This is a genomic window from Micromonospora sp. NPDC000207 (assembly GCF_040300925.1).
In the GTDB taxonomy this organism is placed as follows: Bacteria; Actinomycetota; Actinomycetes; order Mycobacteriales; family Micromonosporaceae; genus Micromonospora.
Genome location: NZ_JBEPEQ010000015.1, coordinates 1 through 57,671 on the forward strand (window position 1 = coordinate 1; position 57,671 = coordinate 57,671).

The window sequence follows — 57,671 nt, forward strand, 5'->3', positions numbered from 1 at the left end:
TCCGGGTCGGCCGCCCCGGGCGGGGTGTCGCGTCGCCGCAGGACCGTCACCACCGCCCCGACCGCGACGAGCACGGCGATCTGCGCCGCCCAGCGGGCGGTCGCCCCGATGCCCGCCCCGTCGGTGAGCGACGGCGCGGCCAGGGTTGCCGCGGTGAGGACGAGGAAGGCGGGTGGCCAGGTGAAGACCAGTCCGGTCAGCGCCGCCGTCGTCACCAGCCGTCCCGTACCGATCCGGGGTGGATCGACCCGGACCCGTACCTCGTCGGGTGCCCAGACCAGTCTGCGGGCGGGCGGGGTGTCCGGTTCCGGGTTCGCCATGCCGCCGAACCTACAACGCGATCATCGACGCCGGTCGGGGTGCCCCGACCCGCGTACGGGTCGCCTCACCGGGATCGCAGGTGACGCAACTCCACGACCTGGACCTCGTACGGCGTCTCGCCCGGGTTGCGTACCGCGTACGTCTCCCCGGGGTTCAGGTAGCGCACCCCGCCGTCCGGGGCGGAGTCGACACCCGGTCCTCCTTCGAGGGGGACGACGACGGCCGGGACCGGACCGGCCTGCCAGGTGTGCTCGACCCCGGGGTCGGCGGCGAGACGTCGGACGGTCACCTCGTCGAGGTCGAGGACCGTGACAGCGGTGGTGGGGACCGTCGGCGTGCCGGACCACTGTTCGAGGGCCGCACCGGAGGCTTCCTCCCCGAGGTCGAGCACCTCGATCAGTCGGTTGCGGTACCTGCTGTCGCCGTGGTTGGTGAGCATGTGCACCGGGGAGACCGGTCGGTAGATGGCGTTGCCCACCTGCTCGGTGATGAAGCGGGGCGGACTGCCGTCGAGCCAGTCCATCCGGCAGTCCGAGGACTGGACGCAGAGCACGACGTACGGGTTGTGGTGCAGGTGCCACGGCTGGGTCTCGCCGGGGGCGAGGTCCACCTCCCAGACCCGGACCCGCGAGTTGGCCAGCAGGACCCGCTGACCGATCTCCCCCAGCACGACCGGGGTGCCGTCGGGGGAGTGGACGGTGGTGCCTGCGGTCATCGGGGTCCTCCCGTCCGTCGGGCGGGGCCGCCCGTCGTTCTCACCGTCGTCGGCCCCTGACCCGGGGCGTCGACCTGCCCGGAAGTCTAGCCGTCCTGATCTTGCGACGGCTCTCGCCGTGACCTCCGCTGCCCGCTGCCCCGCGCCGTACCGGCAGGTGCCTGTCGACCCGCACCGGCGGCGCGACGGTCCACAGTCGATCCGGTGGCGGGTGTCGGCACCGGACGCCCGCCACCGTAGTCGATCAGCTCGTGACGGCGAGCAGCTCCTGCACCAGGCGTGCGGCGTGGGTCACGACCAGACCGTGGGAGGCGTCGTCGTACACCACGAGCCGACTGTCGCGGATCTCGTCGGCCGACTGTTCGGCGCAGAGGGCGATCGGGGCCACCGGGTCCCGACGACCGTGGACCAGGAGCGCCGGCACGTCGATCTTTCCCAGGTCGGGCCGGAGGTCGGTGGTGAACAGGGTCCGGTACACCTCCGTCGCGGCGCGCAGCGAGGAGTTCAACGACTGCTGTCCCATCCACCCGGCCAGCTCCTGGGAGATCGGCAGGTCGCCGGGGGACGCTCCGGGACCGGCGAAGAAGGGCAGGGTGATCTGGGCGGTGTATCCGGGCCGGTCCGTGCGCAGCCCCGTCAGCATGGCCTCCAGCACCCCTGGGTCGAGCCCGTCCGGGTTGGTGGGGGAGACGGCCAGCATCGGGGTGGTGGTGGCCACCAGCACGATCCGCTCCACCCGGGCCGATCCGTGACGGGACAGGTACCGCACCACCTCACCGCAGCCCATCGCGTTGCCGACCAGCGTCACCCCGTCGAGGTCGAGCTCCTCGACCAGGTGGTGGAGGTCGTCGGCCAGGCCGTCGTAGTCGTAGCCGTGCCAGGGCCAGTCGGAGCGGCCGTGGCCACGACGGTCGTACGTGACACAGCGCCGCCCCTGCTCGGTCAGGGTGGGTACGTGCAGGTCCCACAGTTGGTGACCCATCGTCGCGCTGCTGAGCAGGACGAGGGGGCGGCCCTGCCCGCTGTCGGAGTAGAAGAGCCTGGTGCCGTCGTGGCTGTCGATGAAGGGCACGGAAACTCCTCGCCCCGCTACCAGGTGACCGGTAGTGACTCGACACCGTGGAAGACAGTGCCCCGGCGGAACAGCTCGTTGGGGTTGGTGGTGGCGAGGCGCAGGTTCGGGAACCGTTCGAACAGCCGCCGGATCGAGATGACCATCTCCTCCCGGGCCAGCGGGGCACCCTGGCAGTAGTGCGTCCCCACCCCCCACTGGAGGTGCCGCTGACTGTCGCGCCGCAGGTCGATGCGGTGGGGTTCCGGGAAGGCGGCCGGGTCGTGGTTGCCGGCGGGGATGGAGATGACCACCGCGTCGCCCGCTTGCATCTGTCGGCCGCCGAGTTCGAGGTCCTCGGTCACGAGCCGCACGATGGCATCCTGGGAGATCGACCAGTACCTCATCGACTCCTCGATGAACGCCGGGATCAGCTTCCCGTCGTCGGCGAGCACCTCGGCCCGCAGGTCGGCGTCGGCGAGGAGGGTGAGGATGTTCAGGGCGATCTGGTTGGTGGTGGTCTCGTGGCCGGCGACGAGGACCAGCCGCGCGATGCCTACCAGCTGGTCGAGGTCGATCTCACCGGTGCTGAGCCGCTCCACGGCGAGCTGACTCATCAGGTCGTCCTGTGGGTCCGCCTGCTTGCGCTCGGCGAGTTCGGCGAGATAGTTGCTCATCTCCAGGTAGGCGGCGAACGACCGTTCCGGGTCACCCTGCGAGATGGTGACCCGGGTCTTCTCGACGAAGAACGCGTGGTCCTTGTCCGGCACACCCAGCAGGTTCGCGATCACCATCGTGGGGAGTTTGCGGGAGAACGCGTCGTGCAGGTCGGCGGGTTGCGGCTGGGCGGCGAGGTCGTCCAACAGCCGTTCGGTGAGGGCTTCGATGGCCGACCGCATGTCGCGCACCCGGCGGGCGGTGAACTGGCTGGCGATCATCCCCCGGAGCCGGCCGTGCTCCGGATCGTCCATCCGGAGGAAGGACGAGGGGCGCTGTCCCGGCGGGATCTGGATCCGGACCGGTGCGCCGGGCAGCAGTTCGTCGGCGCTGAGTCGGACGTCCATCAGGGCCTGCCGGACGTCCGGGTAGCGGGTGACCAGCCAGGCCCGACGCTCGGCGGTCGCCCCGGCCGGGATCAGCACCGCACACGGCGGCGCTTCACGCAGGGCGGACAGGACGGGAGGCGTGGTGCCGTCCTCCTCTCGCGGAAACGGCCACGACAGGACCTTCTCTTCCTGGTCCAAAGTCACCGGACTACCTCCGTCGCGTCGTTGTTCCCGTTGCGCGACTAATGGTGGTCGACTTCGCTGACAACCCGCTGACGGGCGGAGGACGTCGTCGACAGACGCGAGGACCGCGCCCGGAGAGATGTTCTCTCCGGACGCGGTCCGACTGCGTTTCGAATTTTCGTCGTCGTTATCGGAGACCGACGAACCTGCCCATCGCCGTCGCCGCGTGGTCGAAGAAGGCGTCGGGGTCCTCGGCGAATCCGTTGACGTGTCCGTACACCGCGAAGCCGATCATGCCGAGCAGTTGTGTCCAGGCGACGAGCAGCCGGGCGATCACGTCGTCCGGGAGGCCCGCCAGCATGCCGCGGGACAGGTTCTGCACGTTGCGCCGCATGCCGGCGGAGGTACCGGGTTCACCCGGCTGGGCTGCGGCGACCCGTCCCGCCTTCGTCGCCTGCCGGAGGATGTCGACGAGGACGACGGCCGCGCGTGCGCCCACCACCACCGATTCCGGTGGCGCGCTGTATCCGGGTCGTGGGGGACCCCAGATGAGGGTGAACTGGGCCGGGTTCGCCTGCGCCCAGACCCGCATACCCTGGCATGCCGACTCCCATTCGGCGAGGGAACCGAGCCCTTTCTTCCGGGCCTCGGCGGCCCCCTTCTCGGCACTGGCGCCCATGGCTTCGTAGGCCCGCATGACGAGTGCTGTCAACAGGGCGGCGGAATTGGGGAACTGGGCGAGGACGTCCTCCCGGGAAAGGCCCAGTGATTCGGCGATCGACTGTGGGTCGAGCACTTCCGGCCCGCTGAGGGCCAACCGACGGTACGCCTCCCGCTTGATGTCCTCGGGCACGTGCTGGACGCGGGTGTCCGCGCTGTTCATGGTGGTGATCCCTCTCAGTCGACCGGCCGGTGTCGGGGAAGAAGTTGGACGAGCAGCCCGATGAGCACCGCGAACACCGTCACCCAGACCATTCCGGCGAGGAAGGCCTCCGGGTAGTCGCCGGGCTGGGGGTCGAGACCGAGGGTGTCGTAGAAGACGACGCCGATGATCGCCACGCCGACGGCGCCACCGACCTGCTGGGAGGTGGCCAGCACCCCGGAGGCAGCTCCGGCGTACTCGGGGTCGAGGTTGGCCAGGACCGTGTTGGTCAGCGGGCCGAGGATGAGTCCCATGCCCGCGCCGGCGAGGGCGAAGCCGGGGATCAACGAGGCGTGGCCCCCCTCGTCGCCGATGCGCGCCACGCTCAGGTGGGTCAGCAGCAGCCCCGCGAACATCACCACCGACCCGACGGTGAGCACGTGGCGACCGATGCGGGCCGCGATGCGCTCCGAGAGCAGGGAGGCGAGGAAGTAGCCCGTGGCGATCGGCGTGAAGATCAAGCCGGACTGCAACGGGGTCATGCCCTTCCCCTCCTGCAGGTACAGGGCGAGGAACAGGAAGAACGAGCCCATCAGCATGTTGAACAACACCGTGGCCAGCAGGCCGATGCTGAACGCGCGGGCGCGGAAGAGTCGCATGTCGATCAGTGGACCGCCGGCCCGTCTGCCCAGGGTGGCCTGGTGGCGGGCGAACGTGACGAGCAGGACGGGCGCGGCGGCCAGCATCAGCCACGTCCACAGCGGCCAACCCTGTTCGCGTCCGAGGACCAGCGGCAGGACCAGCGCCACCAGGCCGGCGGCGATCAGGGCGGTGCCGACGAGGTCCAGCGAGGTCCGGGTCTCCGCCCGGGACTCCGGTACGTACCGCATCGTGAGCGCGATGGTGGCCAGCCCGATGGGCAGGTTCACCAGGTAGCAGTTGCGCCAGCTCAGCCCGAACAGGTCGGCCTCGATCAGCAGCCCGCCGATGAGCTGACCGCAGACCGAGGCGAGCCCGAGGGTCAGGGCGTACGCGGTGTACGCCCGTGCCCGGGCGGGACCGGAGTAGACCACGCCGAGGATCGCCAGACCCTGGGGCATCAGGAGGGCGGCCGACAGCCCCTGGGCCACCCGGGAGATCACCAGGAACTCGGCGGTCGGGGCGAGCCCGCACGCGACGGAGGCGACGGTGAACGCGGTGAGGCCGAGCAGGAAGATCCGGCGGCGTCCGTAGAGGTCACCCAGCCGGCCGCAGATGATCAGTCCGGCGGCGAGCGAGAGCCAGTAGCCGGCGATGATGAATTGGATGGCCGCAGGGCTCGCGTTCAGCTCGCGTTGGGTCGAGGGAATGGCGACGTTCACGATGAAGAAGTCCAGCGCGACCATGAAGACCGCCGCGAGGACCACGGGCATCACGATCCACCGGTGACGACTGTCCGGTTCGACGGCGGTCGGCGGGCCACCCGGTCCGGTCGAGGCCAGATTCGCGGTTCTCGACACGAGAAATTCCCCTCACATTGGTGGAGCGTTGATGCGGTCCACACCACCGCGCAGGTACGCCGGCGCGATATGCGGCCATCCCGGCGACGCAGTTCCGGTCCGGGCGTGTTTATGGTGTCCGATCCAGGTGCCGTCTGCTCGTTTCGCAGCATGATCGAGCGTGTGTGGAAGACGCTTGTCGGTGTCATCCTGCAAGGCGGCCGGCCTGCTGTCCATTACGTCGAAGGTAAGACTCGCGGCGGATCGGTGGGTTCCCTGCCGGGGGTGGGGCGGGGAGGCCGGCGCTCTGCGGGGTCGGCGTACCGGAAGGGACCTAAGCTCACCAAACACCCAGATCACGCCGCCCGGCGAGCCTCCGACCATCGGAGGGTGACCTCCGTGCTGCGAAGAGCGACAGTCGGTGCGGGGTTCGATCTCGTGGGGGTCCCTGCCCTGAGGTCGCGCTTGAGCGGCGAAAACAGTTGGTGAGTGCCCACTGCGCGCTTTAGGGTTCGGGGTTTTCTGGCACTTTTTTCCGCATCCGCGAAGGACAATTGCGACATGGGCGATTGTGTCTTCCATGATCTTGTTGCAATAGACTGACGTCGTTGACTTGTAGAACTTTCGCTGGGTAGTCTTCGGCGTGGATCGCGATGGGAAAACTGGGTGGTGCGTCCCGGTGAGGTGACTCACCGAGCGGATCTGACTGTCTGGATCTACCTTCCGGCAGCCATGCTGATCCCCGTCCCGTGCGCGACCTGATCGGCGCGATCACACCAGTGACGTCCTCAACTGGATGTCACTTTTCGGGTGGATTCCGGCGTGATGGGGGAGCGGTGAATTTCTGGATTCTGGGGCGAGTCGCAGTCGGTTCCGCAGAGCGAATGGCCTACTTTCGCCGGGGCCTACAGTGCACCCTGCTGGCAGCGTTGCTGTCGGCCGAGGGGCAGATGCTGTCGACCGGGGCGTTGGTGACGGAGCTGTGGGGCGACGCCCCGCCGGACCGGGTGGAGAACGCCCTCCAGGCGCACGTCAGTCGACTGCGCCGCAAGCTTCAGGCCATCGAACCGGACTTCGCCGAGACGCGGCTCATCGCCCAGGCCGGCGGTTACCGGCTGACGCTGGCCGGCGCGAAGATCGATGCGATGGTGTTCACCCGGGCACTGGCGCAGGCGCGACTGACCGCCGAGACCGACCCGACCGAGACCGCCTACCGTCTGCGGGAGGCGTTGGCACTGTGGCAGGGCCCGGCCTTCGGTGGCGCTGCCATCGGACTCGCCGCGCAGGCCGCCGCCGTACGGCTCGACGAGTGTCGACTGGCCGCCCTGCAACTGCTCTTCGACAGCGAACTGCGCGTCGGCCTGCACACCGCCATCATTCCCGAGCTCACCGAACTGGTGCGGGCCGAGTCACCCAACGAGCGACTCTGTGAGCAGTTGATGGTGGCGCTGTACCGCTGCGGTCGACAGACTGACGCGCTGGGGGTCTACCGGTGGATGCGCAACCGGATGCTTGAGGAGTTGGGTATCGAACCGTCACCGGTGCTGCGCAACCACGAGCGGGCCATCCTGGCCCATCACCCCGACCTGCAGGCTCGACAGGACCACCTGGCGCTGCGCGACAGCCCGCTGTGACCCCGCCGCCGGTCATGCCGGCGGCGGTCCGGTCCGGACGTCGACAAGATGGGCGCGACCCCCGATCCGACAGGAGGTCGCGCCTTCGCCGCCGTCGGTGTGACCGACGGCGGCGGTGCCGGTGCCCGGGCGGGTCAGTCGGGTCGGACCACGGCCGGGGCCCGCCCGACGGCCCCCGTCACCGCGTCCCGTCGCGGAGCAGCTGGTTGAGGTCGGCGAGGGCGACGTCGGCGTCGCCGGCCACCCGCTCGTCGTCCGGGGCCCCGCAGACGGCGGCGAACAGCTCCACGACCCGCTGCAACGCCAGGCCGACCCGGGTCTCGTGATCCTCCGTCATGTCGCACTCCTCGTGGATGTCGGGGCCGGGGCGGTCGACGACCGCCCGGTCTGCTCAGAACGCGTTCGAGGCGCGGAAGACGTGGGCGAAGCCGGCGACGCTCGCCGGGCCGTCGAAGGCCACGTACTCCGGCAACAACAGGTCGGGCGCCCACTTCTGCTTGTACGCCAGCTGGGACTGGGCCGGATAGACCGCCTCACCGTGCGTCCACAGCAGCTCCATGAACCGACGGAAACCCACGTCGTGTCCGGGCATCTCGTGGTCGTCGTGCAGGCCGGTGAAGGGCGTGAAACCGAAGTGCAGCCAGGCGACCTCCTCGGCGCGGAAGGTCTCGACGGCGGCCACGTTGATCGCCTCCATGATCCCCGGGATCCTGCTGGGCACCCGTCGGCTCAGGTCGTGCATCCAACCCGGCCGGTTGCCGTACACGGGGGAGTAGGAGATGTAGCCGACCGGGTCGCCGTCGATGAAACCGACGAACATGCGGCGGTGGGGCTGCATCCGGTCGCCGTACTGTCCGACCAGGTATTCCAACTCTCGGGTCTGCTCGCCCTTGTCGCGCAACCAGAGCCTGTCGATCTCGCGCAGCCGGGGGAACACCGCGTCGTCGTGGACCTCCACGACGTCGAGTCCGGCTCGCTTCGCCCGGGAGATCTTGTTGCGTAGCTGCATGAACTTGGTGCCGGCGAGCGAGAAGGCGGGCAGGCTGCGGGCCCACGACGCGCCGACCTGGTTGACTGTGAATCCGGCGTCGGCGTAGAGCTGCGCGTCGTAGCGCTGCAACTGGACGCCGACCAGGCCCAGACCCTGCTCCCGCGCCGTCGACCGGAACGCCTCCAACAGTTCCCGGTACGACCCGGTCGGGGCGAACGGCCCGCCGAGCTGCACCAGGAAACGGCCGGTCCGTCGGTAGACGATCAGTCCGGGGTGGTCCGGAAGTTGGAAGTAGGAGTTGCCCTCGCTCACCGCGAGAAAGGAACTCGGATTGTCGGCGAACGGGTAGTCGTGGATGGCGGCCAACGCAGGATGGTTGGCGGTCAGTGACGTGGTCACCTCGGTCTCCTCGTCCACTCTGGCTTTCGCGTGCATTGGCTTCCGTGAACCCATGCTACGGGTAGTCGGGGCGGTTGTTAGGGGTCGAAAAACTGTCGTCAGCGAGCTGTCAGGCAGTGGTCAGGTCGACGGGTCACAGTCATCTCGTCGAACAACGATGGCCGAGCGGATCGGACGGAGTGGACGACGAGGAGAGGTACCCGAAGTGGCCTATTGGGGGCCGAGTCCAACTCGGTCGGGCTTTTAGCCCACGCAGCGTTCGAATCCTGCCCTCTCCGCAGCGCGAAGCCCGAGAAAAGAGGCGTCATGTCACTGGACGAGATGCGCAACTCACCCGGGCTGATAATTGCGAATCCGGCGGCCGGCACATGCGGACCGGAACTGGTGACGGAACTCGTGGCCCGGTGCCGGCAGTTCCTGCCCGAGGTCCGGGTGCACTGGACCACGGGCCGTGGGGACGCCACCGACGCCGCCCGGGCCGCAGCCGAGCAGAGCACCGGAGGTCCGGGCATCGTCTTCGCCGTCGGCGGGGACGGCACCGTGCGTGAGGTGGTCGAAGGCTTCACCGCGGCGGCCCGGCACCCGGGTCGGGGGCCGGCGCTCATGGTCGTCCCGGCCGGGACCGGCAACTCCAACTACCTCGCGCACTGGAACGACTGCGCCTGGCCGACGGCGGTGACGGCAGCCCTGTCCCGACTGTGGAACGGGCCGGTCACCGCGGAGGTCCGCAGGCTCGACCTGTGCCGGCTGGTCGAGACCGACGAGATCGTCCTGCTGGGAGCGTGCTCCGGACTGATCGCCGAGGCCCTGACCCACGCCCGGGACGTACCGCTGACGGGTCGACCGCGCTACCGGGAGGCGCTCGCCCGCGCCGCCGAGGCGAACCGCCCCTACCCGGGCCGGGTGGAGGTCGACGGCGTACTCGTCCACGAGGGCCCGACGGTGCTGGCGAACGTCGGTGGCGGCCGGTACCGAGGCGGCCAGTACCAGGTCCTTCCCCGGTCGATCCTCGACGACGGTCTCCTCGACGTCTGCGTCATCGGTGCCGAGACCCGCGCCGCCGACGTGCCGGAGCTGACCCGCCGGGCGGCGCACCTCGGGCGACCCGGCGTCGTCTACGCCACCGGGCGGCGGATCGTCCTGAGCCGGCAGGACGGGGAGCCGTTCTGGTTCGAGCACGACGGGGAGCTGCTGCCGCGTGAGCACGCCACCGTGACGCTGGAGGTGCTGCCCGGCCGACTACCTGTCGTCTGCCACGCCGGGCGGACGCTCGGCTGACGGTGTCCCGGAGGCATCCATGAGATCCGACGCGGCGGCACCCGCCGACGGTCCCCTGCTGACCCGGTTGTCACAGTGGGCCTGCGACCTGCGACCCACCGACGTCCCGGAGCGGGTCCGAGCCCTGGCGACCAGTCAGATCCTCGCCCAGATCGCGGCGATCCGGGCCGGGCTGCGGCACTCCAGGAGCGCTGCCCTGCTGCGGGCGTACGGGCCGATCCACCAGCCGGACCCGCGCCGCTGCGCTGTGGTCCTGGGTGCCCTGGGCTCGTGGTTGAACCTTGACGACACCGCCTACGCCGGGCACCTCGCCCCGTCGACTGTCGCCGTCCCGTTGGCCTGGGCGCTGGCCGGACGGACCGACGGGCGGAGCCTGGTGAACGCCGTGGTGGTGGCCAACGAGTGCGCCGCCCGGATCACCGCCGCCGCCACCCTCGGTCCGTTGCGCGGGCAGAGTGCCCTGCACACCCACCTGGCCGGTGCGGTGGCGGGTCGACTGGCGAGCGAGGGAGCGTCGGCCCGGCGGTGGGCGAACGCGATGAGCCTGGCCTTCGCCGCTCCGCCCTGGCCTGCCATGCACGCCTTCCTCGGAGGCGACGCCAAGCTGGTCCACGTCGTGACCCCGGTCCGGGCCGCGATGGACGCCTGCGACGCCGCCGCCGCGGGCCTGACCGGTCCGCCTGACGTGCTCGAACACCCACGGGGCTTCCTGGCGCGCTTCGCCACGGTGCCCCTGCCCGACCTGGTGACCGAGGAACTGGGACGCCGCTGGCACACCGACACGCTGTCGTTCAAGCTCCGCCCGGGGGGACCCGGCATCGACGCGGCGGTGGACTGCGCTGTCGAGCTGCACCGGGAGGTGCGCGGGACGCCGGTGGCCGGCGTCGAGATCGCCGCCTCCGTCTACACGCTCTTCGCCGGTCGCCTGGCGGAGGGCTACGAGGCCGGTCCGGACACCCCGCTCAGTGCCCTCCTGCTCGGCACCGGTTATCCGGTGGCGACCGCATTGCTCACCGGGGACCTGCGGGTGGAGGACTTCGACAGCCGGGAGTTGCGTGATCCGGCCCGGTGGGCACTGGCCCGCACCGTCCGGCTGGTGCACGACCCGCAGATGTCCCGGCAGCTGTTCGCCTCGGTGGCGCCGTTCGGTGCGGCGCTACGGCGGGCCGGTGAGCGGGCGCGGCCGTGGTTGTCGCAGTTCGTCGGAGCGGAGCTGGCCGAACTCGCCCTGGTGGCCGCCGAGGAGGCGGACTCCGACGAGACGTTCCGGGAGGCGACCAAGGCGACGCCGGCCCGGGTCACGGTACGGCTGGCGGACGGCCGTTCGGTCACCCGGGAGCGGTCGGTGCCACTGGGGGCAGCCGGTCCGGACACCCGTCGTCGGCACGGCGAGCTGGTCCGGGGGAAGTTCCTCGCCCAGGGCGGAACGGTGGCCGTGGCCGATTCCTTCGGCGCGGGTCTCACCGACACGACCGCCGGGGAACTGTCCGCGCTGTTGTACGCCGCGCTCACCGAGGACCGGTGACCGGGCCGCCGCAAAAGGACTGAATCGATCGGCTGGCATCAATTCAACGTCAGGCGGGTGTCAGGTCCGCGTCAGGGGCCGCTGCGACAATTCTCCGTGTGTTTGGGAGGGGGCGTTTCCGCTCTGAACATCGGTGATGGGAGATAACTCGCGTGTCTATTGCCTCTGAGGTCGACATGGTGCCGTCCGTCGGCTCGTCACTCGCCGGTCGGCCGCAGGCCGTCATCGATCAGGTGCGCAGCTACGAGTCGTACATCGCCGGCCGGGACGTCGCGGGCGAGGGATGGGTGTACACGCTCACCGCACGGTCACTTCTCGAAGATGTCTTCACCAGTGTGAACATCAAGAGAACGCTGGAGCAGAACCCGGAATCACCGGAGTCCCTCCACCCGTACGTCGTCGGCCGGTGCGGGGTGGCGACCCTGGCCGACATCGACGCGGCGGTGGACGCGGCGGTGTCGGCGAAGGCGGGATGGGCGGCGACCCCACTGGCCACCCGGATGCGACTCGGCCCGATATTCCGCGCCAAGCTCCGGGAGCACCGGGAGGAACTCCTGTCGCTGCTGATGGCCGAGGCGCACCCCCGGATGCTCGCCGAGTGGGAGCTGTCCTGCCTGGAGCAGGTCTACAGCGACGAGAGCTGCGACTGGTACCGCCAGCAGATGGCCACCGAGTTCGACCACGCCGACCGCAGGCTGATCGTCCGGCGGTGTCCCGACGGCGTGGTCGCCATCAACCCACCGCAGAACGCCCCCGCCCCCAGCGCGGCACTGGCGGTCCTCATCCTGATGGCGGGCAACACCGTCGTCGTACGGGCCCCCCGCAGCATCGCCCTGAGCACCATGTACGTCCTCAGGGAGCTGGTCGCCCCCCTCCTGGCGGAGCTGGGCGCCCCGCCCGGCACCCTCAACGTGATCTGCGGCAAACCGCAGCAGACGCTGGACCGCTGGCTGGAGCACCCGGGCGTCGACGACATCCTGTACTTCGGCGGCAGTGAGGAGGGGCTGCGCTTCGAACAGGAGTGCGTGGCCCGGGGCAAGAAACCCATCCTCGAACTCGCCGGCAACGACGGCCTGGTCGTCTGGCGCGACGCCGACCTCAAGCTCGCCGCCGAGGCGATCGCCGAGTGCTTCTACGGCTCCGGCCAGATCTGCATGGTCCCCAACTACGTGCTCGCCCACCCCGCTGTCGCCGAGGAGCTGATCGGGCTGGTCCGCGAGGAGGTGGGCAACGTCCGTCCGGGCTACCCGGAGGAACGCGGGGTGCTGCTGTCCCCGGTACGCCGTAGCGAGAAGTTCTTCCGCCTGCTCGACCAGGCGGTGCGCAACGGTGCCGAGCTGGTCTGCGGTGGCCGTCGGACCGAACTGGACGGCACGCCCTCCGAGACCGGGGTCTTCCTCGAACCGACTGTGGTCCGGGTCGAGGGCCTGCGGGACGCCCGGCGCTTCGACATCGTGCGGCACGAGACGTTCTTCCCGCTCATCCCGCTGGTCGTCGCGGAACCCGCCGACGACGAACTGCTGCTGGACCGCTTCGTCGACTTCCTCAACGACAACAGCTACGGGCTGCGCAACTCGCTGTGGGCCACCTCGTCGGAGGTCGTCGACCGGTTCGTCACCCGGATCAACAACGGTGGTCTGCTGAAGGTCAACGACTCGCACATCGGGTTCCTGCCCTACCTGCCCAGTCACGGGGGGACCGGCCTCACCGGTGGAGCCTTCGGCGAGGCCAACTACCCGATCCTCAAGACCTCCCACCTGCAGGGGGTCAGCATCTCCCGGGGCATCCGCCCCCGCACCGCCGTGTTCGGCGACTGACCGGTACCACTTCCGGTCCCCACTCCACTCTCCGCATCCCCCGGAGGTAACGACAATGCGCTCCCTCGACGTCGCCCGCGCGACCTGCGAGAGACTCCATCCCGGCCTCTGCGCGGCGTTGGCCGCCGCACCGCTGGCCGAGCACGAGTCGTCGCAGAGCACCTCGATCAAGACGTTCCGCGCGCACGGCGGCGCCGGGCTGCTCGTACCGGCGGCGCACGGTGGTGCCGGGGCGAACGCCCTGGACGCGGTACGGGTGACCCGCGCCGTCTCGTCGTACGCCCCCTCCCTCGGCGCGGCGGTGACGATGCACCACTTCACAGTGGCGATGCTGTTCACCCTGGCCGAGACCGCCGGGCGGCTGACCCCGGCGCAGACGACACTGCTGCACCGGGTCGCCCCGGAGGGGCTGCTGATGGCGTCGGGCTGGGCGGAGGGGAAGCCGAACGCGAACATCCTGACGCCGAGTGTCACGGCCCGTCCGGCACCCGGCGGCGGCTTCCTGATCAGCGGCAGCAAGAAGCCGTGCAGCCTCTCCGCCTCGATGGACCTGCTGACCGCCAGCGTCGCCCTGCCCGACCCCGACGGCGGGTCGACGTTGGCGGTGCTGCTCATTCCGGCCGACGCTCCCGGCATCTCGGTCGACCCGTTCTGGGCGACGTACGTGCTGCCCGCCGCCGAGACCGACGAGGTCCGGCTCACCGACGTGCACGTACCGGAGGAACTGATCATCCGGACCGTGCCGGACGACCCGCAGCGCCTCGACGACCTGCAGACCTCCGGGTTCGTCTGGTTCGAAATGATGATCACCTCGGTCTATCTCGGGGCGGCGAGCGCCCTGGTGGAACAGGTGGTGGCCAGCGGCCGGGGCAGCGTGACGGACCGGGCGGCGGTCGCCGTCGGCCTGGAGTCGGCGATCGCCGCAGTGGAGGGCGTGGCCCGGGCGGTCCTGGACGGGGTCGACGGCGACGAGGCCGTCGCCGCCGTCCTGGTCGCCCGCTACGCCGCCCAGGAGGCGATCGGCCGGGCGGTGGACCTCGCCGTCGAGTTGCTGGGCGGGCTGTCCTTCATCCGCTCCGGCGACGTCGCCTACCTGGCCTCCGCCGCCCGGCCGCTCGTCTTCCACCCGCCGTCGCGGACGAGCGCCGCCCAACCACTGCTCGACTACTTCGCCGGTCAGCCGTTGGTGCTGTCCTGACCACCACCACGAGGGGGACCCAGCAATGACGATCACCACCGAAGGGCCGGCCCCCGGCGTGTCCGGGGCAGCCGACACGGAGCAACACGTCCTGCGGCTCTACCGCTCCCACCTCAGCAAGGGCCGGGCGATCCTGGCCGAGCTGTTCGGCAGCCACATGGAGGTCGCGTCCTCCGGCGCCTGGTTGACCACCAGCGACGGCGAGCGGTTCCTCAACTGCGGCGGGTACGGGGTCTTCATCATGGGGGCACGTCACCCCATCGTCATGGAGGCCGTACTCGAACAGCTCAACAGGCACCCGATCGCGACCCGGATCCTGCTGGAGCCGACGGTGGCCAGGGCCGCCGAGGCGATCGTCTCGGTCGCCCCACAGGGACTGGACCGGGTCCACTTCGCGGTCTCCGGTGCCGAGGCGGTCGAGACCGCCCTCAAACTCGCCCGGGCGCACGGCAAACGCCACATCGTCGCCACCGAACAGGGGTACCACGGCAAGTCCCTCGGTGCCCTGTCGGCCAGCGGAAAGGAGGTCTACCGGCGACCGTTCGAGCCGCTGCTGCCCGACGTGTCCCGGGTCCCGTACGGCGACGCCGACGCCCTGGAGGCGGCGTTGGCGGCCCGGCCGGGAGAGTCCTGCTTCATCGTCGAGCCGGTCCAGGGCGAGGGTGGGGTGATCATCCCGCCTCCGGACTACCTCCGCCGGGCGGCGGCCCTCTGTCGGAGCTACGACGCCTTCCTGGTCCTCGACGAGGTGCAGACCGGCATGGGACGGCTCGGACACTGGTGGGGCGCCGACCTGGCCGGGATCGAGCCGGACGTGCTGCTCGTCGGCAAGGCCCTCGGCGGGGGTGTCCTTCCGGTCTCCGCAGCCCTGGCCAGCCGTCGGGTCTTCGCCCCCTTCGACAAGGACCCCTACCTGCACACCGGAACCTTCTCCGGGGCACCGGTGCTGATGGCCGCCGTGCAGGGCGCGGTCCGGGCCGTCACGGAGGAGCGCCTGGTCACCCGGGCCATGAACCTGGGCCGACAACTCCTGCCGGAGATCGAACGGATCGTCCTGCGCAACTGCGCCGACCTGGTCGTCGAGGTCCGGGGCGAGGGGCTGCTCATCGGGATCGAACTCGTCGAGGGCGGCCTCGCCGGGGAACTGCTCATCGAACTGTTCAACCACGGCGTGGTCGCCAACCACTCCATGAACGGCAGCACTGTCGTCCGCTTCACCCCGCCGGCGATCCTGACCGACTCCGACGTCAACTTCCTCCTCGAATCGATCGACGGCGCCACCCGCGACCTCGTGGACAAGCGCGCCCGCATGCCGGAAGGCAGTCACTGACATGAGAACCGTGAACCTGCACGCCGTCATCCCCGCCGCCGCACCCCTGACGGTCTTCGACGAGATCGTACGTTTCGACAGGTACCCCGAGCTGGCACCGCACGTCCAGTCGGCGACGGTCCACCAGACCCTTCCCGAGCCGGTCGGCCGGTCGAGCTGGGAGCTGCACTTCCGCAGCGGCCTGCTGCGCTGGGAGGAGGAGGAACGCTTCCTCCGCGACCAGCTGCGCGTCGACTTCACCCAGACCGACGGCGACTTCGACAGCTTCACCGGGAGCTGGCAGCTCGGCGACCACCCGGACGGCACCGAGCTGCGGTTCCAGGCCGAGTTCGACTTCGGCATCCCGAGCCTCGAAGGGATCTTGGACCCGATCGCCGAGCGGGTGATCCGGGAGACCGTCGCCTGGGTGGTGGTCGGACTGTTCGACGGCGTCCGCCTCTCCGACGGTGTCCTCGGCGACGCCGTCACGGCGACCACACCCGCACGCTGACTGGAGGTAGCGACATGGACCAGAAGAACCCCTTCGAGACGCCGACCACCTTCCGACTGCACCGCGCCGAGTACGCCGTCGGCTTCGCGGTCAGCACCGTCCTGCTCGCCATGCACTGGGACGAGGTGCGGTGGCTACCGGCCATCGCCCTGTTCCTCTACATCGACCTGATCGGTTACATCCCCGGCGCCATCGCCTACCACCGCAGCAAGACCAAGCGGATATCGAAGGTCTACTACGTCCTCTACAACATCATGCACAGCCTGATCACGCAGGCCGCCGTGGTCGGTCTGTGGTTGTGGTTCATCGGACCGGAGTGGGCGTTGCTCGTCATCCCGTTCCACCTCTTCGGTGACCGCGCCCTGTTCGGCAACTTCCTCAAGCCCTTCGGCCTCCCCTTCGAGCCGGTCCCGCACCCCCTGTACCAGAAGCTGATCGCCTCCATCACCCCCTCCGGGCGCGACAACGCAGACCCGGCGCCGGAGATGGTCCCGGTGCCCACCGGTTCCGGACGGTGAACACCGTCGAGGCGCTCGCCGACCGCCCGCCGGGCGCGTCGGAGAGACCCGACGCGGCGGCCCCGCTCCCGGGCACCCGGACGGCAGTGCACCGCCGGGCGGTACGTCGGATCGCATCCGCCGTAGCCGTCCTGACCACGAACACCGAGCGGGGTCCGCACGGCGTGACAGTGAGTTCGTTGAGCGCTGTCTCCCGGGAACCTCTGCTGGTCGGGATCTGCCTCCAACACCGGTCGGCGTCCCTGGCCCTGCTCAAGGAGAGCCGGACGTTCGCGGTCAGTGTCCTGGCCGCGTCGCAGACGGAGCCGGCCCGGCGCTTCGCCGACCCCGGCCGCCCTCGGGGTCCGGCCCAGTTCGACCTTGTCGACTGGGAACCCGACCCGGTCAGCGGGGCACCCCTCATCGCCGACGCGCTGGCCTGGCTGAGCTGTCGGCTGACGGCCACCGTGACCGCCGGCGACCACGAGTTGCTGCTGGCAGAGGTGGTCGAGGGGGTGGCCCGGGACGGTCGACCACTGTTGAGCTTCGGCGGCTCCATGGCCTCGGTCAGCGCCCTGGAGGCCACCGCACCCCCCACCGGTCGTACCGCCCCCGACCCGTCGGCGGGCCCGACCCCCGCACCCCCGCCCCGCGAAGGAGAAACCGGATGACCAGCACCGTTCCGCCGGAGGCGGACTGGAACGAGGCCCCCACCCTGCTCGACGGTGCGATGAACCTCAGCCTCACCGCCGAGCAGTGCGACCTCGCCTACTGGCTCGGTGCCGTCGCGCAGGGCACGCTGCGGGGCCGGGCCGAGACGGGCCACGCCCCGGAGGCCGGGACCCCGGCGTACATGCGCGAACCCGGGGCGCTGCGCGACGCCCTCGTCATGGAACTCGGCTACCGGTCCATCGCCGAGGAGAAGGCCACCCGCATCCTGGCGCACTACGTCGCCCAGGCACCGGGCCTGCCCGAGCTGGAGTTCTACACCACCCAGTTGGTGGACGAGGCCCGTCACGCGATGGTCTTCCGTCGGCACCTCGTCGAACTCGGCATGCCGGCCGAGGGCCTCGTCGACGAGGTGGCGCGGATGTCGGCCGACTACACCAAGGAGATCCTCGAACCGGTCGAGGAGTTCGCAGTGCGTACCGTCCGGGACGAGGGTGACTTCATCGGCGGGGTGGCGATCTTCACGATCGTCATCGAGGGGGTCCTGGCACCCGCCGCCGAGCTGAGCGAACGCAAGTGGCACCGCCTCGACCCGGCCGCGAGCGAGATCGCCCGGGGGGCGTCCATCGACGAGATCCGGCACCTCACCGTCGGCAGCGACATCCTCCGCCGGTACCTCGCCGCCCACCCCGAGTACCGGCCCCGGCTGCTCGACATCCTGCGTCGGGGTCGCCGACTCTGGGACGACCTTCCCGAGGAGGCGTACGTGCTGCGCCGGGAGGAGCTGTTCCAGGAGGGGATGCAGCGGCACCGGGACCTGCTCGACGACTACGAGGTCTGGCCGGGCCGGCGGCTGCTGGACACCACCCCCCGGGAGCGGTACGCCGCCGCCGAGCGGTGGACCGACGAGATGGCGGTGGTACGTCTGAACCACATGGGCGTACCCGAGGCGTTGCCCGTGCTGGGGTTGACATGAGCGGCGCGGCCGGTCGGACGGCGGTGATCGCCGGGGTCGGTTCCTGCCTGCCGCCCCGGGTGGTGGGCAACGAGGAACTGGCCCGTCGGCTCGACACCTCCGACGAGTGGATCCGCAGCCGGACCGGGATCGCCCGTCGGCACCTCGTCGATCCGGGTACCGCCACCGCCGCCCTGGCCGTCGAGGCCGGCGCGTCGGCACTGAAGTCCGCAGGTCGGGCCGACGTCGACTCCGTCATCGTCGCCACCACGACGCCGGAGCGCCTCTGCCCGGCGACCGCACCCCAGGTGGCCGCCCGACTCGGGCTCGCCGGGGTCGCCGCCCACGACGTGTCGGCGGTCTGCACCGGCTTCCTCTACGGGCTGGCCACCGCCGCCGGGCAGATCGCCACCGGCCTTGCCGACCGGGTGCTGCTCGTCGGCGCGGAGGCCTTCTCGACGATCGTCAACCCGGCGGACCGCACCACCGCCGTCATCTTCGCCGACGGTGCCGGTGCGGTGGTGCTGCGCGCCGGCACCGCCGACGAACCCGGTGCGGTCGGCCCCTGTGTGCTGGGCAGCGACGGGGACCTCAGCGACCTGATCACGATCCCGGCGGGGGGCTCCGGTCACCGGTCCCGTGGACTGCCGGCCGACCCCGACGACCACTACTTCCAGATGCAGGGCCGCGACGTCTACCGGCACGCTGTGGAACGGACGACCGAGGCGGCCCTCGCTGCCCTCGCGCGCGCCGGGTGGCGCTGCGAGGACGTGGACCGTTTCGTACCGCACCAGGCCAACGCCCGGATCTGCGCCGCCATCGCCGAACGGCTCGACATCGACTCGGACCGCCAGGCGTCGAACATCGAGCGGGTCGGCAACACCGCCGCCGCCTCCATCCCACTGCTGCTGGCCGAGGAGGCCGCAGCGGGTCGGCTCGCGTCCGGCGACCGGGTCCTGTTGGCCGCCTTCGGCGGCGGACTGACCTGGGGCGCCACCACGCTCACCTGGCCTGAACTCGCAACTGTCGCCGCCCCGGCGACCGCTGCAGGTGACCACTGAGTACCAGTCGGCTGACCGCCGGACACCGTGAGGAGACTGCCATGTTCGACAGACTGCGTGACGTCATGGTCCGCAAGTTCCAGCTCGACCCGACCGAGGTGGTGCCGGACGCGACGCTGAAGGATCTGGAGCTGGACTCGCTCGACGTCGTCGAGCTGAGTCTCGCCGTCGAGAAGGAGCTCGGCGTGTCCGTCTCCGACGACGAACTGCTGCAGGCGTCCGACATCCGGTCGGTCGTCGTGCTGCTCGAGGGCCGGACCGCGAGGGTCTGATGCGGTCCGGGGACGTGGCGGTCACCGGTCTCGGGCTGGTCACCCCGGCCGGCATCGGCACCGAGGAGACCTGGGCGCGGGTCTGCGCCGGCGAGTCGACAGCCCGCAACGATCCGCTGCTCGCGGGGCTCCCGGTGGACATCTCCTGCCGGGTGCCGGACTCGCCGCAGGCGCCGCTGCTGCCACCGCGCCGGGCCCGACGGATGGACCGGTTCGTCCAGTTCGCCGTGGTGGCCGCGGCGGAGGCGGTCCGCGACGCCGGGCTGGACCCGCTCACCTGGGACGGTGCCCGGGTCGGTGTCGTCCTCGGCTGCGCCGACGGTGGCCCGGCGACAGCCGAACAGGAACACCGGGTACTCCTGGAGGAGGGCCCCGGTCGGGTCTCGTCGCTGTTGCTGCCCATGCACCTGCCGAACATGGTGGCCGGTCAGGTCTCCATCGAGTTGGCGGCCACGGGGCCGAGCCTGGTGGTCGCCACCGCGTGCGCCTCCGGCGCGTCGGCGATCGCCGTCGCCCGGGACCTGCTGCTGCTCGACAGGTGCGACGTGGTGGTCACCGGCGGGGCGGAGGCGATGGTCACGCCGCTGGTGATGGCCGGGTTCGCGCAGATGGGCGTGTTGTCCCGGCGCAGCACCGACCCGGTCACCGCCTGCCGGCCCTTCGACGCCACCCGGGACGGGTTCGTGGCCGGTGAGGGTGCCGGTCTCCTCGTCCTCGAACGGGGTGCCGACGCCCGGGCCCGGGGTGCGCGGGTGCGGGCCCGGATCTCGGGCGCGGGCGCGAGCGCCGACGCCCACCACGTCACCGCACCCGACGCCGAGGGACGCGGTGCCGAGGCGGCCCTGCGCGCCGCCCTGACCGAGGCCGGGGTGGGTGCCGACGAGATCGACCACGTCAACGCCCACGGCACCGCCACCCCGATGAACGACCTGGTGGAGTCGCGGATGCTCCGTCGGGTCCTGGGTCCGGACCCGTTGGTGACCTCCACCAAGGGGGTGACCGGGCACCTCTTCGGCGCCGCCGGAGGCATCGAGACGGCCTTCGCCGTCCTCGCCGTCGAACAGGGGCTCGTCCCACCGACGGCGAACCTCGACGAGACCGACCCGGAGATCGAGGTCGACGTCGCCCGCAAGGCCACGCCACGCCGGGTCGACCACGCGGTGAGCATGTCGCTGGGCTTCGGCGGCCAGAACGCGGCGGTCCTGGTGAGCCGGGCATGACCGCCACGCGAGCACCGATCGGCAGACGTGGTGGTACGACCCCTTGCGAACAGCCCGGCGACCGTCGCCACCTGTCAGGCGTCGGTCAGGCGCCGATCAGCGGCGCGGCGCACTCTCTGACCAGCACGCGTCCATGAAGGAGGCCGAGCAATGCAGGCCAAGCAATCCCTGTCCAAGGGTCCGGTGACGCCGCGCAGTGGCCTCGTCGGCGTCGATCCGGCCCGGGCCTCGGCCCGGGACGTGGGCAACCACTTCGCCGAGTTGGCCAAGGAAATCCGGGCAGCGGGTCTGTTGGACCTGGCCCCCCGGCGCTACTACTCCCGACTGGCCCTCAACACCGGTCTGCTCGTCGCCGGGCTGGTGGCCTTCTTCCTCGTCGGCGACAGCTGGTGGCAGCTGGGCGTGGCGGCCTGGTTGGGACTGAGCTGCGCCCAGAGTGCCTTCATGTGGCACGACGCCGGGCACAAGGCGATGTTCCGCGGTCGGTGGGCGACGGCGATGGGGTTGGTCCACGCCAACCTGATCAACGGTGTCAGCTACGGGTGGTGGGTCAACCACCACAACCGCCATCACAGCTTCCCCAACAACATCGACCTCGACCCGGACATCGGTCGGCGTACCGCGATCTTCGACATGTCCCAGTACGGCAGCCGTACCCGCTGGCAGCGCTTCGTGGTCCGGCACCAGCACGTGCTGTTCTTCGTGCTGCTCGTGTTCGAGGGCTACAAGATGCGTCGGACCTCGCTGATCGCGCTGTTCCGCAGCCGGCTCCGCCAGCCGGTCGTGGAGGGACTGCTGATCCTCGCCAACATGGTGATCTACCTCGGCGCGGTGTTCCTGGTGTTGTCCCCGCTCAAGGCCGTGGCCTTCGTGGCGGTGCAGCACGCGGTGCTGGGGGTGTACTTCGGACTGATCTTCGCCCCCAACCACAAGGGCATGGAGGTCCGCGACGGCGACGAGTCCCTGGACTGGCTGGAGCGCCAGGTCCTCACCTCGCGCAACATCCGCCCGTCGACGCTCGTCGACTTCCTGTACGGCGGGCTCAACTACCAGGTCGAGCACCACCTGTTCCCGACGATGCCCCGGATGAACCTGGGACGGTGCCGTCCCATCGTGCAGCGGTACTGCGCCCGCCAGGGCATCCCGTACCGGGAGGTCGGGCTGGTCGAGTCCTACCAGGAGGTCGCCTCCTTCCTGCACGAGGTGAGCGAACCCGCGCGTCGGGGCGGACCGGTGGTCACGACGTCGACCCCCTGATCTCCGGTCCCGGTCGGGTGCCCGGACTCCCGCCGTCGACCGCCCACCCGATCCGCCTCCGCGCGGCCTGCGGTGGACCTACCCGTGGCCAGCAGCGCCGAACGACGAAGAGGTGAGTCAGATGACCGAAACCCTGCCCCTGGCCGGGCACCTGCCGTCCATGCCCCTGTCCGAGCGGCGGGAGGTGATCGAGGAGTTGGTGCTCAGCGAGTTCAGGACCGCCCTCCAGATGGACGCCGACGAGGACCTCACCCTGGAGACCGGCTTCTTCGACCTCGGGCTGACGTCGCTGCGGCTGATCGAGCTGCGACGGCGGATGGAGAGCCGGATCGGGGTGGAGATCGACGCGACGGTCCTGTTCAGCCAGCCCACCATCGAGCAGCTGGTGAACTACCTGGTCCGGTCGGTCGACGACAGCCGTCTCACCGGTAGCGCCCCCGCAGGGGAGGACGGCCGATGACCGACCTGGTCGACGCGCGCGCCGACAGGCTCGACCACCTGTCGGCGCAGCACCACGAACCCATCGCCGTCGTCGGGGTCGGTCTGCGGTTCCCCGGCGGCTGCGAGTCCCTCGACGAGTTCGACGCGTTCCTCCGGGAGGGTAGGTCCGGCATCTCCCCGCTGCCCACCGATAGGTGGGACGTCGCCGCGTTCACACCGGCCGAACCGGGCGAACGGGGAAAGATCCACACCACCGGCGGGGGGTTCCTCGACCACGTGGACCGGTTCGACGCGGGATTTTTCAACATCTCGCCCAAGGAGGCCCAGTACATCGACCCCCAGCAGCGGATGGTGCTGGAGACGGCCTGGCAGGCGCTGGAGCAGGCGAACATCGATCCGGCGGCGCTGCGGCGCGGTAACGGCGGCGTCTACGTCGGTGCCAGTTCGATCGACTACGCCCTGGAGATCGGTGAGCTCCCGTACGCCGAGTTGGACGGGCACCTGGCCTCCGGGATCACCATGTTCCCGCTCTCCGGGCGGCTCTCCTACTTCCTGGGGTGGCGGGGACCCAGCATCAGCGTGGACACCGCCTGCTCGTCCTCGCTGGCGGCGTTGCACCTGGCCGCCGAGGGGCTGCGCCGGGGGGAGTGCGACATCGCCCTCTGCGCCGGGGTCAACGCGCTGCACCATCCCCGGATCCCGGTCATCTTCTCCCACGGGCAGATGCTCGCCCCCGACGGTCAGTGCAAGACCTTCGACGACTCCGCCGACGGCTACGTCCGGGCCGAGGGCTGCGGGGTGCTGGTCCTCAAGCGACTGCGCCGGGCCGAGGCCGACGGCGACCGGGTGCTGGCCGTGATCCGGGGCAGCGCGATCGGGCAGGACGGCGACAGCGCGGGCCTGACCGTACCGAACGGGGCCGCGCAGGAACTTGTCATCCGCAACGCGCTCGCGGCGGCCGGGCTCGCCCCCGGCGACATCCAGTACGTCGAAGCCCACGGCACCGGCACGCCGCTGGGGGACCCCATCGAACTCGGTGCCATCAACGACGTCTTCGCCCGGTCGCACACCCGCGAGGAACCGTTGCTGGTCGGCTCGGTGAAGACCAACCTCGGCCACATGGAACCGGCGTCCGGCGTCGTCGGCCTGATCAAGACCCTGCTCCAGCTCCGGTCCGGCGTCGTGTATCCGCACCTGAACCTGCGCTCCCCGTCGCGACGGATCCCGTGGGACAGCTACCCGATCGAGGTGCCCGTCGAGTGTCGGACCTGGGACGCCCCGGTACGCCGGGCGGTGGTCAACAGTTTCGGCTTCGCCGGCACCATCGCCGCAGTGGTGCTGGAGCAGGCCCCGGCCCACCTAGCCGGGCCACCCGCCGAGCGGGAACCCGACACCGACGGCGGGCACCTGTTCACCCTCTCCGCGAAGGGGGCCGTCGCGCTGCGCGCCCAGGTGGAGGCGTACCGGCGGTTCCTCGCCGACGACGACGGCGTGGACGTGGAGGCGCTCTGCTACACCAGCACCGTCGGGCGCAGTCACCACAGTCACCGGGTGGCGGCGGTGGTCCGCGACCACGGTGAGCTGACCAGGTTCCTCGCGGGGGCCGTCGAGGCCGTACCGTCTGCGCCGACCCCGATCCGTAAGGTCGCCTTCCTGTTCAGCGGGCAGGGCTCCCAGTACGCCGGGATGGGCGCCGACCTCTACCGGCGGTTCCCGGTGTTCCGGGCCTGCGTGGACGAGTGCGACGACCTCTTCGCCCCCCTGCTCGGGCGCTCGGTGCGGTCGCTGTTGCTCGACGAGGCCGACGAGGAGTCGGCGATCCACCAGACCTGGCTGACCCAGCCCGCCCTGTTCACCGTCGAGCTGGCGTTGGCCCGGTTGTGGATGTCCTGGGGGGTACGGCCGAACGTGGTCATCGGCCACAGCATCGGTGAGGTGGTGGCGGCCACCGTCGCCGGGCTGTTCTCCCCGGCGGACGCGGCGACGCTGGTCGCCGCCCGGGGTCGGTTGATGCAGTCGGTCAGCGCCCCCGGGGCGATGGCGGCCGTCCAGGCCGCCGCGGACGTGGTGCAGCCGTTCCTGGCCGACCGGCCGAACCTGGCGTTGGCCGCGGTGAACGCCCCCGGGCAGTGTGTGGTCTCCGGTGCCGTGCAGGAGCTGGACGAGGTCGTCGCCGCCCTCGGCGGGCAGGGAATCCGGGTGGACCGGCTGAAGGTCTCCCACGCCTTCCACTCCCCGCTGATGCGGGAGGTGTACGACGACTTCCGGGCCGCGTTGGCGTCGATCACGTTCCGGGAACCCACGATCACCGTCGTCTCGAACGTCACCGGCGCGGTGGCCCGGCCGGCGGAGATCTCCGACCCCGACTACTGGGTGCGGCACATCGGGGAGCCGGTGGCGTTCCTCGACGGCATGCGGGCTGTCGCCCGTCGGGGCCGGCACGCCATGATCGAGATCGGCCCGTCCGGGACGTTGACGGCGCTGGCCCGACAGTGCGTGACGGCGCAGGACCACCACTGGTCGGTGAGCCTCAGCCGACGTGACCGCAGCGCCGAACTGACCATGTCCACCCTGGCGGCGCTCTACGTCGCCGGGCTCGCCGTGTCCTGGCCCGGTTACCACGACGGTCGCGCCCGGCGGACTGTGTCCCTGCCGACCTACCGTTTCCAACGCAAGCGGTACTGGCTCCCGGCGGTCACCTCGTCCGGCACCCGGACCCCGACGTCGTCGGCCGAACACCATCCCCTGCTGGGCCGGGAGGTGCCGGCCGACACCGGCCGGGAGTTCGTCGCCGAGTACAGCGCCTCGGGTCCGAGCCCGATCGGCGACCACCTCGTCGACGGGGCCGTCGTGGTGCCCACGGCGGCCTTCGTCGAACTGCTCCTGGCCGTGCAGGACGAGGTGTTCGGCCACACCGGTGGGGTCATCCGCGACCTGCGGTTCGAGGCCCCGCTCGGGCTCACCGACGACCCGACCCCGGTGCGTACCCACCTGGAACCGGTGGGCACCGACGCGGTCCGGGTACGGGTGAGCGCGGGCACCGGTGAGTCGGCGTCCACCTGCGCGACGGCGGTCCTGTGGGAGACCCCGCAGGGGCCGGGCGCGACGGTGCCGGGGACGGTGGCCAGGAGCGCCGCCCTGATCCTGCCCCCGGCGGACGTCCCCGCCGACGACGAACGCGACCACGAGGCCGGCTACCTCGACCTGGCTTCGGCGGGCCTGTCACCGGGGCCGCGCCTGCGGCTGCTGGACCGGGTCGCCCGCCACGACGGCACAGTCGTCGCCGAGGTAGTCAACCGGCGGGCGGTGCCCGGCGAGAACCTCCCGGTCGACGTGCTGGAAGGTGCCCTCCAGGCGGTGACGGTGATCCACCCGGACGGGCCGGCGGTCACCCCGGTCGCCGTCGGCAGTGTCCGGTTGCTCAGGCGTCCCCGGGGGGAACGGGTCCAGGTGCGGGCGTCGCTGTGCCCACCGGCGGAGCCCGGCGACGTCGGGCAGGTCGACCTGCTGCTGCTCGACGGGGACCGGCCGGTGGCGGAGTTGCTGTCCGTCCGGCTGGCAGCAGCGCAGGACCGACGTCCCTTCGTCCACCGGGTGGAGTGGCTGCGGGAGACCGGCGGCAGCCCCGACCGGACCGCCACCGGGCACGTCCTGGTGGTGGGCGCGGACCCGTCGACCGCAGCGACGGTGGTGGAGTCGGCGCCCACCGGGCTGACCGTGACCGTGGTGCCGGAGGGTGACGAGCCGACCGGGAGCCTGTCGGACCCGTCGGTGACCGACGTCGCCTGGTTCTGGCGTGGTGGGGGCGGCGAGCCGGGGCAGCGGCTTCCCGTCGAGTCCGAGGAGAACTACCGCCGCCTGTTGACGCTCGTGCAGTCGTTGGAGGCCCACGCGGGGGACGCGCCACCACGGCTCTGGCTGGTCACCTCCGGTGCGCAGCAGATGCCCGGGGAGACGTCGGACGACGCCGCCGCCCTCACCGCCGCCACCCTGTGGGGGTTCGGGCCGGTGCTGCTCACCGAGTACCCCCAGTACCGTCCGACGCTCGTCGACGTCGCCGCCCCGGCCGACGTGGCAGCGCTCGCCCGCGAGTGGGCGGTGGCACGCCCTGACGAGTTCCAGCTCGCCTTCCGGGGCGGCCGACGGCACGTCCGTCGACTGCTTCCGGGTGAGTCCACCCCGCCGTGGTCGGACAACTACGAGGTACGGCGCGACGGGCGGGTAGTGGAACTGGTGTCTGTCGACGACTCCCCGCCCGGGCCGACCCAGATCCGGGTACGGGTCGTGGCGGTGGGACCGGTACGCGGTGACGCCACCGGCAGCGCCTGCGCGGGAGTGGTGGTCACCGGCGGGGCCGAGGCCGGATTCGCGGCCGGCGACGCCGTCGTCCTGGCGTACCCCGGTCGACCGTGCCGCGTCGTCACGGTGCCGGCGGCGTCGGCGGTCGGGGTGCCCGGCACCGCGCATCTGACGCGGGCCGCCGGGGCGGTCGCCGCCGCCCTGGCCGCCGACACCGATCCGGGTGCGGCGGTGGCCGGACTCACCGACGACGCCGAGACCACAGTGTACGGACTCGCCGAGGCCGCCGAGGCGTTGGCCGAGATGGACCGGGGCGCCGCCCCGGGCACCGTGCTGATCCGCCTCGACGACGACGTCGCGCCCGGCCCGGCGACAGCCGACCCGGACGCTGCGCGGCGGGTGTGGCCGGACCGGACCTACGTGGTCACCGGCGGCCTCGGCGGTCTGGGCCTGGTGACCGCCCGCAGACTCGTCGACCTGGGCGCCCGGCACCTGGTGTTGGTCAGCCGGTCCGGTCGGGCCGTCCCGGAGGCCCAGGAGGTCCTCGACCAGCTGCGCCGCCGCGCCGAGGTGGAGTTGTTCGCCGCCGACGTGGCCGACCCGGCCGACGTCGCCCGACTCGTCGAGCACCTGCGGACCGGGGGGCGGGGCGTCGGCGGTTTCGTCCACGCCGCCGGTGCGATCGGCAAGGAACTCGTCGCGAAGCTCGACTGGGCGGCGATCGACGAACAGTTCGGCCCGAAGGTGTACGGCGGTTGGCTGCTGCACGAGGCGAGCCGGGCCTTCCCCGAGCACGACCTGTTCGTGCTGTACTCGTCGATCGCCGCTGTGGTCGGCGGCGCGACCCAGGCCCACTACGCCGGGGCGAGCGCCTACCTCGACGCGCTCGCCCGGTGGCGGGCCCGGCAGGGGCTACCCGGGCTGAGCGTCAACTGGGGTGCCTGGGCCCAGGTCGGCATGTCCGCGCGCCTCGACGAGCAGTTGAGCCGGGAGATCGACCGCAGCGGCATCCGTTTCTTCTCCCCGATGCGGGCGCTGGCCACCCTGACCCGGTTGTGGGCCGGGCCCGCCGACCACCGGGTGGTCGGCGGTTTCGACTGGGACCGGATCGCCGCCGCGCAGCCGAGCGGGAACGCCCTCTACGACCGCCTCGTCGATCCCGGTGCCCAGGAGACGGCCGGCTCGGGGCTGCACCAGCTCCTGCTCGCCCCGGATGCCGACCGGCTCGCGCTGATCCGGGCGGCGGTCCGGGAACGGGTGGCCCGGGCCCTGCACCTGGAGTCGCCGGACGACCTCGACCCCGGCGTCGAGTTCCTCTCCCTCGGACTGGACTCCCTGATGGGGGTCGAGCTCAAGAGCGGGTTGGAGACCGACCTGCGGGTCGCCCTACCGGCGTCGCTCACCTTCGACCACCCGTCACCCGAGCAGCTCGCCCAGTTCCTCGTCCGTCGGTTCACCGCCGAGCACGTCCGCGCGACCGCACACCCTCCGGAGGAGCAGTGACACTACCCGAGGACTGGACGCTGGCGGCCCGGGCCGAGGCCCACGCCCTGCACCGTGGCGACCACGTCGCCGTGCACTGCCAGGACCGCAGCATCACCTACGCCGAGCTGCACCGGTGCAGCAACCGTACGGCCCAGGCGCTGCGCACCGCCGGTGTCGTCGCCGGGACCCGGGTGGCGTACCTGGGCCGCGAGTCGGAGTACTACTACTCGACTGTGCTCGCCTGCGCCAAGATCGGTGCCGTCCTGGTGCCGGTGAACTGGCGGCTGACCGCCGGGGAGGTCGACCACGTCCTGCGGGACTCGGGTGCCCGGCTGGTCTTCGCAGAGCGCGAGTTCCAACCGGTGCTCGACCGGGTCCGGGCCGGACTGCCGGACCTGGCGGTCGTCGTCACGTTGGACGGTGCGGACCCCCGTGACCCGGGGGCGGGTCTGCGGTCCTGGCGGGCCGGGGCGACCGAGGACACGCCCGAGCACCGGTGCGGGCCGCACGACGCCGTCGTGCAGATCTACACCAGCGGTACGACAGGCAGGCCCAAGGGGGTGGTCCTGGCCCACCGGAGCTTCTTCACGTTGCCGGCGGCGATGGGCGAGGCGGGGGTGGGCTGGCTCGACTGGCGGTCCGACGACGTCAACCTGATCTCGCTGCCCGGGTTGGGGATCGCGGGCATCGGGTGGTTCATGCACGGCTTCAACGCCGGTGCGACGAACGTGGTGATGCGGATGTACCTGCCGCAGGACGCCGTACGCCTCATCGTCAGGCACCGGGTCACCACGACCTTCGTCGCCCCGGCGATGCTGGCGATGATGCTCGACGAGCGGGGTGTCGGCCCGGACACCTTCACCTCGATGCGCAAGGTGGCCTACGGCGCCGCGCCCATCTCCACCGGCCTGCTGCAGCGGTGCCTGGCGGTCTTCGCCTGCGAGTTCGCCCAGATCTACGCCAGCACCGAGACCGGCAGCGTCGCTGTCTGCCTGCCTCCGGCGGACCACGTGCCGGGCAGCCCGTTGCTGCGGGCCGCCGGGCGGGCCTGCCCCGGGACCGAGGTCAAGGTCGTCGACCGGGCGGGACGCCCGCTGCCGCCGGGACAGGTCGGCGAGGTGTGCGTACGGACGCCCGCCCGGATGCTCGGCTACTGGAACCTGCCGGAGGCCACCGCCCGGACCCTGGTCGGCGAGTGGCTGCACATGGGCGACGCCGGTCACCTCGACGAGAACGGCTACCTGTTCCTCGGTGACCGGATGAACGACACGATCATCGTGGCGGGGCAGAACATCTACCCGGCCGAGATCGAGAAGGAACTCGGCGACCATCCCGCAGTCGCCGACGTGGCGGTCGTGGGGGTGACGCACCCGGAGTGGGGTGAGGCGGTCCACGCCTGTCTGGTGTCCCGGCCCGGCGCGTCGGTGACACCCCGGCAGCTGGCGGTCTACCTGCGGGGTCGGATCGCCGACTACAAGATCCCCGTCGAGTACCACTTCGTGACGGAGTTGCCCCGCAATCCGTCCGGCAAGGTGCTGCGCCGAGTCGTGCGGGAACGACTCGCGGCGCAGGCCCGGCCGGTGGCTGCGGCGGCGGTGAAGGGAGACTGACGTGTCCGACGCCCCCCGATTCGGTGTCCTGCTGCCCAGCCGGGAGCAGGTGATCCTCGGAAACCTCTCCATGTCGGCGCTCGTCGACTTCGCCCGCCGGGTCGAGGAACTCGGCTTCGACTCGGTGTGGACCGGCGACTCGCTCGTCGCCCGACCCCGGCTGGATCCGCTGATCACGCTCACCGCGGCCGGTACGGCGACCACCCGGGTGACCCTCGGCACGGCGGCCTTGACCCCGGCCCTGCGGCACCCGGTCGTCGGTGCCAGCATGGTCAGCAGCCTCGACCACGCCTGCGGCGGTCGACTCACCCTCGGTCTCGGTTCGGGTTTCCCCATGCCCGAGACGGAGGACGAGTTCGGCCTGGTCGACGCGGTGTTCGCCGGGCGGGCGGGGCGGCTGGACGAGATCACCGACCTGTGGCGTACGGCGTGGCGCAGCGGCTCGCCCGGGACCCCCGTCGACTTCACAGGTCGGCACTGGCAGGCGGCCGGGCTGGACCGGCTGCCCTCGCCGTACCGGTCCGGTGGTCCGCCGCTCTGGTTGGCCGGCAGTGACACCCCGGCGGTCCTGCGCCGGGTGGCCCGCCGGTACGACGGCTGGTTGCCGTTCCTGCCGTCGGCGGACAGCTACGCGGCGGCCCGGGAGACGATCGCCCGGCTCTGCGTCGAGGCCGGTCGTCCGGCCGACGCCGTCGTCCCCGGCCTGTACGCCACGCTCACCCTCGACGACGATCCGACGGCTGCGCGGGCGGAGCTGGAGGACTACGTCCAGCGCTACTACGGGCGTCCGCTGGAGATGATGATGCAGATCCAGGCCTACGGGTGGGGGAGCGCGCAGACCTGCGCGCAGTGGCTGCGGGGCTACCTGCGCGCCGGTGCCCGGCACGTGGTGATCCGGATCGGTTCCCTCGACGCGGTGTCCCAACTCGAACGTATCGGGGCCGAGCTGTTGCCGGCCCTGCGGGCCGTGGCCGACGAGCCGGTGATGGCCGGTGCGGGCGCCAACCGGGAGGAGACCCCATGACCACGCAGATCGAGACGACGTCCACGGCCGGGTCCTGGCTGCATCCGGCCGAACCCGCGCCGGACGCCCGGATCCGGCTGATCCTGTTCCCGCACGCCGGGAGCGGGGCGATCATCTACCGGGACTGGGGCACCCTGCTGCCCGGGGACGTCGCACCGCAGGCGGTCACCCTGCCCGGGCGGCACAACCGTCGGGACGAGTCGTCCTACGGCACGTGGGAGCCGTTGATGGACGCCCTGCACGAGGCGGTGGTCCGGGAACTCGACGACCGGCCGTACGCATTCTTCGGACACTGCATGGGGGCGCAGTTGGCGTACCAGCTGACCCAGCGGATCGAGGCGTCAGGTGACCCGGGTCCGCTGATGCTGGGCATGTCGGGCTGGGCCCCGCGGGGCTTCTTCGTGCCGACCGAGCAGCAGAGCCGGATGCCCGAGCCGGAGATGGTGGAATGGATCAAGAAACTCGGGTCCTTCCCCGCCGAGATCTACGACAACCCGCAGATGTTGGCCCTCGTGGTCCCGGCACTGCGCGCCGACCTCGCGGTGTGCAGCCAGTACGTCGACGACGGGGCCACTGTCCGGTGCCCGATCGCCTCGTACGGCGGGGCCGCCGACCCGCTGATGGAGCAGCCCGACGCGATGGACTCGTGGCGGGACCGGACCCCCCGTTACCTCGGCAACAGCGAATACCCTGGCGGCCACTTCTACATCGACAGCCATGCGCTGGCGGTGACCTCCGACGTCGTCCGGCACCTCTACCGGCTGGAGGCGGCGCACGGTCGCTGACATCCCCTGCACCTGACACCCTCGGCACCTGCCACCCGATGTCGGGCCCACCGTCGACGACGGTGGGCCCGACAGTTCGTCCGATCAGGAGAAGACGATGTCCGACAGGTCCCTGACCGCTGCCGCCCTGCGGGAGCTGATGCCGTACGCCGCCACGCTCGACCTGCGGTTCGACCGCCTCGACCCGGAGGAGGTGTCCGCCTCGCTGGCCTGGGCGCCCGCCCTCTGCACGGCGGGTGGGGTGATGCACGGCGGGGCCGTCGTGTCGCTCGCCGACTCCGTCGCGGGGGTGTGCGCGTACCTGAACCTGCCGCCCGGGGCGATGACGACCACCATCGAGCTGAAGACGAACTTCTTCGCCGGGGTGCGGCGGGGGGTGTTGCGGGCGGTGGCCCGGCCGGTGCACGTCGGTCGGAGCGTCATCGTCGTGCAGACCCTCCTGGACCAGCAGGCCGACGACGGCCCGATCCGGGCCGGTACGGAGCCGACCCGGATCGGGATGGTGACGCAGTCGCAGATGGTGCTGGGGTGATCCGACCGGCCCGTCGGTCAGGTCCGGCCGGGTCGTGTCGGCCCGTCGTCGCCGTAGGGCAGGTCGGCCGAGGTCCCGGTGGTCCGGGCACCGAGCATCAGCACCACCCCGATCATCACCGCGACGCACCCCGCGATGACCGTGAACAGCCATCTCGCGCCGTACCCGGTCAGCACCGGCAGGAGAAGGAAGGGCAGCAGGGCCGCGCTGAGCCGGGACAGGGCGTACGCCGCTCCGGCGGCGGTGGTCCGGAACGCTGTCGGGTACTGCTCGGCCAGGTAGACGTGGGACGCGGTGGAGAACAGGTTGCTCATCAGGGTGTAGGAGAACCCGGCCACGACCACCACCGTGACCGAGCCGGCGAACCCGAAGCAGAGCCCGCTGAACGCCATCAGCGCCGCCGAGACGCAGATCAGGGTCCGGCGTTCCATCCGGTCCATGATCGGTACCGACAGCAGTGATCCGACCGGGTATCCGAGGAACGACAGGGCCGTGAAGCTCAACCCCTGGACCACGTCGAAGCCCTTGACCGCCAGCACCTGGGGGGCGAGGGTCCCGAAGCCGTAGTAGGCGGTCACCGACAGCAGACAGAACGTCCAGAGGGCGACGGTCCGCCGCCAGTAGCGGGGACTGAACAGGCTCGCGTACCGGGGCCGCCGGACGGTGACGGGGACGTCCACGGTGACGGCCGGGGACTGGATGCCGGCCTCCTGTTCGAACCGGCGCACCACCGCGTCGGCCTCGACCTGGCGACCCTGTTCGGCGAGCCAGCGAGGGGACTCGACGAGCCGACGTCGCATGATCCAGATGAAGGCCGTACCGAGGGCGCCGATGATGAACACCCAGCGCCATCCGGCCAGGCCGAGCAAGTCGCGCGGGGCGAGCCACAGCGCTGTGAACCCGACCGCCGGCACCCCGCAGAACGCGAGGCTGTAGGCCCAGGCGATGAAGCGCCCCCGACGACGGGCCGGAAGGACCTCGGTCAGGTAGCAGTCCGCAAGGGTCTGTTCGGCACCGATTCCGACCCCCGCCAGGAACCGGGTCAGGATGAGCCAGGCGGCGTTCGGGGAGAACGCGCCCAGCAGGGTGAAGACCGAGTAGACGGCCAGGTTGACCATGAACGCCCGGCGTCGGCCCACCACGTCGGAGAAGCGGCCGAGGAGGATCGAGCCGAAGAACTGGCCGATGAAGCCGGACGCGAGGAAGAGCATCAGGGTCGTGCCACCGATGCCGAACTCGGTCTGCAACACCCGGGAGACGGTGCCGGAGAGGTTGCTGTCGAAGTAGTCGAAGAAGAGTCCGACGCCGACCAGCAGGGTCAGCGTCCGGTGCGATGCGACGATCGGGAGCCGGTCGAGCCGGTCGCCGACGGTGGTGCCGGTCGTGGCCGGCGGGGGTGACGCCACGGAGCGGGACACTGGTTCCTCCAGGTCGGGGTATCCGCATTCCTCCATGTCGGTACGGGCACCGCCGGTGTCGGCGCACGGATCCGCACCGGCACCGAGGGGGTGTGTCGGTGCGGATCCGTGGGCTGGAGGTGCCGGCCGCCGTGGGCGGCGGTCACGGGTCAGGCGGCGGCGGGCACCTTGTCGAGGAAGCCGTAGACAGCGGAGAGCCGTCCGTCCCCGCCGGCCTTGACCACGTCGAAGCCGACGGCGACAGGCTCCGGCGCACCGGCCGGGGCGAGGTTCCAGGTGAAGCGGGCGATGTCGTGGTGGGTGTCGACCGCACCGGCCAGGCTGAAGGTCAGGCCGGCGAACTGCTCCTGGACCGCACCGATCAGCGCATTGATCGCCTCGTGTCCGCTGACGTCACCCAGCGGGTCGGTGTACGTCGCGTCCTCGGTGAACACCTCGCGGATCTTCTCGGCCCGCCGGGTGGCGTCCGTCTCGTTCCAGATCTCAAGGTAGCGCTCGACGGTATTGGCGAGGTCACTCATGACTGTCTCCTTCTCGGTTTACGGCAACCACGTCGTGGTGCAGGTGGCCCGTGGAGATTCGCACCTCGATCGGCGCACCGTCCATTACGCGACAGGTAATACGTCGGCCCCGGTCAATCAGCGCCTTGTCATCCGGTCGTCAGGATGTGCTGGCACCGTGATGCGGGCCTTCGATGGATCAGATCCCCGCTCACCATTCGACCGACGGGAGCCGCCGTGTTGCTGGCCGGGAAAAAGCTACTGATCACCGGTGTGCTGACGAAACGCTCCATCGCGTACGCCGCCGCGCAACTGGCCCAACAGGAGGGCGCGGAGGTGATTCTGACCAGTTTCGGCCGGGCACTTCCCATCACCCGCCGGGTCGCCGAGGACCTGCCGTACCCCTGTGAGGTCTGGGAACTCGACCTCACCCGACCCGATCAACTGGCAGCCGTCGCCGACGCCCTGGACGCGAGATGGGGTGCCCTCGACGGTCTGCTGCACGCCGCCGCGTTCGCGCCTCCCACCGCGTTGGACGGCGGCTTCCTGCACACCTCGTGGGAGGACGTCGCCCGGGTGATGCAGGTGTCGACGTACTCGTTTCCGGCGCTCACCCGCGCCTGCGCCCCGTTGCTGGCCACGGCGGGCGGCGGTTCGGTGGTGGGACTCGACTTCGACGCGGGGCAGGCCTGGCCGGGGTACGACTGGATGGGGGTGGCGAAGGCCGGGCTGGAGAGCTGCTGCCGGTACCTCGCCCACGCCCTCGGTCCGCAGGGCACCCGGGTCAACCTGGTGGCCGCCGGCCCGCTGCGGACGGTGGCCGCCACCGCGATCGACTCCTTCGACGTCCTGCACGAGACGTGGACCCGCCGGTCCCCGCTGCCGTGGGACTCGGTGGACGCGACGCCGGTGGGGCGGGCCGTGTGTGCCCTCTGGTCGGACTGGCTCCCGGCGGTCACCGGAGAGGTCCTCCACGTCGACGGGGGAGTGCACGCGGTGGCCGCCGCCGTACCCCGGGAGGCCGACACCGGCTCGCCGCGGCGTACGGAGCGCGACGGCTCGACGGTGGTGTCCTGATGCGCCGGCTCTCCGGCCCCGACGCCCTGCCTGACCTGGAGGGTACGGAGCTGGGGGCGACGGCGTGGCGCGAGGTGGGTCCGGCGGCGGTGTCCGGGTTCGCCGAGGTGACCGGGGACCGGCAGTGGATCCACCTGGACGCCGTACGGGCTGCCGACGGGCCGTTCGGGGCCCCTGTCGTGCACGGTCTGCACCTGGTGGCGATGGTGCCGTCGATGGTCGACGAGGTGCTCGCCGTCGACGGTGTCGACCACGTGCTCAACAAGGGGGTGGAGCGGGTGCGTTTCGCCGCTCCGGTGCCGGTGGGCGCCCGGGTCCGGGGGCGGGTGGAGGTGGTGTCGGCGCGGGCCCGGCCCCGGGGTTACTGGGAGGCGGTCCACCGGGTGCACGTCGAGCGGGACGGGGTTCCGGAGCCGGTCTGCGCCGTGGCGGTCACCTACCTGTATCGAGAACAAGACCCGCGCGTTCGGTAGAGCTGCTACCTCTGAGGTAATGGACAGTAGGAAGTCGGTCACGCACGATGAGCTGATGACCGTCACCGTTACGAAACCTGCCGTCGGGGAGATGCTGCGGGACTGGCGCCGACGGCGACGACTCAGCCAGCTCGAACTCTCCATCAGGGCCGACATCTCGACCCGGCACCTCAGCTTCCTGGAGACCGGTCGGTCGACACCGAGCCGGGAGATGGTGTTGCAGTTGGCCGACCGTCTCGACCTGGCCCTACGGGAACGCAACAGGCTGCTGCTGGCCGCCGGTTACGCCCCGGTCTACCCGGAGAACTCGCTCGACGCCCCGCCGATGACCGCCGTCCGGTCCGCCATCCGCCAGGTGCTCAACGGGCACGAGCCGTACCCCGCGGTGGTGGTGGACCGGGCCTGGAACCTCGTCGACGCCAACGAGAGCCTCTCGGTCCTCACCGACCTGGTGGCCCCCTGGCTGCTCGTCCCCCCGGCGAACGTCCTGCGGGCGAGCCTGCATCCGGAGGGGTTGGCCCCGCACATCGTGAACCTCGGCGAGTGGAGGGCGCACCTGCTGCACCGACTGGGGCGGCAGGTCGAATTCAGTGGTGACCCGGAGTTGGCGGTGCTGGAGGAGGAACTGCGCGGTTATCCGGGTGGCGAGTCCCATGCCGCCGGCCCGGCCGCGAACAGCATCGTGGTGCCGGCCCGAGTGCGACGGGAGGGCCGGGTGCTCAATCTCTTCACCACGGTGGCGACCTTCGGAACGCCGTTGGACGTGACCATTTCCGAGCTGTCGATCGAGTCATTCTACCCGGCCGACGAGGCTACGGCCCGAGAACTGAGAAGTCGGAGAACGGTTTCTCGCCAAATGGCGTAGACGGGTGAGAACGGTTCTTCACCTCCCATTTTTCCAGCGATTCCTTTATCTCCCAGGTAATCGACAGGGCATAGGTCGTCCTGCCAATGTCGAGGCATGACTGAACAAGCCGCAGCCATGAGTCGTGGCACGCTCGCAGACAGCTCCGAGAAGTTCCTCCGGTTGGCGTTGAAGCTCGACGCCGTCGTCACCGGGCTCAACGGCCTCGCGTACCTCGTGGCCGCGCCCCTGCTCGGTGACCTCTTCGACATGTCCACCGGGCTGCTTCGTGGGATCGGGATCTTCCTGATCGTGTTCGCCGCGGCGGTCTGGGTGGTCGGCACCCGGCCGGTGGTCAGCAGCGCCGGCGCGACGGCGGTGGTGGTGGTCAACGCCGTGTGGGTGGTGGCCAGCCTGGTCGCCGCGGCGGTCGGACTCGACGGCGCGTCGACCATCGCCCGGGTGTGGATGGTCATGCAGGCCGCCGTGGTCGGGCTCTTCGCCGTGTTGCAGATCGTCGGCCTGCGCAGGCAGCGGCCCTGACCTGATCTGCCGTCCGGACCGGAGGTCCCACCGGTTCGGGCGTGGTGCGAGGAGGTGCCGACCCGGGTGTGGTCGTCGACGGTCCGGCCGCCGACGACCACACCCGCGATCATGACTGCAGGTCGGCGAGGGGGAAGCAGCCGTCGAACGGGTCCTCGTAGGTGCGCCAGGTCGCCTCGCCGTCGGCGAGTTCGGCGTCGGTGAGCAGGCAGTCGGCGAGGGTGCGGTGCACCTCGGCGGGGTCGAGGTCCACGCCGACGAAGACGAGGTGCTGGTGACGGTCCTCGTAGTAGGGATCCCAGGCCAGCGCGGCGGCGAGTCGACGGTGGTCGGAGGCCCGCGCCCGGTGCCCGTCCGGGAGGGCGGCGAGCCACCGGCCGAGGCAGCCGAGGCCCAGTCCGCCTCCGGCGAAGTCCCAGGCGACGACGGTGTCCGGTTGGCTGGCCAGCCAGAGGTGGCCACGGGAGCGGACGACCTCGGCGTTCACCTCTTCGAGCACGTCGTGCAGCCGTCGGGGGTGGAACGGGCGGCGGGCCCGGAACACCACCGAGACCACCCCGCAGTCGGGGTGCGGCTCGTGGACGCCGAGCAGGTGCCCCTCCAGTCCCCGGGCCAGTACGCCGGGGGTGTCGGGTCGGTGTCGACGGGTGCCACGCAGGGCCCGGGTCAGGGCGTCGGCGTCGACCAGGTCGCCGTCGAGGCGTACCTGGGTGGCCCAGGGCGTCATCCGGTGCAACAGGACCGACAGCCGGGTGGTGTCGTACGCGCCGTCGCGGGACTGCCCCCACAGGACGAGGGTGTCGGCGTACTCGATCTGTCGGACGATGACGTCGGCGAGTCCTCGGTCGTCGTCGGCGGCGGTCTGGATGCCGAGGGTCGACAGGTCGTCGGTGCTGGCCAGGCCGTCGAGCAGGTGCTCGGCGTCGACGACTGTGACGTAGGAGTCGACGGACAGCAGGTCGGTGATCGGGGCGCCGTCGACGGGGCAGTGGGCGCACACGGCGGCGACGGCCTCGGGCTCGACCACCTCGGGCAACATCAACAGCAGGTCCCGGTCGGGCCGGGTGCGGGCCAGCCGGGCGAGGGCGGGCAGGACGTCCTCGCGGAGGGTGCAGGACACGCACCCGTGGTCCAGGTCGACCCGCTCGTCCTCGATCAGGCCCGCGCCGTCGCGCACGATTCGCTGCACGGTGCCGTCGCCGAGGCCGGTGAGGTCGTGTCGGACCAGCACGAGTGACGGGTCCGCCGCCAGCAGTCCTCGGGCGACGGCATGCGTCGCTGCCGGCCAGAAGCCGCTGAGCACGGTCAGCGACGGGCGGGTGTCGGCCGCCGGGGTCCGGGCGTCGGCCGGGGCGAGCGGAGACGTCGTCATCACAGTCCTCTCGACGCTTGTTGGAAACGATTTTCATTCTAAGCACATCCCTGACGTGCGGCGACAGCCCCCCGGGTGTGGGTGGCGCGGGGGCGAGGGTAAGAATGAAAATGATTGTCGTTACGATGAGCTGATCGAAGGAGTGACCCGTGTCCCGACGCTGTGACGTCACCGGGGCGGAGCCGAGCTTCGGCAACGCCGTGTCCCACTCGCACCGGCGGACCCGCCGTCGGTGGAACCCCAACGTGCAGAGCCACCGCTTCTGGCTGCCCACCGAACGGCGCTGGGTGCGCCTGACCCTGACCGCGAAGGCCCTGAAGACCGTGGACCGCAGGGGCATCGAGTCGGTCGTCGCGCAAATGCGCGCGCGGGGGGTGCGGATCTGATGGCCCGGCAGACCGAACTGCGGCCGATCGTCCGCCTCCGCAGCACCGCCGGCACCGGATACACCTACGTCACCCGCAAGAACCGTCGCAACGACCCTGACCGGCTGACCCTGCGTCGGTACGACCCGATCGTCCGGCGGCACGTCGAGTTCCGCGAGGTGCGCTGAGGTGGCGCGTACGAGCCTGGTCAACCGGCAGGCCCGTCGGGCCGCCCTCGTCACCCGGTACGCCGACCACCGCGCCGAGCTGAAGCGGGCCGTCGCCCATCCGGACACCGACCCGACCGTACGGGCGGCGGCAGTGGGTCGGCTGGCCCGCCTGCCCCGCGACTCCAGCCCGGTGCGCCTGCGCAGCCGGGACCTCGTCGACGGCCGTCCACGGGGGATCCTCACCCGGTTCGGGCTGTCCCGGGTCCGATTCCGGGAGATGGCCCTGCGGGGCGAACTGCCGGGGGTCCGCAAGGCGTCCCGGTGAGGACCCCGCCGGACAGGTCGCGGTAGCGGCGCACTCGTCGGTCCGGCCACCCGGCATGCCGGGTGGCCGGTGTCGCCTACGAGGTGCCGCAGGGTGTTCCGTTGCGGGTGAAGGAGCCGGGTTTGGCCGGGTCGCCGGTGTAGCTGACCCGGCACCCGCCGGTGGTCGGTGGGGGAGTCGTCGGCGGAGTGGTGGTCGGCGGGCGGTGGGGTACGTGGTGGACGGGCCCTCGGCCACCTTGAACCCCCGGGTCTCCCAGTCCAGTGTCGGTATCGCCAGCCGGGCCACCGTCCCGGTGATCTGCCAGGGGTTGGCTCCCATCCGGGCGAGGTAGACGTTGGTGTTGGTGGCGATCCCGGGTTCCTGCTGGGCCCAGGTCAGGTACCGGACCCCGTTGGCGACGAAGGTGGAGGCGTCCAGGCTGAAGGTGTCCCAGGGGATGGTGATCCGGCCGCGTTCGGTCCAGGATCGGTCAGCGGATTGGCGGCGGTGGTCTCCAGGACGTACATCCGGATCCGCCAGATGTCGTCGCTGCGCCCGGCGGCGAAGTAGACGTACCACTTGCCGTCCATGAAGTGGATCTCGGGCGCCCAGATGTGAGCGGGGGTGTCTGTCAGTATCTGGGATCGATAGTCTCGCTGGCTTCCGGCTAGGGGTCCCCGGCCTCCGACGACTGCCCGGGGTGCCCGTCGCAGGGACACCCCGGGTCCCCGTCAGGGGGCGCGTCGCAGCCGGTGGCGGGTGAGCACGAACCCACCACCCGCCGCGAGGAGGACGAACCCGGCGAGCACGGACAGGGCCTGTCCCAGCGAGGCCCCGTCACCCTGCCCCGGGCTCGCACCGTCCGCGGCGGAGACCCCCTCCGGCTCCGCCGCGGCGGCCAGGACGGCGGCGGTGGCCACCAACCGGGGTGCCGGGTGGTCACTGTCGCCCGTCAGGTCGATCCAGTCGTACGAGCCGCCGTCGGCGCAGCGTTGCAGCACCGGGAACTGCAGGGTGTCACCCGGCCGACCAACGAGGCGGGCGGTCACCCCCACCTCGGCGGTCTCCAGACCCGGCCCGACGAAGGTGACCCGGTTGCCGGTGACCGACCCCGACCAGCCCGAAGGGGCGACGGTGTCGGTCGCCGTCACCCCCTCCGGCAGGGCCACCACCAGCTCGGTGGTGGGCGACCCGTCACAACTGTGGTCGAAGGCGAAGGTCAACGTGGCGGAGCCGTCGCCGTTGGGCTGCGCCCCGGTCACCTCGACGTGGGCGGCGGCCGGACCGGCCCCCACCACCAGACAGGCGAGCACTCCGGCCGCCGCCGCACCCACCGCCCTGAGCCACCGGACCGTACTCATCGGATCTCCACCTCGAACCTGGCCACCGGATTGTCGTACTTCGACGTCCGTACGCTCACCTGCACCACCCAGGACCCGGCGAGGGGCAGGTCGACCGAGGCCTCGTACCGGCCCGGACCGGTGTTGGCCAGGGACCGCTCCAACGGACCCACCTGCATCGCCGGTAACGTCACCGTCAGCCGGGGTTCGGCGACCGGGACCACCGGCTGACCGGCGGCGTCGAGAAGTTCCAGCTCCATCGCGTTCACTCCGGTCCGGCCCGGGGTGAACCGGGCCAGGACCCGTCCCTGCCCCAGGGGTGCCTCGACCGCCAGCGGGCCGGTCTCGGTGGTGGTCGACGCCCCGGGCCGCCCGGTCGGCTCGACGACCGGGCTCTGGGTGACCAGGAACCCGGTGGTGGCGGCGACTGCGACGAGCAGCCCCGCCTCGAAGCGGACACCGCGCCGCAGCAGTCGCCACGCCGCCGAGTCGTCCCCCTCGCTCTCGGTCGCCGACACCCGGGGCACCAGCCGGAACCGGTTGTGCGCGGCGAGGGCCAGCACGACCAGGGTCAGGCCGACCTTGGCGAGCAGGGCCACTCCGTACGCGGTGCCGGTCAGCGCCTCCACCGAGCCGAGGATGCGCCACCCCAGCAGCACGCCGGCGACACCGAGGAGGGCGACCAGCACGGCGGCGGCCCGGGAGAAGGCCGACACGGTACGCGCCGCCGCCCCGGCCGGCAGGTCGGCCGAGCGGGCCAGGGCCCAGCTGAGCGCCACCAGCCCGCCCAGCCACACCCCTGCCGTGGCCACGTGCAGGATGTCGGCCGCCACGACCAGCCATTCCGGCCCGTAGGTGCGGGTGTGCCCGACCAGGGCGACCGCTCCCCAGGCGAGCGCCACCCCGGCGAAGGCCGGGGCGGTCAGCACCGCCCGCCCGGTGGCAGCGGCCCCCAGGGCGACGGCCAGTCCGAGGACCACCAGCAGTGAACTGAGGGCCTCCTCCGAGGTGAGGCCGGCCCGCCACAGGGCACCGTCGACCAGGCCGCCCAGATCCCGGCCGTCCTGCCAGGCCGGGACCGTCGGCACCAGGAGCAGTCGGGCCAGCAGGGTCACGCCCCCGGCGACCCCGGCGATCCGCAGCAGTCGCCGCCGCAGCCGGGGCGCCTCGCCGTGCAACAGGACCAGCAGGAAGACCACCAGCCCCGCGCTGACCAGCAGGCCGAGGTAGGAGACCCCCTCAGCGACCTGCCGGGTGACGTCCAGGGCGAGGGTCGGCCGGCTCTCCGGCACCGGCACCACAGCGCTGTCGCTCGGGGCCCCGACGGCGAAGCTCAGGCCCCCGGAGACCGGGTGGCTGTCGGCCGAGATGACCCGGAAGGTCACGATGTAGGTGCCCTCGGCCAGGTCCGGCGGCACACCGAGCACCACCGTCGTGTCCACTGATCGGGCGTCGGCGGAGACCTCGTTACCGGCGGCGTCGAGCAGCCGGACCCCGCCCGGGCGTACCGACACCGGCTCGTTGAAGGTCAGGGTGACCTGCTCCGGGGTGGTGGCCAGCACCGCACCGTCGGTCGGGTCGGTGCCCAGCAGGACGGCGTGGGCGGCGGCCGGTACCGCCGGAAGGAGGGCGGCCAGCAGGCCGAGCAGGCCGGCGAGCACGGCGGACACCATCCACCGCGCCCACCGGCCCGACCCGGAGCGCGCCGCCGCGACGCTGCGCGACCTCACCTGCGCCATCGGCGGCGTCAGGCAGCCTTGCGGGTACGCGCCAGCGCCAACCCGCCCGACACCAGGCCCAGGGCGCCGAGGACCAGGGCGATCCAACCGACCACCCCGGTACCGCCGCTGCCGGACTCGTCGGAGTTCTGGCTCACCTGCTGGGCGGCGGGCTGCACCGCACCGTCGGCGTTCTCGGCCGGCGCGGTCAGGGTGAACTTCGGTGCCGGGTAGTCCAGGGCGTCGGCGTCCTGGCCTTCTGCGGCGACCTCCACCCAGGCGGCCTCACCCTGCTCGCAGGTCTGCACGGTGGGGAAGACCAGAGTCTCACCGGCGGCGTCCGGCAGCTTCAGGGACAGCTCGAAGCTGTCCCGCAGGTCGCTCGGCAGGGGGGTCTTCGCGGTGTAGACCACCTCGGAGACCCGCTGGGTGATCTCGTTGCCGTGACTGTCCGTGACCGGCGGGGTCAGGGCCGTTGTGACCTTCTCCACGGTCCAGTTCGGGTTCACGGTCGGGGTGACCGAGACGATCTGGTCGGGCATCTTGATGGAGACCTTGGTGGTGGCTGAGGCGTCGCAGCCGTGTGGCACCCCGAACGTCAGCACCGTGTAGGCGTTCGCGGTGGTGACCGAGGGGGTGACCCCGACGTGGGCGGCGGCGGGGGCCGCGGCCAGGGCGATCGACGCGGCGACGAAGACTCCGACCGCGCCGACCCGGGCGACTCGGCGACGTGACTGGCTCATGGTGGGACGACCTTTCAGGGGGGGGCGGTGCCGCGACGTCGCCGCGGCTCCTCACACAGTTCTGGTCGGATGCCTCTGCGACCTGGTTCCCGTGGATTCCGGCCCGATCCGATCGAGCCGGCCGGCGACCGGCCGAGGAACCGCGTTGCGCCTCGGCGGGGAGCCGTGCCAGCCTGACGGCCGTGACCGAGCTGACCGAGGTGTTCTGGCGAGCCCACCGCGACCTGCCCCGTGAGGCGCCCGGTTCCGAGGAGACCACTCGTCTCCTCCTGCGGCTCGCCGGCGCCCTCCCCGAGGCCCCCACGGTTCTCGACGTGGGCTGCGGCACCGGCCCTGCCACGGTGCTCCTGGCCCAGCTCACCGGCGGCCGGGTCACCGGGGTCGACCTGCACGGCCCCTTCCTTGAGGCGCTCACCGAGCGGGCTCGGCAGGCCGGGGTCGCCGACCGGGTCACCACGGTGAACGCCTCGATGGCGCAGCTGCCGGTCGCCCCCGGCTCCGTCGACCTGCTCTGGGCCGAGGGCTCCGCGTACGTCATGGGGTTCGACGCCGCCCTGACCGCCTGGCGGCCCCTGCTCACCCCGACCGGGGTCCTGGTCCTGACCGAGGCGGAGTGGACGACCCCGGACCCGGCCCCGGCGGCCAGGGAGTTCTGGACGGCCGGATACCCCGCGATGCGCAGCACCGCCGGGAACGTCGAGGCCGCCCAGCGGGCCGGGTGGACCGTCTGCGCCAGCTACCTCCTGCCCGACTCGGACTGGGACGACTACTACGGCCCCCTGGCCGACCGGATCGACCAGCTCCGCCGGGAGGGGACACCGGCGGAGCTGCTCGCCGTCGTCGGGGAGGAGATCGACCTGCGGGCGGCCCACGGCCGGGACTACGGCTACACCGGCTACGTCCTGCGCCCCCGCACCTGACCCGCCCACCGGCTCAGGTGAGGCGGACCAGCCGCCACCGGTTGTCGGGGCTGCCGTCGTCGGAGGTCTGGACGGCCTGGGCCCCCCAGGCGGTGCTGGCACCGAGCACCCCGAGCAGCTTCCCGCTGTGCACGTTGCGGATCCGGTGGGTGCCGTCGCCGTTGTCCAGCAGGGTCCACCGGTGGTCGGCCGTGCCGGTGTCGGACCACTGGAGGACCCGGGCGTCGTCGGCTGTGGACATGTCCTGGACGCCCAGCACCTTGCCGCTGTTGACGTTGCGGAACCGGACCGCGCTGCCGTCGGGCACCGTCACCCACCGGTGGTCGGCGGTTCCGGTGTCCCCCCAGAGTACGGCGAGTCCACCGTCGGCTGTGGACATGTCCTGCACCCCGAGGACCAGGCCGGTGGCGGCGTTGGTCAGCTTGTAGGTGGCCCCGGCCGACCCGCCGGTGTTCCAGTACACCGTGTAGTTGAAGCCGTGGGCCTCGTGGAAGGGGCCGAGGGGAACCGTGGCGCCGTTGGCGGTGGCGGTGAAGGCCAGGGCGGTGCCGCTGGTCCGGGTGACCGAGGCGACGGTCAGGGCCGGCAGGGCGGTCAGTGCGGTGTTGCCGTAGTTTCCGGCGAGCACCACCGGCCCGTAGGTGACGGCCTGGACGGCGGGGTTGTCGTTGGCGGCCTGCATGATCACCCGCATGGGGAGCCGGACGGTGAGGGTGTCCCCGGCGGCCCAGGTCCGGGTGACGGTGGCGTAGCTGCCCGGGGTGGCGGGGACGTTCTGCACCTGGCCGTTGACGGTGAGGGTGGCCCCGGAGGTCCAGGCGGGGATCCGGACCCGGATGCTCCAGGAGCCGTTCGTGGTGCCGCCCAGGGTGAGGGTGGTGGTGTCCCCGACCGGGTAGCTGGTGCTCTGGGTGACTGTGATGCCCCGCTGGGACCAGGTCAGCACCGAGGGGACGAAGAGGTTCACAGTCAGGGTGCTGCCGTTGTGGAAGTAGATGGAGTCCATCAGCTTGGTGTTGGCCTCGATGCCGGTGCCCTGGCAGCACCAGAAGGAGGCGTAGTCGGTGCTCCAGGTGCCCCCGCCCCAGGCCGGGCCCACCCCTCGTCGGCCACCGGGGCGCAGGGGGGTGAAGTAGGTGACGTGGCCGTGCCGGTCGGCCGGGTTCTGGGCTCCGACGACGTGGTTGAGCAGCGCCCGCTCGTAGTAGTCGACGTAGGGGACCCGGTTGGGGTCGATCAGCCACAGCTCCCGGGTGAGTCGGAGCATGTTGTGGGTGTTGCAGTGCTCGCAGGTGTCGTTGGTGAGGTGGCCGGCGATGGCGTTCGGGGGCCGGAAGTGCTCGGCCTGGCTGTTGCCGCCGATGGCGTAGGTGTGGGCGTTGACGGTCATCGTCCAGGCGTTGGCGGCGATGTCCCGGTACCGGGTGGTGCCGGTGGCCTTGTACTCCCGGACGGCCCCGATCCACTTGGGTACCTGGGTGTTGGCGTGTAGCCCGTTGAGCTGGTCGGTGTTGGCGGCCAGGGGGTTGAACACGGCGGCGTGGTCGAACCGCTGGGCGGTGGCGAGCCAGCGCGCGTCCCCGGTCTGCTGGTAGATGTCGGTCAGGACGGCGTTCATCCCGCCGAACTCGGTACCCAGCATGGCCTGCATCTGGCTGGTGGTGAGTCGGGCGGTGCGGGTGTCGACCCACCCGGCCAGGGCCAGCAGGACCGTCCGGGCCTGGGTGTTGCCGAGGTACCGCCACACGTCCAGCAACCCGACGAGGGTCTTGTCGATGCAGTAGTAGGGCACGTTGCCGTTGCTGAGGGTGCGGTTCTCCAGGGCGGTGAACTCCGACTCGGGGAAGCCGGAGAGGTAGCCGGTGCCGAACCCGGCGGCCGGGTTGTTGGCCTGGCACCGGGCCAGCTCGGCGACCATCCGGTTGGCCTTGTCCCGGCAGGTGGTGTCGCCGAGCACCGCGTACGCCTGGGCCCAGGCGGTGAGGAAGTGCCCCTGGACGTGGGTGCGGAAGGGGAAGCTGGGGGCGTCCCACCCCCCGTTCGGGGTGGCCCCGTCGGTGGAGAGCCGGTGGTTGGCCCGGAAGTTGTACAGCAGCCGCTCGGTGTCGACGAACCGGAGGTAGTTCAGGGTGCGGTTCTGGTTGTCCAGGAACCGGCCGGCGGTGAGGCGTACCTGACCCAGGTCGAAGGGGTGGGCCGAGACCCCGAGGTCGGGTCGGGCTGGGGGGAGCACGGCTGCGGCGGCCGGGGTGGTTCCGACGAGGGCACCACCGGTGGTCGAGAGCAGGGCCCCGCCGGCGGCGGCGCGGAGGAGGTGACGACGGCTCAGCGGACGTTGTGGCACGGGAACCTCCGGTGGCGGTGGCGGTGGCGCGGCGGGGGTGGTCCGGGACCGGAAGGTGCGGGTGGGCGAGCAGGTTCCCGGGCGGGGCCGTCCCGGCCGGGGCCGGGACGGCCGACGTCTTGTTAACGTTCACTCCCGGTCCTCGGGGCGAAACATAGGTCGTCAGGGTTCCCCTCGTCAAGCATCGATCACGCCGATTCGTGTCGGAATGGGAATCCGTCTGAAAATTCTCGGCCGTCGATGTATTGCGTTCCTTGATCAGCCGAACCGTGGTTGCCTCCTGCGCGGTGGGGGTCGGGTTCGAGGTGTCCCCGTAGCATCCTCGACTTGCCCTAGAAACATGAGGTCCATCGATGTTAGCGTTCTCATGAATGAGTAGCATTTCCCGGGGCCAGAGCCTCCGGGGCGGGGAGGTGGCTGGCCCGGTGACCGGTCTGACGGGCACGATGCCGGCGGGAGTCCGGTCCGCCCCAGGGGGGACGGGTCCCACTGCGGCTGCACCGGCTTCCGGTGTGGCCGCGCCCGATCCCACAGTGCCGCCCTGGGTGCTGGCACCCGGGGCCGTACTTCGAGCTGCGGGCCGTCGCGGCCCTGGTGAACCTGACCCCGCTGCACGCCGGGCGGGGCCTGACTGAACTGCGCGACCGGCACCTGGTGATCGAGCAGGGTCGCCGTTACCGGTTGCCGCACCTGCTGGTGGGGCCGGTGCGCCGGCTCGCCCTGACCGATCCCTGCGCCGCCCGGGTCGCCGCCCTCGACCGGCTGCGGGCACACCACCTGGCGACGTCGGCGGTCCCTGCCCGGAAGGGGTCGGCGTCGTCCCGTCCCACGCTGCCCGACGGCCGGACCGGCCACCGCTTGGAGGATCCATGTCAGAGCTGACCCGACGGCAGGCCCTCACGATCGGCGCGGCCGGGGCGGGCGGTGCCCTCCTGCCGCTGCCCTGGACCGCCACCGCCCGAGCGGAGGCGACCCCACCACCCGGCGTACGGGCCGCAGGGGACCTGGCCCTCTGGTACGACGAGCCCGCCGGCACCGACTGGCTGCGGGCCCTGCCGATCGGCAACGGCCGGCTCGGGGCGATGGTCTTCGGCAACGTCGACACCGAACGACTCCAGCTCAACGAGGACACGGTCTGGGCCGGCGGCCCCCACGACCCCAGCAACTCCCGGGGTCGGGGGGCGCTGGCGGAGATCCGCCGGCTGGTCTTCACCAACCAGTGGGCCCAGGCCCAGGCCCTGGTCGACCAGGCCATGCTCGGCAACCCCGTCGGGCAGTTGGCCTACCAGCTCGTCGGCAACCTGCGGCTCACCTTCCCCAACCCCGGGAGTCCCTCCCAGTACGACAGGCAACTCGACCTCGGCACGGCCACCACCACCGTGTCCTACCTCGCCAACGGGGTTCTGCACCAGCGGGAGGCCTTCGCCAGCGCCCCGGACCAGGTGATTGTGCTCCGGTTGACAGCCGACCGGAGCAACGCCGTCTCCTTCACCGCCACCTTCGACAGCCCCCAGCGGACCACCCTGTCCAGCCCGGACGGCAGCACTGTCGCCCTGGAGGGGATCTCCGGCAACCAGGAGGGGATCACCGGTGCGGTCCGGTTCCACGCCCTGGCCAACGCCGCGGTCAGCGGGGGCACCGTCACCAGTTCCGGGGGCACCCTCCGGGTCACCAACGCCACCAGCGTGACACTGCTGGTCTCGATCGGGTCCAGCTACGTCGACTACCGCAACGTCGGCGGCGACCACCAGGGCATCGCCCGCCGTCACCTCACCGCCGCCCGGGCCACCGGCTACGACCAGCTCCGCGCCCGGCATGTCGCCGACTACCAGGCCCTCTTTGCCCGGGTGAGCCTGGACCTCGGCCGTACCTCCGCCGCCGACCAGCCCACCGACGTACGGATCGCCCAGCACAACAACGTCACCGACCCGCACTTCTCCACCCTGCTGTTCCAGTACGGCCGGTACCTGCTGATCTCCTCCTCGCGGCCAGGCACCCAGCCGGCCAACCTCCAGGGCATCTGGAACGACTCCCTGACCCCCGCCTGGGACTCGAAGTACACAATCAACGCCAACCTGCCGATGAACTACTGGCCGGCGAACACCACCAACCTCGCCGAGTGCCACACCCCGGTCTTCGACCTGATCCGGGACCTCACGGTCACCGGGGCCCGCACCGCCCAGGTGCAGTACGGGGCCGGGGGCTGGGTCACCCACCACAACACCGACGCCTGGCGGGCCAGCTCGGTGGTCGACGGAGCGCTGTGGGGCATGTGGCAGACCGGCGGGGCATGGCTGGCCACCCTGATCTGGGACCACTACCAGTTCACCGGGAACCTGGATTTCCTGCGGACGAACTACCCGGCGATGCGGGGAGCCGCCCAGTTCTTCCTCGACACCCTGGTCACCGAGCCCTCCCTCGGCTACCTGGTGACCAACCCCTCGAACTCCCCGGAGCTCACCCACCACGCCGACGCCAGCATCTGCGCCGGTCCCACCATGGACAACCAGATCCTGCGGGACCTCTTCGACGGCTGTGCCCGGGCCAGTGAACTCCTCGGCGTGGACGCCACCTTCCGGGCCCAGGTCCGGGCCACCCGGGACCGGCTGCCCCCGACGCGGGTGGGATCCCGGGGCAACATCATGGAGTGGCTCCACGACTGGGTGGAGACCGAGCGTAACCACCGGCACGTCTCCCACCTGTACGGGCTGGCCCCCGGCAACCAGATAACCCGGCGCGGCACGCCCCAACTCTTCGCGGCGGCCCGCCGGACCCTGGAGTTGCGCGGAGATGACGGCACCGGCTGGTCTCTGGCCTGGAAAATCAACTTCTGGGCCCGGCTGGAGGAGGGGAACCGGGCCCACGACCTGATCCGCTACCTCGCCAATCCCACCCGGCTCGCCCCGAACATGTTCGACCTGCACCCACCGTTCCAGATCGACGGGAACTTCGGGGCCACCGCCGGGATCGCCGAGATGCTGCTGCACAGCCACGCCGGGGAACTGCACCTGCTACCGGCCCTGCCGACGGCCTGGCCCACCGGCCGGGTGACCGGGCTGCGCGCCCGGGGCGGACACACCGTCGGGATCACCTGGAGCGGCGGGCAGGCCACCGAGATCCTGCTCCGGCCGGACCGCCCCGGTACCGTCCGGCTGCGCGGCCGGCTCCTGGCCGCCACCCACACCGTGGTCGACACCACCGACGGCACCCCCGCCCGGAGCACCCGGCTGGAGACCGACCTCGTCGAGGTCACCGTCCAGGGCGGGCGTACCTACCGGGTGACAGGTACCTCCACCGGGGTCCCCACCCTGGAGCAGAGCTTCACCAATCCCAGCACCAGCCCCGACACCGACACCGGGGTCGGCAACTTCGACGGCAACGGGGCCTCCCTCTCCGCCCAGGCCCTGGCCCAGGCCGGGGTCGTCCCGGGCGCGACGGTCAGCTATGGCGGGGTGAACTTCCGCTGGCCGGCAGTGAACCCGGGCGGGGCCGACAACCTGGTCGCCTCCGGGCAGAGCATCGCCGTGACCGGTACCGGCCGGACCCTCGGCTTCCTCGCCACCGGCACCTACGGGGCGGTCTCCGGGGCGGGTGTCGTGGTGTACGCCGACGGTGCCCGGCAGGGATTCACGCTCGGCGTACCGGACTGGTACGGGGGACCACACGCCGGCGGTGCCGCCGCAGTGGTGACCGCGTACCAGAACCGGCCCGGCAACCAGCGGCAGAACACCGCCGCCTGCGTCTACTTCGTCGGAGTGGCTCTGCAGAACAAGGCGGTGGCCCGGGTGGAGCTGCCCGACGTCAGCGCCCGCCCCGCCGCCGGGGTGCCGACACTGCACGTTTTCGCCGTCGCGATCGCCTGACCCGGGCTGCCCGGCCCTCGGCTGCCCGGCCCGGCTGTCCCCGGCCGTCCGGCCCTCGGCTGTCCGGCCCGCCTCATTCCGGGACACCCGGCGTGTTCAGGCCAGGGTGCAGGTGGCCCCGTTGAGGGTGAAGGCGGTGGGGGCGGCGGTGTTGCCGGTGTGGTTGGCCTGGAACCCGATGCTCACCGAGGCACCGGGGGCGATGGCGGTGTTGTAGCCGACGTTGCGGGCGGTCACCTGGCCGGAGGTGGGGGAGAAGGTGGCGTTCCAGCCGGAGGTGATGCTCTGCCCGCCGGGCAGGGTGAACCCGAGGGCCCAGCCGTTGACGGTGGTGGTCCCGGTGTTGGTGATGGTGAGGTCCTCGGTCAGGCCGGTGTTCCAGGCGTTGACGGTGGCGGCGACCCGGCAGGCGCCCCCGCCGGTGGGTGGGGGAGTGGTCGGGGTCGGCGGCGGGGTGGTCGGGTCGGGGGTGGGGGTGACGCCGCCGAACTGGGTGAAGAAGCGCCAGGTCTCCGCCGGTAGCCAGGTCCGGGACCCGCTGTCCCCGGGGGCACCGTCCTGGGGTGCGGCGATGTGTCCCTCGTCGAAGGCAGCCCACACCACCGGGTAACCGGCGGCGCAGCCGGAGTAGGTCGTGGTGCGGTGGGTCAGGCTGCCCTGGGTGGGTTCGGGAGGGTTCTGGGCGGTGCAGCCGTTGTTCCGGACGAACCGGTCCCGCAGGGTACGTCCCCCGGAGATGCCGAGGACGTTGTCGCGGATACCGTGGGCCCCGAAGTAGGCGATCCGTCCGTTGCCGCCGCTGCACCCGCTGATCTGTCCACCGGCATAGACCGCGACCGCCCGGAAGACGTCGGGTCGGGCGCAGGCCACCGCGTAGCTCATGCCCCCGCCCCAGCTGAAGCCGAGGGCGAAGCGCTGGGCGGTGTCGATGCAGAGGTCGTTCTCGATCTGCCGGAGCATGTCGTCGACGAAGGTGACGTCCTGACCGCCGGTGTTCGCCCAGCCGTTGTCGATCCCCTGGGGGGCCACGAAGACGGTGCTGTCGTTCGCCAGTCGGCGCAGTCCGTAGTACGACCACACGTCCCGCTGCACTGTCTGTCCGGTGTCCACGTCGACGGCGGTGCCGCCGCGCCAGTGGAAGCCGAAGACGAGCCGGTACGGGGTGGAGTTCCGGTAGCCGTCCGGGATGCGCAGGATGTAGCTGCGGCTCCTGCCGCCGCTGGTGATGGTGCGGGTTCCGCTGGTCAGGGTCGGGTTCCTACCGCAGCCGGGACTGGCGGCCAGGGTGCCGACGTCGGCGGCGGCCTGGGTGACGTCGGCGGTGGCCGGGGCGGCGTCGGTACGGGCCAGCACGGTGCCGACCATCGTCGCCACCAGGAGCGCGGCGGTGGCCAGCGGGCCGACGACACGTCGTCGTCTCATCATGGGGTCACGTCCTCGGTCGGGTGCGGGTGTCGCCGGTGTCGGGGGTTCACGCCCGGCTCCAGCGTTGGTTGGCGTTGCCGTGGCAGGACCAGACGATCACCGCGGTGCCGTTGGCGGTGCCCCCGTTGTCGACGTCCAGGCAGAGGTTCGGGAAGCGGACGTTGCCGACTGTGCCGTTGCCGTTGAGGGTCCACTGCTGGTGGGTGCCGCCGTTGCAGTCCCAGATCTGGACCCGGGTGCCGTTGGCCGCGTTGGTGGGGACCTCCAGGCACTTGCCGAGGATCCGCAGGCTCTGGCCGTTCTGGGTGATCTGCTGGTTGGGGTTGCCGTGGCAGTCCCAGACCAGGGTTGCGGTGCCGTTGGCGGTGTTGGAGTCGTCCAGGTCCAGGCAGCGTCCGGCGGACTCGCTGCGCAGTCGGAAGGTGGTGGGGGTCGGTGGGTCGGTGGTGCCGCCGCCGCTGATCCGGTACACCACCGTGCCGTGCGCCGGGACGCTCGCCGAGATCGCGCCGGTGGTGGTGGAGGTGGTGTTGGTCCAGGCGTCCCGCAGGGTGAAGGAGCTGCCGGTCTTGCCGACCGCCGCCGCGGTGGTGGAGATGGTGGTGGTCGAGTTGCTTTGGTTGAACAGGGCCACCGCCACGTCCCCGTTGGCCAGCCGTTTGGCCAGGATCCGCCGGGTGGCGTCCCCGGCGACCTGGACGGCCTGGCGTCCGAGGGTGTCCTGGTTGATGGCGATGAGCTGTTGGTTGCGCAGGATGGTCAGGGTCGCGGCGCTCGCCGAGCGCAGGTCGTTGCCCATCATCAGGGGGGCCGCCATCATCGACCAGAGGGCGAAGTGGCTGCGCATCTCGGTGTCGGTCATGCCCCCGTTGCCGACCTCCAGCATGTCCGGGTCGTTGAACCCGCCGGGGGCGGCGTACCCGGCCAGGGGCACGTTGACGTCGACGATGTTCTGGATCCCCATCGGGTACCCGTTGGTCTGGCCGGTGTTCCACGCGTTGGTGATGTCCTCGGTGGTCCGCCAGAGGTTCGCCACGTCGCTCCAGTTGCGCTGCGGCCCGGTCTTCTCGTGGATGCTGTTGGAGTTGATGCTGTAGACGATCGGCCGACCGGTGGCGGCGAGGGCGTCGCGCATGATGCCGAAGCGCGCCACCTGGTCGTTGATGGTCCCGGTGGGGGAGCACCAGTCGTACTTGAGGTAGTCCACCCCCCAGGCGGCGAACTGCCTGGCGTCCTGCTGCTCGTGCCCGAGGCTGCCGGTGGAGCCGGGGAACGAGTCGAAGTACTGGGCGCAGGTCTGGTCCAGGGGGCCCTGGTAGATGCCGAAGAGCAGGCCCCGGGAGTGCAGGTAGTCCCCGAGGGCCTTCATGCCGCTCGGAAACCGTTGGGGGTGGGCCTGGAGGTTGCCCTGGGCGTCACGGTCCGGGTTGAACCAGCAGTCGTCCACGACGACGTACTTGTAGCCGAGGTCCCGCAGGCCCTGGCTGACCATCGCGTCGGCGGTCTGCCGGATCAGGGTCTCGTTGATGTTGCACCCGAAGGTGTTCCAGGTGTTCCAGCCCATCGGTGGGGTCCGGGCCACCCCGTTGTTCAGCGCCTCGGCCGGGCGGGGGGCGACGGCCCCGTCGACGAGGGTGCCGGCCAGGGCCAGGGTCAGGACGGCCAGTATCGCTGTCGGCCAGGTCTTCCGTCTTCGCACTGTGTTCCTCCTGCCAGTGGATCGGTTGGGGACTACGGGGTGATCCGGAAGGTGGCGTCCTGCCGGTCGGTGGCGCTCAGGGGGTGGTCAGGTCGAACCGGCGGACGGTGACCGCCCCACCGAGGGACTGGGTGGCGTAGTTGAAGATTCCGAACCGGTAGCCCATGAAGAACTGCCAGGCGTTGTTCAACGTGAAGGCCGGGCCGAGGGTCGTGAAGTTCACCCCGTCCGTGCTGTACGAGAAGCGGGCCTGCCGGCCGGATCCGGGCCGGATGTCGGCGTTGACGCGTAGCCAGATCCGGGTGCCCGAGATGGCGGCACTTGCCGACTCGACCCCGGTGCCCGTGGTGTTCCAGCTGCTGTCCATGGTCAGGCCGGTGGTCATCACCACCCGGGTCGTGCCGTTGTCCCGCTTGAGGCCGATCCAGGCCGAGGAGTCCCGGAGCATGGCGAGCCCGGCCCGGTCCCCGTTGGCCATGCCCGAGTGGTCCAGGTCGATGGTGGCGGTGGAGGTGGGGCCCTGGATCCGGTGGGTGAGGGTGTTCCGGGCCGAGTACAGGTCGTTGGTGACCGTCGCGGTCTGCAACCGCAGGCCGTTGGCGACCCTGTACCGGCTGGTGTCGGGGTTGTGGTTCCACTCCCAGCGGTGGTCGAGGGTGGGGCCGGGGAAGGTCTCCGCCCCGGTCATCGGGGCGACGGTCCGGGTGGTGGTGATGTTTGGCCGCGGGTAGGTGGCCCCCCACCGGCCGTTGACTGTCTGGACGCTGGGCCACCCGTCGGCCGACCAGTTCAGCGGGGCCAGGGTGGGCATCCGTCCGCCGGGGTAGGCGTCGGTGAAGGCCATGTAGTACCAGTCACCGTTCTGGGTCTGCACGATTCCGCCCTGGTGGGGCACCCCGCCTCCGGAGATCGGGCCGGGCAGGTCGAGCAGGACCTGACGCTGCTCGTACGGGCCCCAGGGGCTGGTCGAGCGGAGCACGTACTGGCCGTTGGCGGGTCGGGTCAGCCAGATGTAGTAGTAGTTGCCCCGCTTGTACATCCGGGCCCCCTCCAGGGTGCCGATGTTCGACGGGGTCTGGTAGACCTGCTGCGCCCGGACCTGGGAGGTCAGGTCGGCGGAGAGCTGGGCGACGCTGATGGTGCCGTTGCCGTAGGCCACGTACGGGGTGTCGTTGGTGTCGAAGAGCAGCCCGGCGTCGTAGTAGCAGGGGAGCTGGGCCCGCTTGCTCCAGGTACCGTCCACCGCCGTGGCGGTGTAGAGGTAGGAGCGGTTGAACTCCACGCAGCCCAACCAGTAGTAGGTCCCGTTGCTGGGTCTGTGGTTCAGGGTGGAGGCCCAGATGCCCTTGACGTAGGCTCGGCCCCCGCTCATGTCGTACCGGGCCGAGTCGAAGTCCAGCCTCGGCACCGAGTGGCCGGCGTACTCCCAGTTGACCAGGTCGTAGGAGCGCAGGATCGGGGCGCCGGGGGAGTAGTGCATTGTCGAGGCCGAGTAGTAGTAGGCGTCGCCGACCCGGATGATGTCCCCGTCGGCGAAGTCCTGCCAGACCACCGGGTTGGTGAACGTCTGCCCGCTGCCGGGCGGGGTGGTGGGGGTGGCGCCGTCGACCCGGACGAGTTGCCACTGCTGGTTGGCACCGTTCCAGTCGGCGTACTGCACGATGTTGGCGCCGTCGGTGGTCGCGGCGTTCTGGACCTCCAGGGTCTTGTTGCTGTTGCGGTTGATCAGCCGGACGTACCCGTCGGTCGAGTCGGCGAGGCGGAACTGCTGGTTGGTGCTGTTGTTGTCGGTCCACTGGACGATGGCGGCACCGTCGGTGGTGGCGAAGTTGTGCACGTCGAGGACCTTGCCGGAGTGGCGGGACTTCAGCCGGTAGTAGCCGGAGCCGGAGTCGACGAACTGCCACTGTTGGTTGGCTGCGGTTCCCCGGGTCCACTGGGTGATCCGGGCCCCGTCGCCGGTGGCGAAGTTGTACAGGTCGAGGGCCTTGCCGCTGTTGCGGTTGACCAGGACGTACCAGGCGGTGGTGTCGACGGTGGCCGCGGAGGCGGCCGGGGCGGCGACGACGGCCGTGACTCCTGCGGCCAGCAGGGTGGCCGCCACCACCAGGACCACCGACCACCCTCGGCGGCGGTGGCGGGGCGACAGGTTTCCCACACCGGTGTCGAACATGTCTCTCCCTGGGTCGAAGGCGCCGCGCCACCGGCCAGGCCCGTGATCGGCCGGGTGGTGCGCAGGATGGAGGGGGCCGGTGGCGGGTATCCCGGACCGCCGACGCCGGCCCGGGCCGGCGATCCGACGTCGGCACCACCGACCCCCGATTGTGAGCGCTAACATCACTTGCCGCAGTGCACCGTCCCGCGCGGAGGTGAGGAGACTGCGACCACAGTCATTGATGGAAGCCGATGTTACACCAGGGTTTCGGCCGGTTCAACGCCCGACTTTCTCCGCCTCGACCGGCGGCGGGGAAGGTGATCTCCCGGTGGCGGCGGGCGGGTTGGAGGTGGTGCTGGGGGCGTCGGGCGAGGGGGTTGACCGATGTCGATGTGAACGATCACAGTGGAAGGGAGTGCCCCCTACCACCACCACCGGGAGACGACATGACAGTCGTACGCGCACCGGGGGTCACGGCCCGACTCAGGCGCGGCTTCGCCTGGCTCGTGAGCCTGATCCTGATCGTGACCCTGCTCCCCGGCAGCCCGGCGCGGGCGGACAACCCGATCGTCCAGCACATCTACACCGCAGATCCGGCACCGTTGGTGCACGACGGCCGGGTCTACCTCTACACCGGACGCGACGAGGACGGCTCCACCTACTTCACCATGCGGGAGTGGCGGGTCTTCTCCTCCACGGACATGGTCAACTGGACCGACCACGGGGTTCCGATGAACCTCGCCACCTTCGCCTGGGCCGACGCCGACGCCTGGGCCGGACACGTCGTCCCCCGAAACGGCAAGTTCTACTGGTACGTCCCCGTCCGCCAACGCGGCGGCGGCATGGTCATCGGGGTCGCCGTCGCCGACAGCCCCACCGGACCCTTCCGGGACGCCCTCGGTCGACCCCTGGTCGGCAACGGCGAGATCGACCCACACGCCTTCGTCGACGACGACGGGCAGGCGTACCTCTACTGGGGAAACCCGAACCTCTGGTACGTCAGGCTGAACCCCGACATGATCTCGTTCTCGGGGAGCCCCACCAGGATCCCGCTCACGACGGCCGGGTTCGGCACCCGGACCGGAAACACGAGCCGACCCACCCTCTACGAGGAGGGACCCTGGGTCTACAAACGCAACGGCACCTACTACAACGTCTTCGCCGCCGAGTGCTGCTCCGAGTTCATCGGCTACTCCACCGCCCCCGGGCCGACCGGACCCTGGACCTACCGGGGCACCGTGATGCCCCGCCAGGGGGCCAGCTTCACCAACCACCCCGGGATCATCGACTACCAGGGCGGATCGTACTTCTTCTACCACAACGGAGCGCTCCCCGGCGGCAGCGGCTACACCCGCTCGGTTGCCGTCGAGAAGTTCACCTACAACAGCAACGGCACCATCCCCCAGATGAACATGACCACCCAGGGGGCACCCCAGATCGGCACCCTCAACCCGTACGTCAGGCAGGAGGCCGAGACCATCGCCTGGGGGCAGGGGATCGAGACCGAACCCGCGAGCGAGGGCGGCATGGCCGTCGCGTTCATCGGCAACGGCGACTACATCAAGGTCAAGGGGGTGGCCTTCGGCACCGGGGCCGGCTCCTTCACCGCCCGGACCGCCTCCGCCGCCTCCGGCGGCGCCATCGAGCTGCGCCTGGACAGCCCCACCGGCCCCCTGGTCGGCACCTGCCAGGTCGGTGGGACCGGAGGCTGGCAGAACTGGACCACCACCTCCTGCGGGGTCGCCGGGGTCACCGGCACCCGGGACCTCTACCTGCGTTTCACAGGGGGCAGCGGGAACCTGTTCAACGTGAACTGGTGGCAGTTCACCGGCGGCACCAACCCGGCCCCCACCTCCTACCGGGTCACCAACCGCAACAGCGGACAGGTGATGGACGTGCAGTCGCCCAACACCCAGGACCTGGCAGTCGTCGGGCAGTGGACCGCCAACGGCAACCCCTGGCAGCAGTGG

Annotated in this window: 49 protein-coding genes, 1 tRNA gene and 1 pseudogene (1 of these 51 running past the window's edge); 32 read left to right on the forward strand and 19 right to left on the reverse strand. The window is 71.1% G+C overall.

Annotated features, from left to right (window positions below):
• From ABT336_RS06100 to ABT336_RS06125, 6 genes are all read right to left on the reverse strand, one after another.
• Window positions 1-320 (reverse strand): hypothetical protein (locus ABT336_RS06100; RefSeq protein ID WP_350895414.1); only part of this gene is annotated, 320 nt, incomplete at its 3' end.
• 65 nt (window positions 321-385) lie between these two features.
• Entirely contained in the window at window positions 386-1,036 is a 651-nt protein-coding gene (locus tag ABT336_RS06105) for a cupin domain-containing protein (protein WP_350895415.1), read from the reverse strand.
• Window positions 1,037-1,280: 244 nt separating this feature from the next.
• Complete coding sequence (locus ABT336_RS06110; RefSeq protein WP_350895416.1) at window positions 1,281-2,108, reverse strand: alpha/beta fold hydrolase; 828 nt, start codon at window positions 2,106-2,108, stop codon at window positions 1,281-1,283.
• 17 nt (window positions 2,109-2,125) lie between these two features.
• A complete protein-coding gene (locus ABT336_RS06115) occupies window positions 2,126-3,337 on the reverse strand; it encodes a cytochrome P450 (protein ID WP_350895417.1) in 1,212 nt (403 codons plus the stop codon).
• Between the two features lie 166 nt (window positions 3,338-3,503).
• Window positions 3,504-4,199, reverse strand: coding sequence for a TetR-like C-terminal domain-containing protein (locus ABT336_RS06120; protein ID WP_350895418.1), 696 nt, complete (start codon window positions 4,197-4,199; stop codon window positions 3,504-3,506).
• Between the two features lie 14 nt (window positions 4,200-4,213).
• The gene (locus tag ABT336_RS06125) at window positions 4,214-5,590 is read right to left on the reverse strand and encodes an MFS transporter (protein ID WP_350895419.1); all 1,377 of its coding nucleotides are present in this window, start codon (window positions 5,588-5,590) and stop codon (window positions 4,214-4,216) included.
• A gap of 950 nt (window positions 5,591-6,540) precedes the next feature.
• Here ABT336_RS06125 and ABT336_RS06130 point away from each other — a divergent pair.
• Window positions 6,541-7,290 (forward strand): AfsR/SARP family transcriptional regulator, encoded by a 750-nt coding sequence (locus ABT336_RS06130; RefSeq protein ID WP_350895420.1) that lies wholly within the window; start codon window positions 6,541-6,543, stop codon window positions 7,288-7,290.
• 178 nt (window positions 7,291-7,468) lie between these two features.
• Here ABT336_RS06130 and ABT336_RS06135 read toward each other — a convergent pair whose 3' ends face one another.
• Together ABT336_RS06135 and ABT336_RS06140 are read right to left on the reverse strand one after the other, a co-directional pair.
• Complete coding sequence (locus ABT336_RS06135; protein WP_350895421.1) at window positions 7,469-7,627, reverse strand: hypothetical protein; 159 nt, start codon at window positions 7,625-7,627, stop codon at window positions 7,469-7,471.
• A 54-nt stretch (window positions 7,628-7,681) separates the two neighbouring features.
• Window positions 7,682-8,680 (reverse strand): bifunctional lysylphosphatidylglycerol flippase/synthetase MprF, encoded by a 999-nt coding sequence (locus ABT336_RS06140; RefSeq protein WP_350895422.1) that lies wholly within the window; start codon window positions 8,678-8,680, stop codon window positions 7,682-7,684.
• Between the two features lie 190 nt (window positions 8,681-8,870).
• On the opposite strand from ABT336_RS06140, the gene ABT336_RS06145 reads away from it, so the two are divergent.
• The 20 genes from ABT336_RS06145 (at window position 8,871) to ABT336_RS06240 (ending at window position 32,425) form a co-directional block, all read left to right on the forward strand.
• Window positions 8,871-8,958 (forward strand) — tRNA-Trp (locus ABT336_RS06145).
• 28 nt (window positions 8,959-8,986) lie between these two features.
• On the forward strand, window positions 8,987-9,958 hold the full coding sequence (locus ABT336_RS06150; RefSeq protein WP_350895423.1) for a diacylglycerol/lipid kinase family protein: 972 nt from the start codon (window positions 8,987-8,989) through the stop codon (window positions 9,956-9,958).
• Between the two features lie 19 nt (window positions 9,959-9,977).
• Entirely contained in the window at window positions 9,978-11,483 is a 1,506-nt protein-coding gene (locus ABT336_RS06155; protein WP_350895424.1) for an MmgE/PrpD family protein, read from the forward strand.
• Window positions 11,484-11,635: 152 nt separating this feature from the next.
• Window positions 11,636-13,300, forward strand: a complete 1,665-nt coding sequence (locus tag ABT336_RS06160) for an aldehyde dehydrogenase family protein (protein ID WP_350895425.1) — start codon at window positions 11,636-11,638, stop codon at window positions 13,298-13,300.
• Window positions 13,301-13,355: 55 nt separating this feature from the next.
• Window positions 13,356-14,498 carry an acyl-CoA dehydrogenase family protein gene (locus ABT336_RS06165; RefSeq protein WP_350895426.1) on the forward strand — a complete coding sequence of 381 codons (1,143 nt, stop codon included), beginning with the start codon at window positions 13,356-13,358 and terminating at the stop codon, window positions 14,496-14,498.
• Between the two features lie 25 nt (window positions 14,499-14,523).
• Window positions 14,524-15,828, forward strand: coding sequence for an aspartate aminotransferase family protein (locus tag ABT336_RS06170; RefSeq protein WP_350895427.1), 1,305 nt, complete (start codon window positions 14,524-14,526; stop codon window positions 15,826-15,828).
• A 1-nt stretch (window position 15,829) separates the two neighbouring features.
• The gene (locus ABT336_RS06175) at window positions 15,830-16,318 is read left to right on the forward strand and encodes a type II toxin-antitoxin system RatA family toxin (RefSeq protein WP_350895428.1); all 489 of its coding nucleotides are present in this window, start codon (window positions 15,830-15,832) and stop codon (window positions 16,316-16,318) included.
• 14 nt (window positions 16,319-16,332) lie between these two features.
• Window positions 16,333-16,836 carry a hypothetical protein gene (locus tag ABT336_RS06180; RefSeq protein WP_350895429.1) on the forward strand — a complete coding sequence of 168 codons (504 nt, stop codon included), beginning with the start codon at window positions 16,333-16,335 and terminating at the stop codon, window positions 16,834-16,836.
• Window positions 16,833-17,486: a flavin reductase family protein gene (locus tag ABT336_RS06185; RefSeq protein ID WP_350895430.1), complete on the forward strand. Its 654-nt coding sequence runs from the start codon at window positions 16,833-16,835 to the stop codon at window positions 17,484-17,486. Before ABT336_RS06180 ends, ABT336_RS06185 begins: the two co-directional genes overlap by 4 nt.
• The gene (locus ABT336_RS06190) at window positions 17,483-18,460 is read left to right on the forward strand and encodes a ferritin family protein (protein WP_350895431.1); all 978 of its coding nucleotides are present in this window, start codon (window positions 17,483-17,485) and stop codon (window positions 18,458-18,460) included. Before ABT336_RS06185 ends, ABT336_RS06190 begins: the two co-directional genes overlap by 4 nt.
• Complete coding sequence (locus ABT336_RS06195) at window positions 18,457-19,500, forward strand: beta-ketoacyl-ACP synthase III (protein ID WP_350895432.1); 1,044 nt, start codon at window positions 18,457-18,459, stop codon at window positions 19,498-19,500. Before ABT336_RS06190 ends, ABT336_RS06195 begins: the two co-directional genes overlap by 4 nt.
• Window positions 19,501-19,541: 41 nt before the next feature.
• Window positions 19,542-19,772 (forward strand): acyl carrier protein, encoded by a 231-nt coding sequence (locus tag ABT336_RS06200; RefSeq protein ID WP_350895433.1) that lies wholly within the window; start codon window positions 19,542-19,544, stop codon window positions 19,770-19,772.
• The gene (locus ABT336_RS06205) at window positions 19,772-20,992 is read left to right on the forward strand and encodes a beta-ketoacyl-[acyl-carrier-protein] synthase family protein (RefSeq protein WP_350895434.1); all 1,221 of its coding nucleotides are present in this window, start codon (window positions 19,772-19,774) and stop codon (window positions 20,990-20,992) included. Before ABT336_RS06200 ends, ABT336_RS06205 begins: the two co-directional genes overlap by 1 nt.
• A gap of 150 nt (window positions 20,993-21,142) precedes the next feature.
• Complete coding sequence (locus ABT336_RS06210; RefSeq protein WP_350895435.1) at window positions 21,143-22,249, forward strand: fatty acid desaturase family protein; 1,107 nt, start codon at window positions 21,143-21,145, stop codon at window positions 22,247-22,249.
• A gap of 121 nt (window positions 22,250-22,370) precedes the next feature.
• Window positions 22,371-22,709, forward strand: a complete 339-nt coding sequence (locus tag ABT336_RS06215) for an acyl carrier protein (protein WP_350895436.1) — start codon at window positions 22,371-22,373, stop codon at window positions 22,707-22,709.
• Complete coding sequence (locus ABT336_RS06220; RefSeq protein WP_350895437.1) at window positions 22,706-28,492, forward strand: type I polyketide synthase; 5,787 nt, start codon at window positions 22,706-22,708, stop codon at window positions 28,490-28,492. Before ABT336_RS06215 ends, ABT336_RS06220 begins: the two co-directional genes overlap by 4 nt.
• Complete coding sequence (locus ABT336_RS06225; RefSeq protein WP_350895438.1) at window positions 28,489-30,084, forward strand: long-chain-fatty-acid--CoA ligase; 1,596 nt, start codon at window positions 28,489-28,491, stop codon at window positions 30,082-30,084. The genes ABT336_RS06220 and ABT336_RS06225 overlap by 4 nt, the downstream gene beginning before the upstream one ends.
• Window position 30,085: 1 nt before the next feature.
• Window positions 30,086-31,108: an LLM class flavin-dependent oxidoreductase gene (locus ABT336_RS06230; protein ID WP_350895439.1), complete on the forward strand. Its 1,023-nt coding sequence runs from the start codon at window positions 30,086-30,088 to the stop codon at window positions 31,106-31,108.
• Entirely contained in the window at window positions 31,105-31,893 is a 789-nt protein-coding gene (locus tag ABT336_RS06235) for a thioesterase II family protein (RefSeq protein ID WP_350895440.1), read from the forward strand. The genes ABT336_RS06230 and ABT336_RS06235 overlap by 4 nt, the downstream gene beginning before the upstream one ends.
• 97 nt (window positions 31,894-31,990) lie before the next feature.
• Window positions 31,991-32,425: a PaaI family thioesterase gene (locus ABT336_RS06240; protein WP_350895441.1), complete on the forward strand. Its 435-nt coding sequence runs from the start codon at window positions 31,991-31,993 to the stop codon at window positions 32,423-32,425.
• A gap of 17 nt (window positions 32,426-32,442) precedes the next feature.
• On the opposite strand, the gene ABT336_RS06245 is transcribed toward ABT336_RS06240, so the two are convergent.
• Both ABT336_RS06245 and ABT336_RS06250 read right to left on the reverse strand, forming a co-directional pair.
• Window positions 32,443-33,843, reverse strand: a complete 1,401-nt coding sequence (locus ABT336_RS06245) for an MFS transporter (protein WP_350895442.1) — start codon at window positions 33,841-33,843, stop codon at window positions 32,443-32,445.
• 149 nt (window positions 33,844-33,992) lie between these two features.
• Window positions 33,993-34,364, reverse strand: a complete 372-nt coding sequence (locus tag ABT336_RS06250) for a nuclear transport factor 2 family protein (protein ID WP_350895443.1) — start codon at window positions 34,362-34,364, stop codon at window positions 33,993-33,995.
• Between the two features lie 216 nt (window positions 34,365-34,580).
• Here ABT336_RS06250 and fabI point away from each other — a divergent pair, with 216 nt between their 5' ends.
• The 4 genes from fabI to ABT336_RS06270 all read left to right on the forward strand — a co-directional run bounded on the left by fabI (window position 34,581) and on the right by ABT336_RS06270 (window position 37,280).
• Window positions 34,581-35,420, forward strand: coding sequence for an enoyl-ACP reductase FabI (fabI, locus tag ABT336_RS06255; RefSeq protein WP_502891120.1), 840 nt, complete (start codon window positions 34,581-34,583; stop codon window positions 35,418-35,420).
• Window positions 35,420-35,893, forward strand: coding sequence for a MaoC family dehydratase (locus tag ABT336_RS06260; protein ID WP_350895444.1), 474 nt, complete (start codon window positions 35,420-35,422; stop codon window positions 35,891-35,893). The genes fabI and ABT336_RS06260 overlap by 1 nt, the downstream gene beginning before the upstream one ends.
• Window positions 35,894-35,912: 19 nt before the next feature.
• Window positions 35,913-36,758 (forward strand): helix-turn-helix domain-containing protein, encoded by an 846-nt coding sequence (locus ABT336_RS06265; protein ID WP_350895445.1) that lies wholly within the window; start codon window positions 35,913-35,915, stop codon window positions 36,756-36,758.
• Window positions 36,759-36,854: 96 nt separating this feature from the next.
• Complete coding sequence (locus tag ABT336_RS06270; protein ID WP_350895446.1) at window positions 36,855-37,280, forward strand: hypothetical protein; 426 nt, start codon at window positions 36,855-36,857, stop codon at window positions 37,278-37,280.
• Between the two features lie 109 nt (window positions 37,281-37,389).
• Here ABT336_RS06270 and ABT336_RS06275 read toward each other — a convergent pair whose 3' ends face one another.
• Entirely contained in the window at window positions 37,390-38,655 is a 1,266-nt protein-coding gene (locus ABT336_RS06275) for a CobW family GTP-binding protein (RefSeq protein WP_350895447.1), read from the reverse strand.
• A 146-nt stretch (window positions 38,656-38,801) separates the two neighbouring features.
• Here ABT336_RS06275 and rpmB point away from each other — a divergent pair, with 146 nt between their 5' ends.
• Genes rpmB through rpsN form a run of 3 tightly spaced genes read left to right on the forward strand, consistent with a single transcriptional unit; the run spans window position 38,802 to window position 39,512 of the window.
• Window positions 38,802-39,038: a 50S ribosomal protein L28 gene (rpmB, locus tag ABT336_RS06280; RefSeq protein WP_350895448.1), complete on the forward strand. Its 237-nt coding sequence runs from the start codon at window positions 38,802-38,804 to the stop codon at window positions 39,036-39,038.
• Window positions 39,038-39,205 carry a 50S ribosomal protein L33 gene (gene rpmG, locus ABT336_RS06285; RefSeq protein WP_350895449.1) on the forward strand — a complete coding sequence of 56 codons (168 nt, stop codon included), beginning with the start codon at window positions 39,038-39,040 and terminating at the stop codon, window positions 39,203-39,205. Before rpmB ends, rpmG begins: the two co-directional genes overlap by 1 nt.
• A gap of 1 nt (window position 39,206) precedes the next feature.
• Complete coding sequence (gene rpsN, locus ABT336_RS06290) at window positions 39,207-39,512, forward strand: 30S ribosomal protein S14 (protein ID WP_350895450.1); 306 nt, start codon at window positions 39,207-39,209, stop codon at window positions 39,510-39,512.
• Between the two features lie 276 nt (window positions 39,513-39,788).
• On the opposite strand, the pseudogene ABT336_RS06295 reads toward rpsN, so the two are convergent.
• The 4 genes and pseudogenes from ABT336_RS06295 to ABT336_RS06310 form a co-directional block, all read right to left on the reverse strand.
• Window positions 39,789-40,073 (reverse strand): annotated as a pseudogene (locus tag ABT336_RS06295) (family 43 glycosylhydrolase); the annotation flags it as partial.
• Window positions 40,074-40,225: 152 nt separating this feature from the next.
• Window positions 40,226-40,855 carry a DUF1775 domain-containing protein gene (locus tag ABT336_RS06300; protein WP_350895451.1) on the reverse strand — a complete coding sequence of 210 codons (630 nt, stop codon included), beginning with the start codon at window positions 40,853-40,855 and terminating at the stop codon, window positions 40,226-40,228.
• Window positions 40,852-42,564 (reverse strand): copper resistance CopC/CopD family protein, encoded by a 1,713-nt coding sequence (locus ABT336_RS06305; protein ID WP_350895452.1) that lies wholly within the window; start codon window positions 42,562-42,564, stop codon window positions 40,852-40,854. The genes ABT336_RS06300 and ABT336_RS06305 overlap by 4 nt, the downstream gene beginning before the upstream one ends.
• Window positions 42,565-42,581: 17 nt before the next feature.
• The gene (locus ABT336_RS06310; RefSeq protein ID WP_350895453.1) at window positions 42,582-43,295 is read right to left on the reverse strand and encodes a YcnI family copper-binding membrane protein; all 714 of its coding nucleotides are present in this window, start codon (window positions 43,293-43,295) and stop codon (window positions 42,582-42,584) included.
• A 182-nt stretch (window positions 43,296-43,477) separates the two neighbouring features.
• On the opposite strand from ABT336_RS06310, the gene ABT336_RS06315 reads away from it, so the two are divergent.
• Window positions 43,478-44,215 carry a class I SAM-dependent methyltransferase gene (locus ABT336_RS06315; RefSeq protein WP_350895454.1) on the forward strand — a complete coding sequence of 246 codons (738 nt, stop codon included), beginning with the start codon at window positions 43,478-43,480 and terminating at the stop codon, window positions 44,213-44,215.
• Between the two features lie 13 nt (window positions 44,216-44,228).
• Here ABT336_RS06315 and ABT336_RS06320 read toward each other — a convergent pair whose 3' ends face one another.
• Entirely contained in the window at window positions 44,229-46,559 is a 2,331-nt protein-coding gene (locus tag ABT336_RS06320; protein WP_350895456.1) for a beta-L-arabinofuranosidase domain-containing protein, read from the reverse strand.
• A 510-nt stretch (window positions 46,560-47,069) separates the two neighbouring features.
• Between ABT336_RS06320 and ABT336_RS06325 the strand changes: the two genes are divergently transcribed.
• Both ABT336_RS06325 and ABT336_RS06330 read left to right on the forward strand, forming a co-directional pair.
• Window positions 47,070-47,441: a hypothetical protein gene (locus ABT336_RS06325; RefSeq protein WP_350895457.1), complete on the forward strand. Its 372-nt coding sequence runs from the start codon at window positions 47,070-47,072 to the stop codon at window positions 47,439-47,441.
• Entirely contained in the window at window positions 47,429-50,422 is a 2,994-nt protein-coding gene (locus ABT336_RS06330) for a glycoside hydrolase family 95 protein (protein WP_350895458.1), read from the forward strand. The genes ABT336_RS06325 and ABT336_RS06330 overlap by 13 nt, the downstream gene beginning before the upstream one ends.
• Before the next feature lie 96 nt (window positions 50,423-50,518).
• On the opposite strand, the gene ABT336_RS06335 is transcribed toward ABT336_RS06330, so the two are convergent.
• From ABT336_RS06335 to ABT336_RS06345, 3 genes are all read right to left on the reverse strand, one after another.
• Window positions 50,519-51,847 (reverse strand): CE1 family esterase, encoded by a 1,329-nt coding sequence (locus tag ABT336_RS06335; protein ID WP_350895459.1) that lies wholly within the window; start codon window positions 51,845-51,847, stop codon window positions 50,519-50,521.
• Window positions 51,848-51,893: 46 nt separating this feature from the next.
• On the reverse strand, window positions 51,894-53,411 hold the full coding sequence (locus tag ABT336_RS06340; RefSeq protein WP_350895466.1) for a glycoside hydrolase family 27 protein: 1,518 nt from the start codon (window positions 53,409-53,411) through the stop codon (window positions 51,894-51,896).
• Between the two features lie 211 nt (window positions 53,412-53,622).
• Window positions 53,623-55,719: a family 43 glycosylhydrolase gene (locus tag ABT336_RS06345; protein WP_350895460.1), complete on the reverse strand. Its 2,097-nt coding sequence runs from the start codon at window positions 55,717-55,719 to the stop codon at window positions 53,623-53,625.
• Window positions 55,720-56,147: 428 nt separating this feature from the next.
• On the opposite strand from ABT336_RS06345, the gene ABT336_RS06350 reads away from it, so the two are divergent.
• Window positions 56,148-57,671: the 5' portion of a family 43 glycosylhydrolase gene (locus ABT336_RS06350; RefSeq protein WP_350895461.1), read on the forward strand. Its footprint extends 294 nt past the window's final position; 1,524 of the gene's 1,818 nt are visible here — the first part of the coding sequence; the start codon lies at window positions 56,148-56,150; the stop codon falls past the right edge of the window.

Excerpts from the sequence above, each read along its gene's own strand:
- ABT336_RS06220 (WP_350895437.1), top strand. The coding sequence starts at position 22,706 with ATGACCGACCTGGTCGACGCGCGCGCCGACAGGCTCGACCACCTGTCG.
- ABT336_RS06120 (WP_350895418.1), bottom strand. The coding sequence starts at position 4,199 with ATGAACAGCGCGGACACCCGCGTCCAGCACGTGCCCGAGGACATCAAG.
- ABT336_RS06175 (WP_350895428.1), top strand. The coding sequence starts at position 15,830 with ATGAGAACCGTGAACCTGCACGCCGTCATCCCCGCCGCCGCACCCCTG.
- ABT336_RS06180 (WP_350895429.1), top strand. The coding sequence starts at position 16,333 with ATGGACCAGAAGAACCCCTTCGAGACGCCGACCACCTTCCGACTGCAC.
- ABT336_RS06155 (WP_350895424.1), top strand. The coding sequence starts at position 9,978 with ATGAGATCCGACGCGGCGGCACCCGCCGACGGTCCCCTGCTGACCCGG.
- ABT336_RS06130 (WP_350895420.1), top strand. The coding sequence starts at position 6,541 with ATGGCCTACTTTCGCCGGGGCCTACAGTGCACCCTGCTGGCAGCGTTG.
- ABT336_RS06200 (WP_350895433.1), top strand. The coding sequence starts at position 19,542 with ATGTTCGACAGACTGCGTGACGTCATGGTCCGCAAGTTCCAGCTCGAC.
- ABT336_RS06270 (WP_350895446.1), top strand. The coding sequence starts at position 36,855 with ATGACTGAACAAGCCGCAGCCATGAGTCGTGGCACGCTCGCAGACAGC.
- ABT336_RS06300 (WP_350895451.1), bottom strand. The coding sequence starts at position 40,855 with ATGAGTACGGTCCGGTGGCTCAGGGCGGTGGGTGCGGCGGCGGCCGGA.
- ABT336_RS06335 (WP_350895459.1), bottom strand. The coding sequence starts at position 51,847 with ATGATGAGACGACGACGTGTCGTCGGCCCGCTGGCCACCGCCGCGCTC.
- ABT336_RS06240 (WP_350895441.1), top strand. The coding sequence starts at position 31,991 with ATGTCCGACAGGTCCCTGACCGCTGCCGCCCTGCGGGAGCTGATGCCG.
- ABT336_RS06260 (WP_350895444.1), top strand. The coding sequence starts at position 35,420 with ATGCGCCGGCTCTCCGGCCCCGACGCCCTGCCTGACCTGGAGGGTACG.
- ABT336_RS06215 (WP_350895436.1), top strand. The coding sequence starts at position 22,371 with ATGACCGAAACCCTGCCCCTGGCCGGGCACCTGCCGTCCATGCCCCTG.
- ABT336_RS06310 (WP_350895453.1), bottom strand. The coding sequence starts at position 43,295 with ATGAGCCAGTCACGTCGCCGAGTCGCCCGGGTCGGCGCGGTCGGAGTC.
- ABT336_RS06125 (WP_350895419.1), bottom strand. The coding sequence starts at position 5,590 with ATGCCCGTGGTCCTCGCGGCGGTCTTCATGGTCGCGCTGGACTTCTTC.
- ABT336_RS06345 (WP_350895460.1), bottom strand. The coding sequence starts at position 55,719 with ATGTTCGACACCGGTGTGGGAAACCTGTCGCCCCGCCACCGCCGCCGA.
- ABT336_RS06105 (WP_350895415.1), bottom strand. The coding sequence starts at position 1,036 with ATGACCGCAGGCACCACCGTCCACTCCCCCGACGGCACCCCGGTCGTG.
- ABT336_RS06190 (WP_350895431.1), top strand. The coding sequence starts at position 17,483 with ATGACCAGCACCGTTCCGCCGGAGGCGGACTGGAACGAGGCCCCCACC.
- ABT336_RS06265 (WP_350895445.1), top strand. The coding sequence starts at position 35,913 with ATGGACAGTAGGAAGTCGGTCACGCACGATGAGCTGATGACCGTCACC.
- ABT336_RS06250 (WP_350895443.1), bottom strand. The coding sequence starts at position 34,364 with ATGAGTGACCTCGCCAATACCGTCGAGCGCTACCTTGAGATCTGGAAC.
- ABT336_RS06135 (WP_350895421.1), bottom strand. The coding sequence starts at position 7,627 with ATGACGGAGGATCACGAGACCCGGGTCGGCCTGGCGTTGCAGCGGGTC.
- ABT336_RS06195 (WP_350895432.1), top strand. The coding sequence starts at position 18,457 with ATGAGCGGCGCGGCCGGTCGGACGGCGGTGATCGCCGGGGTCGGTTCC.
- ABT336_RS06170 (WP_350895427.1), top strand. The coding sequence starts at position 14,524 with ATGACGATCACCACCGAAGGGCCGGCCCCCGGCGTGTCCGGGGCAGCC.
- rpmG (WP_350895449.1), top strand. The coding sequence starts at position 39,038 with ATGGCCCGGCAGACCGAACTGCGGCCGATCGTCCGCCTCCGCAGCACC.
- ABT336_RS06165 (WP_350895426.1), top strand. The coding sequence starts at position 13,356 with ATGCGCTCCCTCGACGTCGCCCGCGCGACCTGCGAGAGACTCCATCCC.
- ABT336_RS06340 (WP_350895466.1), bottom strand. The coding sequence starts at position 53,411 with ATGGGCTGGAACACCTGGAACACCTTCGGGTGCAACATCAACGAGACC.
- ABT336_RS06330 (WP_350895458.1), top strand. The coding sequence starts at position 47,429 with ATGTCAGAGCTGACCCGACGGCAGGCCCTCACGATCGGCGCGGCCGGG.
- ABT336_RS06205 (WP_350895434.1), top strand. The coding sequence starts at position 19,772 with ATGCGGTCCGGGGACGTGGCGGTCACCGGTCTCGGGCTGGTCACCCCG.
- ABT336_RS06235 (WP_350895440.1), top strand. The coding sequence starts at position 31,105 with ATGACCACGCAGATCGAGACGACGTCCACGGCCGGGTCCTGGCTGCAT.
- ABT336_RS06210 (WP_350895435.1), top strand. The coding sequence starts at position 21,143 with ATGCAGGCCAAGCAATCCCTGTCCAAGGGTCCGGTGACGCCGCGCAGT.
- ABT336_RS06150 (WP_350895423.1), top strand. The coding sequence starts at position 8,987 with ATGTCACTGGACGAGATGCGCAACTCACCCGGGCTGATAATTGCGAAT.